The sequence below is a fragment of the Acinetobacter cumulans genome, from assembly GCF_003024525.3.
Classification (GTDB): domain Bacteria; phylum Pseudomonadota; class Gammaproteobacteria; order Pseudomonadales; family Moraxellaceae; genus Acinetobacter; species Acinetobacter cumulans.
This window is the reverse complement of the sequence record NZ_CP035934.2, coordinates 806010-863680: the sequence shown is the minus strand read 5'-3', so window position 1 is coordinate 863680 and position 57671 is coordinate 806010. Positions and strand designations below refer to the sequence as shown.

Sequence of the window (57671 nt, the reverse complement as noted above, 5' to 3'; positions counted from 1 at the left end):
ACAATCCACTTTATACCATTGTCTGTTTTTGGATTATGACTGGCAGTCACCATTACACCATTGCCAGAAAAATCACGTGCAATGTAATACAACATTGGACTAGAAGAACAACCAATAATCGTCACATCAAGCCCATAGCTTTCGCACACGTCTCGAATAATTGAAGCATATAACGGGCTATTGATACGTGCATCATAACCAATAGCCAAGCATGTTTGGCCACGTTTTAAATATTGCTGAGCTAAACCATGGGCGATCGAACCCACCATATCACTGGTTAATAAACTAGATTTACCACGGATGTCGTACGCGCGGAAAATATGAGACGGAAAATTGTTATAGAGTAAACCCATAAGATATTCTTCTTTTAATTGCCCGTATCAACAGTGGCCTACTTTAGGAGGAACAATCAGTTTGATTAAACAATTAAGCACATAAATACTTTAAAAAAGTGTTCCTTTTTTAAATCATTTTAGTTTAAGAATCAATTAATAAAACTTAAGCTTTTGAATATAAAATAGTTAATATCAATTGACCATTGAGTAAAAAATATTTTATCCAAAATTCCTTAAAAAATTATTAACCCCATAATTATAAAAGATAAAAATTTTAAGCGTGAAAATAATACGTAATTACAAAAAAAACAGTCGCTTCAAGTTAAAAGATAAAATATATCAAACAGATAGAATAGTTTATGCACCTCAAATATCGCACTATCCTATTTCTATATTAGGCTATTTGATCTGCCCAATAGTTTATGAGAATTACATAATACCAACAATCACTAATATTAGGGATATTTGATAAAGCCACCCATTAATACGCAAACTGGTTCACACTTTTTAATTTTTAATCTATTTCTATGACTATTATTTTTATAAATCAATCGTCAATATGCATGTAAAGCAATGAAAACATTACCTTACATGCATTGCCTGCTTAGTTTTTGCCAGTATGACCAAAACCGCCAGCACCACGTTCAGTTGCTTCAAATTCTTCAACTAAATTAAACTGTGCTTGCACCACAGGTACCAGTACATACTGCGCTAAGCGCTCGCCTGGTTCTAGGCTAAAAGCAGTCTGACTACGGTTCCATACAGAAACCATTAATTCGCCTTGATAGTCAGAATCAATCAAACCTACCAAGTTGCCCAACACGATGCCGTGCTTATGACCAAGGCCAGAACGTGGCAAAATCATACCTGCAAAATTGACATCTTCAATGTAAATTGCAAGACCTGTTTTAATCAGCACAGTTTGACCTGGTTCAATCACTGTCGTTTCGGCAACACAAGCACGTAAATCTAAACCCGCAGAACCTGCTGTAGCATACGCAGGCATTGGCCATTCTGTACCTAGACGTGAGTCGAGTACTTTAACTTGAACTTTCATGTTTCATTCCTGTTTCAATGTAACTTATTTTACAAATTGCTTATTAGCGCTTAATCAACGCACGTAAATTTTCTAAGTAATGCTGTGCTTGCAATTTTGGATCAATATTACCAGCCAGTTTTTTCTTACGACCTAACCAATCAAGTTCATCTTGTGGCAATTCATCCAAGAAGCGACTTGGGGTCATTTGTTTCATTTGCCCACCCGCTTTACGTTGCTCTGCCAAAGTGATGGTCAAACCTTGACGTGCACGGGTAATTCCCACGTACATTAAGCGACGCTCTTCTTCTACTGTGTCTGCCGCAATTGAGTTTTTATGAGGCAAAATTTCCTCTTCTAAACCAATCAGGTAGACATAAGGAAATTCCAAACCTTTTGATGCATGTAAGGTTAATAAATTGACCTTATCTGTATCTTCTTCTTCTTGCTGTTGCTCCAACATATCCAGCAACACCATTTTACGAATGACACTTTCAATGTTTTTTTCGTCGACATCTTCAGCACGGTTAATCAAGCTTTGAATACTGCTGTACAACACTTCAATATTGTCGAGCTTGGTTTTTTCCTGTGCTGGTGTGGCTGCCGTTTCTTTCACATAATCGATATAGCCAGCTTCAATCATCATTTGGCGGATAATGGGTACAGGTTCATCATCTTCGATTAAATTACGTGTGAAACGCTCAATGAAGTCATGAAATTCGGCCAATTGCGTGGTGGCTTTTTTGGGAATCGCCATAGTTAAACGCTGATCACCCGATGCTGCTAACAAGGACAAATTACTTTCTTGTGCAAACAGCCCCAGTTTCTCTAAGGTCACAGGGCCAATCGCACGTTTAGGTGTATTAATAATACGTAAGAAAGCGCTGTCATCTTCTGGGTTAATAATCAGACGCAAATAGCTCATCATGTCTTTAATTTCTGAGCGCGCAAAGAACGACTGACCACCCGATAATTTATACGGAATCTGCATTTGGCGAAGCTGCGTTTCCAAAATTCGCGCTTGGAAATTACCACGGTACAAAATGGCATAATCTTTCCAGTTTTTGCCATTCATTAATTTGTGCGTAATTAAATCCTTTACGACGCGTTCCGCTTCATCATCATCATTACGGCAAGTAATGACACGAATCACTTCACCATGGCCTTTGTCTGACCACAATTTTTTATCAAAAATATGTGGGTTATTGCCAATCACAGTATTCGCGGCTTTTAAAATGCGACTGGTCGAACGGTAATTTTGTTCGAGCTTAATCACTTTTAAATTACGGAAGTCTTCGTTTAACAAGGCCATGTTTTCAGGCTTAGCACCGCGCCATGCATAAATGGATTGGTCATCATCACCTACCGCAGTAAATTGGCCCATCACACCCACCAAGAGCTTGACCAAAATATATTGCGCGGTATTGGTATCTTGATATTCATCCACCAACAAATAACGAATTCGGTTTTGCCAACGATCACGTACTTCTGCATTTTCTTGTAATAATCGTGTTGGCATTACAATTAGATCATCAAAATCTACGGCGTTGTACGCACGTAAATTACGCTCATACAATTGGTATAAATGCGCAAATTGGACATCTTCTGCTGTTTCACAGGTGGTGTGTGCTTGCTCAGGTGGAATCAGGTCGTTTTTCCAATCCGAAATCATTTTCATGGCTTTCGCAATCAATTCTTTGCTTTCAGCACCAGATAAATTGTCACGATGCATTAAGTCCATCAAAATGCGTTTGCAATCATCTGCATCTAAAATGGAAAAGTTATTTTTTAAAGGTGTATTTTTAAGTTCAAGACGTAATAAATTTAAACCAAAGGTATGGAAGGTCGACACCGACAAGCCCTTGGCTTCTTCACGTGTTAATAGTTTGGTCACACGCTCTTTCATTTCACGTGCAGCCTTATTGGTGAAGGTCATCGCAGTAATACGATGCGCAGGAATACCGCAGTGTTTCACCAAATACGCAATTTTACGGGTAATCACCGAGGTCTTGCCTGAACCTGCACCTGCAAGCACTAACAAGGGTCCTTGAGTATATTTCATGGCTTCAAGTTGCTTGTCGTTTAACTGACTTGCGAGTGACATAGTGATTCCTCATCCTGATTCGGTGTCGATTATAGTCATCTCAGTGTTCGCTGTATAACCCTAAAGATGATTTAGCGCGATTGAAATTTAAAAACTCAGAGTGCTTAAATATGCAAAATATTGATAATATATAAATTATTTTAAAAATACACATAGGCTTGTTGTCTGTTTTTCAGGCATAAACTCTAAAAACCTGCCAGATACAAACGCAATGTATTGAGCTAAATTTTTAACTGTTCTGAATACCATTCAGTAAAAAATGCCCCTGCATATTTAAAAATTAGACCCACACAAAGCCAATAAAAAAGAGGCACGTTGCCCCTTTTTTATGTTACTGAATTGAATCTGTTATACAGCATCTAAAACAGCAAAAAATGACTTAACGTTTAAAGTTAGACAGCAAAGCTGATGTAATTGATTTATTATTTTGCACAACTTTCGTTTTTTTCGCTTTGGCTGAATTGTCTTCTACACGTTCAATCTTGACCGCTTTAAATTTATCACCATTTTTCACTGCGGTAAATTTCACACGATCATGACGTTTTGGTTCACCATCTGCAGATGGAAAATCTGAAATATGGAAGAAAATATCTCCCTCAGATGAACCGATAAAACCATAGCCCTTTTCAGGATCATATTGTTTGACTTTACCTACGTACACTTCATCTTTCATGCTACTGTCCTATGCTCAAATATCTTTTCATCATTATATAAAAAAGAGGCTATGAAAGCCTCTTTTTTCATTCGGTACTAAAATTAGTCTTTTTGTACTGAACCAAAAATTTTGTCACCCGCATCGCCTAAACCAGGAACGATGTAGCCATTTTCATTAATACCGTTATCTACAGAAGCCGTAAAAATGGTCACATCTGGATGTGCAGTTTCAACACGTTTGATCCCTTCTGGCGCAGCAACCAATACCATCACGCGGATGTCTTTACAGCCACTTGCTTTTAATACATCAATAGCAGCAACTAGCGATGAACCTGTTGCAAGCATTGGATCGATAATCATCGCAATACGGTTTTGTACGTCTGGTACTAATTTTTTATAGTAAGTACGCGCTTCAAGTGTTTCTTCGTCACGCTCTAAACCAAGTACTGATACTTTTGCACTTGGAATGAGGTTTAAGAAACCATCCAGCATACCAATACCTGCACGTAAAATTGGCACAACCGTAATTTTTTTACCCGCAATACGGTCTACAGTTACTTTACCTGCCCAGCCATCAATTTCATGGTCACACACAGGTAAATCTTTTGTTGCTTCATAAGTCAAAAGCATAGTGACTTCTTGCGCAAGTTCACGGAAATTCTTAGTGCTGATGTCAGCACGGCGCAATAAGCCAAGTTTATGACGGATTAATGGATGACGGATTTCATGGATAGCCACGGGAGAACACCTAAAAGGTTAAGATCAAATTCTATCTATTATAGTAAATTTTGCCGTACGATAAAATTAAAAAAGCCCCCTTTACAGGAGGCTTTTTTGTAATAACTGAGCTAAATAGCTAAATTAGTTAAATCCGCTTTGTACTAAAGACAAAATGAATTGTTGTAATTCTGGTGAAATCGCAAAGAAAGCAACTTTAGAAATTGCAATGATTGGGTCTGGATATACACCAATCAACAATACTAATGCAGCAGCGCCTAACACCATGATACCACCCACTTTTTGACCCCAATGATCGACAGCGTCGATACGTGGATTTTCTGGTGGTGTCATGTAAAGTACAACCATTACTCGTAAGTAGTAGTACAAACCAATACCTGAACCAACGATAACCATTGCTGCAAGGAACCATTCTTGGCCAGCAACAGCAGCTTTCACAACCATGAACTTACCAATGAAGCCCGCAGTTAATGGAATACCTGCAAGAGACAGCATCATTACCGTTAAAGTTGCAGTTAATACTGGACGGCGCCAGAACAAACCACGGTACTCAGCCAAGCTACCTGCTTCGTCTGTATTGTTATATGGACTAGACATAAGTGTTACTACACCGAACGCGCCGATTGTTGTTAACACATAAGTAATCACATAAATGTTTACAGATTCGAAAGTTGCAAAACCTTGAAGTTGTAAGAAATCAGTATTTTTTGCACTGATAATTGCAACCAATAAATAACCAAAGTGTGCAATTGAAGAGTATGCAAGGATACGTTTCAAGTTCACTTGACGAACTGCAAGTAAGTTACCTGCAAGAATCGAAAGTACTGCAATAATGGTTAATAGTGTTACGAAGCTGTCTGCAAGGATTAAACCTGAAGACAATAAGTAACGAACAAATAAACCAATCATCGCCACTTTAGCAACAGTTGCTAAGAATGTAGCGATTGGTGCTGGCGCACCTGCATATACGTCTGGTGTCCATTTATGGAATGGCGCAAGAGACAATTTAAATGCAACTGCAAATACAATAAGCGCTAAGCCAAGTACAACAGCTGGTTGACCAAATGTTGTAAATAATTTACCTGGCTCAGAAACGAAGTTTAATGAACCTGTGTATGCATATACATACGCCATACCCATCAACAACATCGCTGAAGCTGTTGCAGAAAGTACAAGGTATTTCACACCCGCTTCAAGCGATTGAGAACGTTGATGTGTGTACGCCAATAGACCGTATACAGGAATCGACATTAACTCAAGGCTGATGAAGAACGACGCATAATGCGTGCTTGCAACCATAAGCATTGCACCTGTTACAGATACAAGCATAAGGATGTAAAGTTCTTCGCGGTTGTCTTTATACGTTTCGATGTACGCATGTGACAGTGTGCAGCATGCAAGCGCTGCCACCACAATCACAAACTGATACAGCATCGTAAACGGATCTACGATGAACAAATTCATTACGTTTGCAGGTGCATATTGACCAGCAAGCACAATAAATACGATATATAAGGCAGCAAGGTTCAAACCAATAACGGATGTCGTTGCTGCTAAATTATGATTACGCTTAATCGCAACCAGCAACATCACCACTACTGCTGTTAAAGCAACAATCATGACTGGCGCTAGAGGCATAAGCTCTGCAAATGACATTGTGAAGTTCATGACTTATTGGATCTCCACATTTTCAGCTGAAACGACAGCCTGCTGAACTGTCTCAACTGTTTCTTGAACAGGAATGTAGCTATTCGCTAACCACGCCATGCTTGAATTAGAAACGTCAAGGAACGTTTGTGGGAATAGACCCAACCACACCAGACCCAACGCACAGATCAGTAAAATCACAACTTCACGTACATTCAAATCTTTTAATGGAGATGAATAATGTGCTTTTTGCGCTTCATTTGGCGTACCAAAAAGTGCTTTGTGAATCAGGATCAAACCATACAAACCAGCGAATACAAGGCTTACTGCAGCAAGAATTGTATACACAGGGAATTTTGCGTATGAGCCCATCAAAATCAGGAATTCACCGATGAAGTTACCTAAACCTGGGATACCCACAAGCGCAGCAACAAAGAACATCAAGAAGAATGCAAGATATTTAAACTGACCACGGATACCACCCATCAAACGCATATCACGCGTATGAAGACGTTCGTAAACCTGACCACACATAATGAACAAGGCAGCAGATGAAAGACCATGCGCCAACATCATAATCATCAAACCTTGGAAGGTTAAGATGTTACCAGCGTAGATCGCTAGAAGGACAAAGCCCATGTGCGAAATAGACGTATACGCCAAAAGACGTTTCATATCTGTTTGCTGGAATGCACACCACGCGCCGTAGAAAATACCAATCAGACCCAAAATAATCGCGATATCAGCAAATTGTGCTGAAGCCATTGGGAAGAATGGAATAACGAAACGAAGTAAGCCGTATGCCGCTGTTTTAATCAAGATACCCGCTAAGTCAACAGAACCTGCTGTTGGTGCTTGAGCATGCGCATCTGGTAACCAGCCGTGTAATGGGAAAACTGGAAGTTTTACCGCAAAACCAATGAACAAACACACCATAAATGCATAAGCAAGTGCTGGTGCTTGAGCTTCTACTGTATGAGCAACGCCCATTAAGTAGTTGTAGTTGAAGCTAAGTTGACCATTTAATGAGTAACCTACAGCAACTAAGCCAAGGATACCGATTAACATGATTAAACCAGCAACTTGTGTATAGATGAAGAATTTAGTTGCTGCGTAAACGCGTGACTTGCCTTCCGCACCACGGTGACCCCAAAGTGCGATTAAGAAGTAGATAGGTACAAGCATCATCTCCCAGAAGAAGAAGAACAAGAACATATCAATGGCAAGGAATACACCGATTACACCACCTAAAGACCATAAAAGGTTTAAGTGGAAGAAACCAACATTCTTTTGAATCTCACCCCATGAACAGCCTACTGCTAACACACCAAGGAGTGCAGTTAAACCCACCATAAGAAGTGATAAACCATCCACCGCAAGGTGAATGTTAATTCCGAGTGTTTGAATCCAAGGAATATTGAATTGAGCAGCCCAAGTTGGTGCTTGGCTACCTAATTCATAGCTATATGTACCTGTTTGCCAAAGTGCAATGGTTAAACCCAAAGTCACTAACATACCAATCAAGGCGATATAGCGTGGCAAGTGTTGGTCGAGTTTATCGACCAACCAGCATGCGAAACCTGCAATGAACGGAATAAGGATCAGAGCGGGTAAAATTAAATTATTAGCTTCCATTTTATTTCCCCACGACCTGAATCACGACCAAGATCAACAGTAGGACAACCGTACCGAATGCCATACTCGATGCGTATTCACGCAAAGAACCCGTTTGACGTGAACTTGTGAAGCTGTTACCTGCTTTAACAAGTGCAGGCAATACTAGCCACAAGCCATCAATTGGATCACGACCTAAGATTTTCGCGATAAGCAAATATGGTTTCACGAATACAAGGTTGTATAACGCATCGAAACCAAGTGCATTACGGCAGATATTCGCAAGACCCGCACCCAAAGAAGTTTTAGCAAATGCTTTAACTGCATTGTATGCGAAGGCAAATAACACAACACCAACCACAAGACCTGCAAGTGCAATACCTACAGCTGTGTATTCAGCACTGTGCATGCCATGCTCAAGCGCTTCAGGAACATTAAACGCAGGGATTTGAGCTGCATTTAAAATGTTAGTTACTGGTGCTTTTAATACATAAGCAAGACCTGTTGACAGCACCGCAAGGATGGCCAATGGACCCCAGTAAGTTACACCTTTAATTTCATGGTAAGGCGTGTTTTCTTTACCAAAGAATACAACCCAAATTAAACGGAATGTATAAATAGACGTTAAGAATGCACCTGCAACACCAGTCCAGTATAAGCAATCATATACTGCAACAGCTTGACCTTTCACCCATACCGCACCCAAGATCGCATCTTTAGAGAAGAAGCCGATTGTGATGAATGGGATTGCTGCCAAGGCACCACCACCAATTGCAAAACATGCAAATAGGAATTTGTTCTTATGGAACAAGCCACCCATTTTGAAAATGTTTTGTTCGTGATGGTAAGCAAGAATTACCGCACCAGAAGAAAGGAACAATAACGCTTTAAAGAACGCATGCGTAAGCATGTGGAATAGGCCTGCTTGGTAAGCTTCAGCACCCACTGCCATAAACATATAACCCAACTGACTCATTGTTGAGTAAGCAAGAATACGTTTGATGTCGGTTTGTACCAATGCTGCAAAACCAGCAACCAATAATGTTACCGCACCTGTGATAGAGATAAACATCATCACTTCAGGCGCTTGTTCAAACACAGTGAACATACGGCAGCACAGGTAAACACCTGCTGTTACCATTGTTGCTGCGTGGATCAATGCAGATACTGGTGTAGGACCAGCCATCGCATCTGCCAACCATGTTTGTAATGGAATTTGCGCAGATTTACCTGCCGCACCCAAGAACAACATTAATGCTGTCCAGATTGCGATCGATGAACTTTGTGCCAATACAGTCGGTGCAGCCACAACCACTTCTGCAATGTTTAAAGTACCAAACTGTTGGTAGATTAAGAACAATGCAATTAGTAAGAATACGTCACCCACACGCGTTACAGTGAACGCTTTAATCGCAGCAAAGCCATTTGCAGGGTTTTGGTAGTAGTAACCAATCAATAGATAAGAACACAGACCTACGCCTTCCCAACCTAAGAACAATAACGCCAAGTTATCGCCCAAAACGAGAAGCAACATGCTTGCTACGAATAGGTTGAAGTAAGAGAAGAAACGTGCAAAATCTTCTTCACCACGCATATACCACGTTGCGAAGATGTGAATAAGGAAACCTACACCTGTAATCATGCCCATCATAAGTAATGACAGACCATCAAGATGTAGTGAGAAGCCTGGTGCTAAACCACCAACGCTAAACCAAGTCCACAAATGCTGTGTTGTTGCTACTGAACCGTTATTTACAAAGTCCAAGCCAGCAATCAAAGCAAATAATGCAGATAGACCAACAGAACCCGCACCAATAACCGCTGCAAGTTTTTCAGGTAGGTTATTACGACCTGCCGCTAAAAGGATAAAACCAATGAGCGGAAATAATACTGTTAAATATAAATAGCTCATCCGCGCATCTCACTAGCAGCATCCACATCCAAATGATGGAAGCGATGATAGAACTGAAGGACGATAGCAAGACCGATACAAGCCTCTGCCGCAGCAAGCGTTAAGATCAAGATGAACATGATTTGGCCATCTGGTTGCGCCCATGCGCTCCCTGCCAAAACGAACGCCAAAGCAGCAGCGTTCATCATGATTTCAAGGCTCATCAAAATAAATAGTAAGTTGCGTCGTACCATTACACCGTAAAAACCCAGTGCAAAAAGAATGGTTGCAACGATCAAACCATGTTCTAAAGGGATGTTGCCCATTATTCTTTTTCCTCTTCTGCACTTGGTTCACGTTTACCAAGATGGAATGCTGCAACAAGTGCACCAAGCAATAACATCGCGGCAACTTCAACCAATAATAAGTACTGAGTAAAGAGTGTTGTACCTACAGCTTTAGGACCAACAATTTCCGCACCCATCACCAAAGAAGGTTTGGTGTAGTCTGAACCCAACATCCATACAAGAACGAGGCCCATGAGGAAGCTCATCAACGCAGGATAAGCCCACGCAGATGAAGTTAGCCACTTGCTTTCTTGTTCCATGGTTTGTTGACCCAAGTTCAACATCATCACAACGAATACGAACAGAACCATAATGGCGCCTGCGTATACGATGATTTCAAGTGCACCAGCAAACGGCGCACCCACGATCATGAACATACCAGCAACAGCAAGTAATGAAACAATTAAGCTTAATAAAGCATGTACTGGATTCGTGTTAGTCACAACACGAATCGTAGAGACGATGGCCACAAGTGCCATCAAATAAAACGGCCACATCATGGTAATAGACTCCGTACATCAACAGGCGCACTTTCGCGTTGTGCTTGACCTTTGTCTTTACCTGCAACTGCCATACCGGTTACACGGTAGAAGTTGTAGTCAGGGTATTTACCAGGACCTGAGATAAGTAAGTGTTCTTTCTCATATACAAGGTCTTGACGAACGTATTCAGATAATTCGAAGTCTGGCGTCAACTGAATAGCAGTTGTCGGACATGCTTCTTCACACATACCGCAGAAGATACAACGTGAGAAGTTGATACGGAAAAACTCTGGGTACCAACGACCGTCTTCTTGTTCAGCTTTTTGTAGTGAAATACAGCCAACTGGACATGCAACCGCACATAGGTTACATGCAACACAACGCTCTTCGCCATCTGGGTCACGCGTCAATACAATACGACCACGGAAACGTGGTGGCACGATTTCTTCGGCTGGCACTTCTGGATATAGAATCGTGTCACGTTTACGCGTTGCGTGGCTAAACACCATCCAAAGCGAACGTACAATCGATCCAAACCCGGCTAGAAATTTAAACATTTTGTTCTCCCTGCCCTTACCACAACACAACTGCGGCAGTAACTAGCAAGTTAACTAACGCTAATGGCAAGCAAATTTTCCAGCCAAAGTTCATTACTTGGTCATAACGAGGACGCATTAAAGAGCCACGCGCTAAAACGAACATCATTACAAAGAATGCTGTTTTAATAATGAACCAGAATGCTGCTGGAACATACAGAATTTCAAGGTTGAATGGCGCTAACCAGCCACCGAAGAATAAAGTTACGATTAAAGCAGAGATCAATACTACGTTTACGTATTCCGCAACGAAGAACATACCCCATTTCATACCGCCATATTCGACATGGTAACCTTCCGCCAATTCTTGTTCTGCTTCTGGTTGGTCAAATGGATGACGGTGAGTTACCGCAACACCCGCAACCACGAAGATTAAGAAACCTAAGAATTGAGGAACAACAAACCAAACATCTTTTTGCGCTTCAACAATTTCACGCATGTTGAATGAACCAGCAATTGCCACTACACCCATCAACGAGATACCCAAGAACACTTCATACGAAATGGTTTGAGCAGCAGAACGTAAACCGCCAAGTAATGCATATTTGTTGTTTGAAGACCAACCACCAAACAATACTGCATAAACCGCAATACCTGCCATTGCCATAAAGAACAACAAGCCAATGCTCATGTCCGATACGCCTAAATAAGGCGATACTGGAATAACCATGAACGATAACACCGCAGTTGCCATTGCAACTGCTGGTGCTAAACGGAATGTTAATTTGTCAGCAAATTTTGGTGTCCAGTCTTCCTTAAACATGATTTTAAGCATGTCGGCAACAATCTGGAACATACCGCCCGGACCTACACGGTTCGGACCATAACGGTCTTGCCACAATGCAAGTAGACGACGTTCAATAAACGACATTAACGCAGCGATCAAAACTACAACCAGTAAGATCACAATCGCTTGAACTACAGAGTAGGCAATCGGCCAGTTCTCAGCCCAAAGCGGCGTTTGACGTATTAATTCTTGTTGCATGAATTACACTCCTACCGCGACTGAAACAGGCTCAGCAAGAGAAACCGTTGGTGCTAGACCAATTGGGTAACCAATATAACCTGTCGGTAAATATTCAATTACTTGTACTGGCAATACGATTTCTGTTTCGCCAGCTTTCACTGTAATTGTTTGACCGTCTTGAACATTTAAGCGAGTCGCATCTTGTTCACCTACAGCAAATACTGCTTCAGGAATACGTGTTTCCATTGCAGGTGTTTTCACTGTAAATTCGCCAGATGCAAAAATGTGATGCATTGGCACTAAACGGAAGCTTTCAGCGTTTGCTACTACTGTTGCTGGAGCAACAAAAGTACGTGCTGGACGTTTCGCTAAACGATCGAATAAACGAACGCCTGAATCACCACCTTTCAAGTGACCACCCACGTTGTCTTGGAATTTATTCCAAGCTTGTGGTGAGTTCCAACCTGCAGACCAAGCAAACGGCACCAATGGTGATGGCGTTTGATTACCCACATAACCTTCCATAGAGAACGTTAATGCAGAATCTTTGTCTGTTGGCTGTTTAGGCTCATGAATTGAAAGTGGTGCGCGCATTGCTGTACGACCAGAGTAACGACGTGGTTCACGTGCCACTTTAAGGCCATGTACACGGAAGCCCGCATCTGGTGCTACATCTTGAATTGCTTCAAGTGCAGGTACGTTTTTCGCAACTGACTCGATGACATCATCAAGAAGTGTCCAAGAAATCGCTTTACCTTTCACACCAGTTTCAATGGCATGTAACCAGCGCCAAGATTCTTTGATCGCAAGTTCAGGTTTGTAATAGCTTGGGTCATACACTTGGTAGAAACGTTGTGCACGGCCTTCTTGAGAAACAACAGTACCATCACCTTCAGCGAAGCTTGCTGCAGAAAGTACGATATTGGCTTGTGCAACAGTCGCAGTTTCTGAGTGGTCAAGTACGATTACTTCTTTGCCAGCAAGAGCTGCATCTACTTGAGCTGCAGGTAAACGACGGTAAAGGTCATTTTCAACCACAACAACAGTATCAAAGTCTTGTGCAAATGCTTGCTCTAAGCTTTGGCCACCAAAGATTGCTAAGCCCATTGAGTTCACTTCTGGAACAGTCAATGTAAGACCTGCATTACCAAGGTTTTGTGCAACTTGTGCTGCAGCTTCCATGATTGATGCGTCTTGTAAGCTTGTACCTGAGATGATCAGTGGTTTTTTCGCTGCTTTTAAAGTGTCAGCAATGGTTTGTGCAAATGCTTTCGCATCGTCAGCAAGACCAGTCACTGTTTCACCTTTAACCGCAGCTGCAACTGCAAAGCCTAAACGCGCGATGTCGTTTGGAGATGCAACCACTTCGCCTTCAGCAATATCAGACAAACGTGTTTGTGTCGCAGCAAGAATGTAAATTGGAGATTTAGCATCTTGAGCAATACGTTGTACAGGTTCAGCCAACCAGTCTTGTGTACGGCGCTCTGCAGCCATCTCTTTGCCTTTATTTTTCGCAGCTTGGCGAACAGATAAAGCCATACGAGGCGCAGTTTGAGTCAGATCTTCACCCAAAATTAACACTGCATCATAGCTTTCAATTTCACGCATACCTGGGTTGTAAACACCCTCGGTTTGCATAATAGAAGCGGCTAATTCAACAAGGCTTTGCTCTTTTTGAGACATACCTGTTGAGTAGTTGTCTTGACCAACCAATTCGCGAAGCGCGAAGTTTGATTCAAGTGATGCACGTGGAGAACCAATACCCAATACTTTTTTGCCTTGAACTTTAGCAATTACAGTATCAAGTGCTGTATCTACAGATACAGTTTCTACAGTTGAACCATTACGGAACTGCGGTTGACGTGGACGATCAGCACGGTTCACATAACCTGTACCAAAACGGCCTTTGTCACATAGGAAGTATTGGTTAACTTCACCGTTAAAACGGTTTTCTACGCGACGTAATTCGCCATAACGTTCGCCCGGAGAGATGTTACAACCAGAAGAACAGCCTTGGCATACGCTTGGCGCATACTGCATGTCCCATTTACGGTTGTAGCGTTCTGAGTGAGTTTTGTCTGTAAATACGCCTGTTGGGCAAACTTCAGTTAAGTTACCAGAGAATTCAGACTCTAAAGTACCTGATTCTGGGCGACCAAAGTAAACACGTGACGCATTGGCATACACACCAAAGTCTGTACCACCCGCGTAGTCTTTGTAGTAACGAACACAACGGTAGCATGCGATACAACGGTTCATTTCATGTGAAATGAAAGAGCCTAGCTCTTGGTTGTAGTGCGTACGTTTTGTGAAACGGTAACGACGGCGGTCGTGTTGTGTCATCACAGTCATATCTTGTAAATGACAGTGACCACCTTCTTCACACACTGGACAGTCGTGTGGGTGGTTGGTCATCAAGAATTCAACAATCGAAGCACGGAAATCTTTGGCTTCTTTGTCTTCAACTGAGATGTAGGTATTGTCAGATGCAGGCGTCATGCACGACATCACTAAACGACCACGGGTATCTTCCGGGTTCGCATATTGAGTCACAGCACATTGACGGCAAGAACCGACAGAACCTAAGGATGGGTGCCAACAAAAGTATGGGATGTCAATACCAAGACTCAAACATGCTTGTAGCAAGTTTTCCGAGCCGTTGACTTCATACGATTTTCCATCGACATGAATTGTAGCCATAGTCGAATTCCTTAAGCTTGTTCTACGTTGCTAACTTGAGCAGCAGCATTTACTACTTTTGCTTCAAATTCGCCACGGAAATGTTTGAGTGCGCCCATTAATGGTTCCATCGCACCTGGAGCGTGAGCACAGAAAGTTTTACCAATCCAAAGCTTACGAGTAAGCTCTTGTAAATGGTCAATATCTTCTTTTTTACCCGTGCCATCTTCCAATGCTTTAAGCGCTTTAACCGCCCAAGGTAAACCGTCACGGCAAGGCGTACAGAAACCACATGACTCACGTGCAAAGAATTCTTCGAGGTTACGTGTTGCTGAAACCATACATTGAGTTTGGTCTACAACCATGAGCAAACACGTACCTAAACGTGAACCCGCTTTCATGATGTTTTCTGCATCCATCGGTAAGTCGATGTGTTCAGCAGCCAAGAAGTCAGTTGATGCACCACCTGGTAACCATGCTTTTAGCGTTAAGCCATCACGCATACCACCGGCATGATCTTCAATCACTTCACGCGCAGTTGTACCAAATGGAAGTTCCCATAAACCAGGGAATTTCACTTTACCTGAAGCACCATAAATTTTTGTGCCTGGATCTTTTGATTTACCTTGAGATAAACCAACATACCACTCAGGACCACGAAGCATAATTGCTGGTAAGTTGTTGTAGGTCTCTACGTTGTTTACGATTGTAGGACGACCCCAAGCACCTGCAACTTGCGGGAATGGCGGTTTAGTACGAGGGTTCGCACGGCGACCTTCAAGCGAGTTAATCAATGCAGTTTCTTCACCACAGATATAACGGCCCGCACCTGTATGCACATGTAGATCAAAGCTCCAACCTGTACCGAGGATGTTTTCACCCAAGTAACCTTTGGCACGAATTTGCTCTAATGCTTCGTTCAGGTATTTCGCAGCTTCAATGTATTCGCCACGAATAAAGATATAACCGTGAGTTGCTTCAAGCGTATAACCCGCAATCAACATCCCTTCGATCAATTGGTGAGGAAGATCTTCCATCAACAAACGGTCTTTGAACGTACCTGGTTCCATTTCATCGGCGTTACAGATGAGGTAACGAGGACCTGAGTTATCATTTGGCGCCATAAGCGACCATTTAATACCTGCTGGGAAACCTGCACCACCACGGCCTTTTACAGTCGCAGCTTTAATCACGTCCAGTACTTCTTTCGGTTGCATACCTAAAGCTTTTTTGAAGCCTGCATAGCCTTCAAGTGCTTCATAGTCGTCTGCACCACGAACATTCGCTTGCTTGCTTAAACGCCAAGTGAGCGGATGAGTTTCTGGGTTACCGTCGCCATAAATTGGTTTTGGTTCAGTATTCATACATACTTCTCCAATAACTGTTTAATTGATGTCACTTCAACTAATCCGTGAGTATCTTCATCAATCATCAACGTTGGACCTTTATCACAGTTTCCTAAGCAGCAGATTGGAAGCAAAGTGAAACGACCGTCTGCAGTCGTTTGACCAAACTGGATGCCTAATTCACGCTGGAATGCTTCTGCCAAAGTTTCTGCACCCATCAAGAAACACGCAATTGAATCACATAATAAAATTACGTGACGGCCAACTGGTTGACGGTAAATACGGTTATAGAATGTTGCTACACCTTCAAGGTCAGCAAGTGTCATGCTCAGCAATTGAGCAATCGCATTCATTTGTGCATCATCTACCCAGCCATTACGACGTTGAACGCATTTTAATGCATCCAAACACGCTGCACGTGGGTACGGATAATGCTCAATGTGATGTTGGATATCGTGAATTTCGTCCGCAGTCAAAATCCCTTCAACATTCACACGTGGCTTTTTATCAGTCAAAATCATCATAATGCGTTACCCCTTAGCGATCCACGTCAGCCATTACGACGTCAATTGTCGCTAAATAAATGATTAAGTCAGATACAAGACTGCCGTTAATCACAGAAGGCATTTGCTGTAAGTGCGTGAAGGTTGGTGTACGAATACGCGTACGGTAACTCATCGTCGACTTATCAGACGTGATGTAGTAGTTCGACGCACCTTTCACCACTTCTGCCATTACAGATGCTTCACCTGCAGGCATTACAGGACCCCAAGATACGCTCAAGAAGTGCGTAATCAGCGTTTCAATATCTTGTAATGTCTTATCTTTTGGTGGTGGAACAGCCAGTGGATGATCTGCTTTGTACGCACCAGAAGGCATGTTGTCTAAACATTGCTTGATGATTTTGAGTGATTCTTCAATTTCACGGAAGTGAACAAGAACACGTGCATAAGCATCGCCTTCGTACTCTAACGGTACATCAAAGTCGTAGTTTTCATAGCCACTGTATGGACGGTACTTACGTACGTCAAAATCGATACCTGTAGCACGTAAACCTGTACCTGTTACGCCCCATGCCAATGCAGATTTTGCATCGTACTGAGCAACATTACGGGTACGACCGATGAATACTGAGTTTTTAAGCGCAGCAGTATAGTACTCTTTCAAACGACCTGGCATCCAATCCAAAATTTCACGGATTAGTTTGTCCCAACCATTTGGTAAGTCATGCGCAGTACCGCCAATACGGAACCATGCTGGGTGCATACGGTAGCCTGTGATCGCTTCGATTGCGTCATAGATTTTTTGACGATCGGCGAACATATAGAATACAGGCGTCATACCGCCGGCATCCTGAATCGCAGTACCAATAAACAGCAAGTGGTTATTAATACGGAACAATTCAGACATCATGACACGGATACATTGCGCACGGTCAGGTACAGTAATACCCGCCATTTGCTCCACGCCCATCACATAAGGCATGTTTTGTGCACAACCACCTAAGTAGTCCACACGGTCTGTATACGGAATGAATGAGTGCCAAGTTTGACGCTCAGCCATCTTCTCTACACCACGGTGGTGATAGCCGATGTCAGGTACGCAGTCTTTAACTTCTTCACCGTCCAACTGCAAAATTACACGGAATGCACCATGCGCAGATGGATGGTTAGGACCCAAGTTCAAGAACATGAAGTCTTCGTCAGCATTGCCACGTTTTAGACCCCAATCTTCAGGTACAAAACGTAGGTGTTCTTGCTCGAAATCTTGCTTCGCTTGGTTCTGCATATACGGTGTATATTCAGTTGCACGCGCAGAATATTCTTTACGAAGTGGGTGACCCTCCCAATATGTTGGCAACAAAATACGACGGAGCATTGGATGCCCTTCGAAATTGATACCAAACATGTCGTAGGCTTCACGTTCATACCAGTTCGCATTCGGCCAAATGTTGGTTGCAGTTTGGATGTTTAAGTCCGATTCGCTTAACGCAACTTTGATACGAATGTCACTGTTACGCTCTAGCGATAACAAGTGATAGAACACGGTGAAGTCAGACGCAGGTAAACCGTCGCGGTGCGTACGTAAACGCTCATCTACCGCAGACAAGTCAAACAGCATAACGTAAGGACGTGACACTGTACGCAAGAACATTAATACGTCTTGTACACGTGCGCGCTCAACCCAGACTGTTGGAAAGTCTTCGAAAGTCGTTTGCACATAGAAGTTCTCACCAAATTTGGCTTTGAGCTCTTCTACAATTGCAAATGCTGGGCGTGAATCAACAGGCGTTGATTCTGGCATAGCAATTTCAGTTTCAGCCATTAGCTTGGCTTCCTATTTAATACAAATTCAGTCAACCTAAACGACAATTACACCCATGTAGGGTGCATCAAACATTTGTCGTTTAAATTATTTAATTTCATCCATAGAGCGCAGGTTTTTCACAGCAATACGCTGTGCTTGTTTGCGGTCACGTTCTGGCTGCATCTTTGGCTTATACACTGGCTTAAGATCATCACCAATTACCGCAGACAATGGGCGGCGCTCGAGTTGAATTTGGTCTTGCAATAACATTAATGCTTGAATTAACGCTTCAGGACGTGGTGGGCAACCCGGAATGTACACATCCACAGGAATAATTTTATCCACACCTTGTACAACTGAGTAGATGTCGTACATACCACCTGAATTTGCACATGCACCCATAGAAATCACCCACTTAGGTTCAAGCATTTGTTCATACAAACGTTGAATTACAGGGGCCATTTTCATGAAACATGTACCAGCAACAATCATCACATCGGCCTGACGCGGTGAAGCACGAATTACTTCGGCACCAAAACGTGATAAGTCATGCACGCCTGTTAAGGTCGTTGCATACTCTACGTAGCAGCATGATGTACCAAAGTTAAACGGCCAAACTGAGTTCTTACGACCCCAGTTTACTGCTGTATGCATCAAGTCCTCTAAACGAGTCATGAATACATTTTTATTCACTTCTTCTTCAAGCGGATCAGTAACGATTTGACGCTCTTGAAGTGGATATTGATCAGCATCCGGATTCGCACGGGTTAATGTATATTTCATCCCGTCTTACTCCTTATCAGATGACGCAGCCGCTGATTTTTTCACACGGCCAGAAGATTGAGCTGGAATTTGACCAGTAGGGTCAATTACCAATTCTTCAATTGAGTTAAAGCGGGTAATTTCAGCAAGGTCCATAGTTGGTGAACCAATTTTAGGTTTAATCCCTGCTGCTTTACGTTTGTCTGATGGTGACCAGTTCAGAGCACCAGTAGAGAATTCGTAAATCAAACCAACGAGTAAAACTAAAATAAATACGGCAGCAGCTGCAAAACCAATCCAGCCCACTTCACGCACTGATACAGCCCATGCATAAAGGTATAGTGCTTCTAAGTCGAAAACGACAAAGAAAATAGCCACTAAATAGAATTTTGCAGACAAGCGGATACGAGCACCGCCTGCACCAACAACACCTGACTCAAACTGCTCTTGCTTAGCACGGCCCCACGATTTACCCCCTAGGAGTAACGGGACAGTGAGCATAAAGACGCATAGAAACGTAACGCCGATCACGAAGGCAATAATTGCCCATTCGTATGGAGTAATGGCACTCATGCGGGGATAACTCCTGGCAGGCCTAATTTATTAACAAAGAATGTATGTATTGGCCTTCAAATACACCAAACACAAAATTAATCCCGCCAATTGTACCTGATTTCTGATTTCACTTGCTAGTTCATAAGCCTTAGTCTTTTGGATGATTTTTTGGACATTTTTAGCTATAAGCTACGCTCTGGCTGTATTTTCAAGCAAATCATCGCTTTATTAAATAATTTTCCAAGTTATGATTATTTTTATAAATTTTCATCATTTTCACGCCAACACACCACAAAAACACATATTTTAATAAAAAATATCACCAACCGATCAAATAAAAAAATATGTTAAATAATTTATTATTTTCAATAAAAATATCACAATACGATAATTTTAATAATTTTTACCACATCAATTATCCCCCAATGAAACATTATTCAATTTATTTTTTCACCAATAGTTTAGCTTGCGATAAGAATTAATCCTCTTTTTTTTAAACATAGCTCATATTCAAACGCAGGCACATTTGTATTTTTTTGCAACAAATTCAAGTGACCTATCTGCTTTTAAAAAGAATTATGCTATTCCTAATTAAAACAACTTAAATAGAACCTGAGGGAGCAAGAAATGAATTTAGAATTCACACACAAACCAAACTATTTTTTGTTTGCCCAGCTGATTGTTCGTCATATTGAAAATTATATTGAAAAGCACCCAGATGCGAACAATGCCATTTTTGATTTGCGCGATATCTATGAATTGTTCCGTCAAGATAAAGCCTCTGCCACCACAAATCTCGATGGAATTTTAAATATTGCTGATGAATATAAAGTGGAAACACTCAATGGCGATGAAAAGCTCATTAGTCGCTATAACATTGATGCTCAAAATAACTCACTGCTGATTGACTTTAATAGTAACGCATTAGATAGCCTAAAAAATGGCAAGAAAATTATTCCGCCTGATGCAACAGTTTATGAATAAAGTACGACCTAGCTTAAAAGAGCGTATAAAAAGCCATTCTTGAAAGAATGGCTTTTTTATGTGATCTGCAATGAAAACTCAGTCACCTATGGTTTTAATATTATATTTACTATGAATCTGTATTGTCTGACTCATTGCGCTCAACAGACTTTGTCCGTTTAAAGCGATTTGCAGGCCATGTCATGGTAAAGCGTGCCCCACCCAAACGCGGACTTTCATCGATCACCACTTGTCCACCAAACCAGTAAGCAATACGACTCACAATTGAAAGCCCTAAACCATAGCCACCTGAAGCACGAGTACGACTATCATCCAAGCGGGCAAACGCTTCAAAAATACGAGTACGCTCTTCTTCAGGAATACCCGGACCATCATCTTCTACACAGACATAGGCATTGCCAAATTCATCTAAACCACCACTAACTACCACACGATTATCGCAATAGCGCACAGCATTGCCCATCAAGTTTTGTACTACGCGATGCAAATAGCGTCGCTCTGCATCAACTTCTATATGCAAAGGTGGTACTTGTAGCTCAAGGGTTTTGCCTGTTTTTAAAGCTTCAGTTTCTATAACCACCTGATCCAAGAGCTCAAACAATGAAACTTTTTCAAATTCTAAAGAAGGCATGCCCTGCTCTAGTTTTGCATAAGTCATGATCTCATCAATTAAGGTATTGAGTGCCTCAATATCTTTATCAATCATTTCTACCTGTTGTAAACGGTACTCATAGTCATCTTCGTCGGCCAACATTTCCATGGCAAAACGAATACGTGCAACTGGGGTACGAAGCTCATGCGATACCGCTCGCATTAATTCACGCTGCGCCTCTATGAGACGTTCAATATGATCAGACATATTGTTATAACTGGATGCCAAGGAACCCATTTCGTCCGCACTATCTACAGGTAAACGAACCGTCATATCGCCTGTTTTCATTTTATTTAAGGCAAAATTAACCGCACGTAGTTTGCGCTGCATCGGCACCAGCAAGCCATACACACCAAGACTTAAGACAAATAAGCTTAATAAAGTAATGCCTGCTGCCAATTGAAAAGGCATCCAATTAAATAACGGTACAGGCCCCATAACCAAGACTTCAGACGTTGAACTTGGAATAGGAGAAACGATAGAGATGGTTGTACCACGTACAGAAGCACTGTCGCGATATAAAATAATACTGTGATCTAAACGTAGGCGTCCTATTTGCTCTGAATCTAGAGGCAAATCTTGCACATTTTGAATTTCAATTGGATAAGTAAAATAATGTTGAATCTTTTCTAGATATTTCTTTTCTTGTCCAGGATAGTAAACCAAATAATCCAATACAAATACCGGCAATGCCTTCATTTGCCGTTCTGTAATTTTATCTGCCTTAATATATAACAAGTGCTCAGGATCTTCCTGCAAGCCCATAATAATATAAGCAACATCCGTCTGAGCATCCCAACGCACCACGGCTTTACGCTTTTCTAAACGCTTGGCTTCTGCACGTGTTAAATCAACTTTTTCGGCTTTCACATAGTAAATAGGTAATTCCAGCAAAGCTGATGCATCTGAAATCCAATCCATTTTTTGTTGTGGATTGTTCTGACGTGCCACCCCTTCACTGATGATATACGCCATACCATCGGTTAAAGTCTCGCGATATTCTTGCGCACGCTGATAGTTAATAATCTGTACCAGTAAATAACTGAACAGCGCTACCAGCACCACAAGTATGACTAAACCTGTGTATATGCGCAAAAAAATACTATGTTTTAACAATTAGGGTGTCCTACAGCTCAAACTGGTGAAACGGCATCGCTTAAATGCCGTTGGTTTCTTTAACAAAAAGATAACCCTTACTACGAACTGTTTTAATTCGTTTTGGATTTTCTGGATCATCACCAATTTTTGGACGAATACGAGAAATACGTACGTCGATTGAACGGTCTTGGCCATCGTATTCAATACCACGTAGGCGTTCAAAAATATCTTCACGCGACAGGATACGCCCAGCATTCGATGCCAACAACCATAAAAGGTCATATTCCGCACTAGTAAAATCAACAAGTTCATTGTTTAAAGTGACTGAACGACCACCGTTATCAATTACGAGATCATCAAATTCAATGCGCTGCGCTACTTCTTCTTCTGGTGCTTTGTCTGTGCGACGTAACAATGCGCGAATACGTGCAAGCAATACGCGTGGTTGCACAGGTTTTGCTACATAGTCATCTGCACCCATTTCTAGACCCAATACTTGGTCCATATCTTCAGTACGTGCAGTCAACATTAAAATAGGTTGATGATAATGCGGACGCACTTCGCGACAAATGGTTAAACCATCAGCGCCTGGAAGCATTACATCAAGCACAACAAGATCTGGTTGTTCAGCAATGATACGACGAATCGCACGATTACCGTCTGGCTCTACCCCAACCTCTAATCCATTACGGATTAAATATTCTTGCGTTAAACGTGCAAGACGCTCGTCATCTTCAACAATTAAAATTTTTGGTAACTTTTCTTCTTGACTCATGTGAAGCCCCTTTATAGTAGTGCTTAGGTATCCTTTTGAAATCCAATAGATACGGCTAAATATAATTTGCAATATACACACGTTTACATTGTAAACAAGAGGGCGTTCACCAAACTGATACATCAATGCAACTTTTGATTAAAACTTATGGAGACTTTGAATTCCTTATCTTTTTTCTTTATACACCCACAAATTCCTGCCTTTTATTTAAAAATTAAGCGATAAAATGAATATCGATTTGCAACATTTTTATACATCTGGTGACTCTATGTTCAAATAACTTTTTATACATTTTTACTTATCCACAAGGTTATCTATAAGCACTTAATCCTAGCTTTGTTATGCTAGTGCCTTGTCTAATAAGGCATATACAAGAATCATAAAAAAAATGGATTTTTTTGCGATTGCGTCAAGCCAAAACCGATCGAAACATTTAGATAAATGTCAATATTGATCTAGCCAAATTTTTCCCGTATCTTGTGTCCAATTCACTTTTAAACCACTAAGTCTTGTGTTTATTCCTCAAACACTGTGGCATATTTTTTGCCCAGTTCAAACGGCCCTGAACATAACAATAGATGATAATGGAGCTATGCTGACATGAGCGTAATTACTTCAACCCCAGGCCAAATTCAGGTGATTAAACGCACCGGAGACGTGGCTACTTTTGATGCAGAAAAAATTTCTGTAGCAATTGGGAAAGCGTTCTTGGCTGTTGAGGGTCAACAAAGTACTGACTCTAGCCGTATCCACGACCGTATTTCTCAACTTACCGAGATGGTATTAAATACGTTCAATCGCCGTTTGCCTTCTGGTGGCACAATCCACATTGAAGAAATCCAAGACCAAGTTGAACTTGCACTAATGCGTACTGGCGAGCAAAAAGTTGCTCGTGCATACGTTATTTATCGTGACCAACGTGCAGAAGCGCGTAAAGCGACAGGTGCACACCATCACCCTACACTACAAATCACAGGTGCGAATGGCCAGCTTCAACCTCTAGATTTGAGCGCTTTAGAAGCCAATGTTGTAAAAGCAGCTGAAGGCTTAGAAGGCATTGACGTTCAAGCGATTGTTGAAGAAACCGTTAAAAACCTCTACAACGGCGTAAAAGAGTCAGACATCTCTACAACGATGATGATGGCAACACGTACACGTATTGAACAAGAACCAAATTACACATACGTGACTGCGCGTTTACTCCGTAACGAGCTTGTAGCAACTGGCTTAGAGTTTTTAGGTTTAGATGTAGAAACCGCTGAAGGTGATGCACTTGAGACTTTCTTAAAGAAAGGTATCGAGCTTGATTTACTTTCTCCAGAACTTCTTAATTTTGACCTTGCAAAATTGGCTGCAGCAATCAAACCTGAACGCTCAAACCAATTTACATATTTAGGTCTACAAACTTTATTTGACCGTTACTTCATCCACTCAGATGGCGTACGTTTTGAATTACCGCAATTGTTCTTCATGCGTGTTTCTATGGGTCTATCACTCAATGAAGCAAACCGTGAAGAACGTGCAATCGAATTCTATGACCTATTGTCTAGCTTCGACTACATGGCTTCTACGCCCACCCTATTTAACTCAGGTACGCTTCGTCCACAGTTATCTAGCTGCTACTTAACAACCATTGATGATGACTTGTTTGATATTTATGGCGCAATGCGTGATAACGCAATGTTGTCTAAATGGGCAGGCGGTTTAGGTAACGACTGGACTCCAGTTCGTGCGCTTAACTCTTACATCAAAGGTACGAATGGTAAGTCACAAGGTGTTGTACCGTTCCTTAAAGTTGCCAACGATACTGCTGTAGCGGTAAACCAAGGTGGTAAACGTAAAGGTGCAGTATGTGCATACCTTGAAACTTGGCACTTGGACATCGAAGAATTCCTAGAGCTTCGTAAGAACACAGGTGATGACCGCCGCCGTACGCATGACATGAACACAGCAAATTGGGTTCCTGACTTATTCATGCAACGTGTATTTGAAGATGCTGAATGGACACTATTCACACCTTCTGAAACGCCTGATCTGCATGACTTAACAGGTGCTGAATTCGCTGAGCGTTATGCTTACTACGAAGCAATTGCGAAAGAAACAAATATGTTGCACAAGAAAATCCGTGCAAAAGATTTGTGGCGCAAAATGCTGTCTATGTTGTTTGAAACTGGTCACCCTTGGATCACATTCAAAGACGTATGTAACCTACGTTCACCACAACAACACGTGGGTGTAGTTCACTCTTCTAACTTGTGTACAGAAATTACGCTGAATACAAGCAAAGACGAAATTGCAGTATGTAACTTAGGTTCGATTAACCTTGTACAACACGTTCAAGGTGGTGTGTTAGACCGTGAAAAACTTGCGCGCACAGTGAAAACTGCGGTTCGTATGTTAGACAACGTAATTGACATCAACTACTACGCTGTTCCTCAAGCACGTAATTCGAACTTGAAACACCGTCCAGTTGGTATGGGCATCATGGGCTTCCAAGATGCACTTTACGAAATGAAATTGGCTTATGGTTCAGAAGCTGCGGTTGAGTTTGCTGACGAATCAATGGAAGTTATTTCTTACTACGCAATTGCAACATCTAGCGACTTAGCTGTTGAACGCGGTACTTACGAAACATTTAAAGGTTCATTGTGGGATCAAGGTATTTTACCAATTGACTCGCTTGACCTTGTTGCAAAAGCACGCCCTGAGCGCATGTTTGAAGTTGACCGTACAACACGTTTGGACTGGGATACTTTACGTACTAAAGTTCAAAAAGACGGTATGCGTAACTCAAACGTGATGGCAATTGCACCAACTGCAACCATTTCGAATATTTGTGGCGTATCTCAATCAATCGAACCAACATTCCAAAACTTATATGTGAAATCTAACCTTTCTGGTGAATTCACTGTAATCAACCCGTACCTAGTACGTGCGTTGAAAGACCGTGGTCTTTGGGATTCTGTGATGGTGAACGACCTGAAACACTTTGAAGGTTCTGTTCAAAAGATTTCTCGTATTCCTGAAGAGCTTAAAGCGATCTTCGCGACTGCGTTCGAAGTTGAGCCACGTTGGATTGTGGATGCTGCATCACGCCGTCAAAAATGGATCGATCAAGCACAGTCTCTTAACCTTTACATCGCTGGTGCAAATGGTAAGAAACTGGACATGACATACAAAATGGCGTGGTTACGTGGTCTTAAGACAACTTATTACCTACGTGCATTAGGTGCAACATCTGCTGAGAAATCTACAATTAACACAGGCGCATTAAACGCAGTTAAACCTGCAACTGTAGCAGCGCCAGTAGCCGCGGTTGCAGCTCCAGAAGCAAAACCAGAAGCTCCTGCAGAGGAAGACGGCTTTGCAAATGCAGCGCCAGTGCCGCAAGCATGTTCAATTGACAACCCTGATTGTGAGGCTTGTCAGTAAATAATCCTCCCCGACCCTCCTTTTTCAAAGGAGGGAGATTCCTTGAAGCAAATGGCGGGATGCAAGTCCCCCTTTGCAAAAGGGGGATTTAGGGGGATTCAAAATTTAAGCAATAAAAAAGCCCTCTAGCGTCCGTCAAAACTAACTAGAAGGCTTACAATCTCGAAGTGATACCAAAATGGTCACGAAGAGGCTGGCATATATCAATGCGGTGATAATTCTACCATTGAATTATTATTCGAGCCAGTACAAGTCATTTTGATTTGTAAAGGAACGAGCCATGGGACATATCAAAAGTGTACATGTTCGCTCATATATTCGACGTCGATTTAATCGATTCGAAAATGTATGTGCACACTATCGTAGTCAACCCAAGTAATTGAGATGACTAGAGAGGCTCTTTAGCCTCTCAACTTTAACTGTAAAGGGGGAACCATGATGCACATGACTCATAACTATCAAATAGGGCTAATTGCTTTGGTAGTTTCCTTTATTTTGACCTTTTACGTTCCAATTGCTTATTTCTGGTTCAAAGCCCATAAATCGCGTAATCAACATAAATAATACTGCGTGTTTATCTAGACTTAAAACTTATTTATTTCCTAGTCACCGCGTGAATTCGATCATACCAACACCGACTAGTTTTTCTTAAAGACCTCGATTCTATCGGGGATTTTCGACGTGGATTAAAAATATAAGTCAATGATTTTTATTGATTTTTTCAATAAAACATAAACAACAACTAATGCTATAAAAATCAAAAAATTATATGACAATTATAACTTCAATGGTTAATTTAGCATCCGACTCATCTATCAAATTTAGCCAATAAAAACTACAATACCTCCCAAATTTATTAAATAACTAAATCGCCTAACTTTACAAAATGTTTGTTTGTTTTTAAGACATTCATCCATGTTTTGTAAATAAGTGAAGCGTATAATTTGTGAGAATTGATATGTCTATCCTAAGTTGGGACGATTTCGAAGATGATGAACCGAAACAAGCTGCACCAGCACAGCAGCCTGCGCCCGTCGAACCGCAAAAAGCGGCTGATTCGCAAGTGGTATCTCATGCACAGCAACCACAGACGAATTTGGCAGTTGCACAACCCGCTGGAACCAATCCAGCCCGAGGAGCAACAGCACATTCAACCAATTCGTTGGAAAGAGCATCTGCTGCCCTAAGTAATTTAGATGTAGCACCAGGCTTAGAAGAGTTGGAAATGGGTGCGCAACGTGTTCAAGTTGACGACAAAGCGATGATTAACTGTCGTGCTGACTTGAACCAACTTGTACCGTTCAAATACGAATGGGCTTGGCAAAAATACCTAGACGGTTGTGCAAACCACTGGATGCCTCAAGAAGTTAACATGACTGCGGACATCGCGTTATGGAAGTCTGAAAATGGCTTAACTGAAGATGAGCGTACGATTGTAATGCGTTCACTTGGTTTCTTCTCGACTGCTGACTCATTGGTTGCAAACAACTTGGTATTAGCGATTTACCGTCACATTACCAACCCTGAATGCCGTCAGTACATTTTACGTCAATCGTTTGAAGAAGCGATTCACACTCATGCTTACCAATACTGTATCGAATCTTTGGGTATGGATGAAGGCGAAGTCTTCAACATGTACCGCGAAGTTCCATCTGTAGCACGTAAAGCTGCGTGGGGCTTAAAATATACTCAACAGTTAAGTGATCCTACTTTCCAAACAGGTACAGCTGAAACTGACCAAATCTTGCTTCGCAATTTGATCGCATTCTACTGTGTACTTGAAGGTATCTTCTTCTACTGTGGTTTCAGTCAAATTTTGTCTATGGGCCGTCGTAACAAGATGAACGGTGTTGCTGAGCAATTCCAATACATCTTACGTGATGAATCTATGCACTTGAACTTTGGTATCGACATGATTAACCAAATCAAGATTGAGAACCCGCACCTTTGGACTGCTGAATTCCAAGAAGAAGTTGTTCAAATGATTCTTGAAGGTACAATGCTTGAAATCGAATATGCGCGTGACACGATGCCACGTGGTGTATTGGGTATGAACGCTGGCATGATGGAAGAATATTTGAAATTCATCTGTAACCGTCGTTTAAGTCAGCTTGGTTTACCTGAGCAATTTGCTGGTGTGAATAACCCATTCCAGTGGATGTCAGAAATGATGGACTTGCGTAAAGAGAAGAACTTCTTTGAAACTCGCGTAACTGACTACCAAACTGGTGGTGCGTTAAGCTGGTAATCGAAAGATTCAAAAAATCCCGTCCTAATGGCGGGATTTTTTATTTCAATAAATAATGTTAGAATTCATTAAAATCAAAAACTTAAAATAAAATATGACAGAAGCTCCGCTGATTCAGCAAGGCATTATTCACTATTATTCTGGAAATAATCGTTCAGGCATCATTCAATCTGAAAAACAGCATTATATTTTTGATGCTGACACCATTTTAATTGAAGACACAACTTTATATAAAAATGCTTCGGTCTATTTCTACTATCAAGCAGATAGTAAAAAAGTTACAGCCCTTTCTTCTGATAAAAATCAGCTAGTCTCGTATGTACAACAAATCGACCAAGACCATAACAAACTGATAGAAGTTGAAAGTTCTAGTACAGAAAAATGTGACAAAAAGGAAACTTCTTTAAAAGACAAAATTAAACGTATTCAAGTTCTCAATAAACGCCAAAAACTCATCTTTTATAGTTGTAGTATGTATTACTCCTGTATTGCATTGTGGGTGTGTAATTCAGATCGTTTTCTAGGCTTAAAATTTCACATTTGTTATCTACTTATCATTGCAATCATTTTTATGATCATCTTTATACAAGATAATAAATTAACCCATACTGGATTGATCTGGCATAGTTTTGTTTTTACATTATTATTCTTTCAATTAACACTCTATGAATTACATAAATACCCAGAAACACTAAAGTTTCAAAGCCAAGAACTCTTATCTATTCGGGAAAACTTTGTTGAAGGGATCATCCATAATGAATATAAATCCGTCGGTTCAGGTAAAAGTCGCAGGTCGTGGACAGATACCGAACTACATACTGCACAAGGGGATATTTTCACGATTTACTGCGATTTCATAGATACTTACGACTCCTGTGATCGTCTCAGTTCACTTTCAGAAAAACCTGTCCGCATTGGTTATGCAAAAAATATAAATCAATATACGACTCACCATGTACTTTTGCTATCACTTAGCAGTACTGATCTATCTATCCCAAAAAGTGCGATGATCAATACCTATCAAGAGCAGAAAAATACCATTTTTATTTATCTATTCTTAATACTGTTACCTCTTTATTTAGGGCCAATGCTTTTACAGATTGATTATTTTCGTAACCCCCCTGAATCGAATATCGATGACTCTCCGCAGTTAGCCATCGAATGATCTTTTCAACATAAATAAAAATAAAAGCTGCAACAATGATATTTCTATTAAAAACTCTTCGTCACACTCAAGCCCGCACTCCAATTTCGCCCTTCTGCTGGCTCAAAAAAGCGCTTATTACTTTCATTCACAATCACAGAACCCGAATAATCTTTATCAAATAAATTATCCACACGTGTAAAGGTATTAAATGCCCAGTCATTCACTGTCCATTTGTAGCCGATATTTGCAACAGCAACCACATAACTCGGTGCTGTATCCGAGTTAATATCATCTACATAAACTTTATCGCTATAACGCACATCAACACCTGCGTGTAAACCAGTTTCAGGTTTCCACCCTAAAGCTAAAAACGCCTGATTTTTGGCAATCCCCGGAATATTGTTGCCGTTTGGAATTGGGCTAATCCCTGCAATATCTACCGTGTCTTTATCAAAAGTTGCATCTATATAGCTATAGCTGGCTTGTGCGGTCAAATCACGCCATACATCTTTTTGCCATGACAATTCAATGCCTTGTCTTAAAGTTTGGTCGGCATTACGAAAGGTTGCCTTACCGCCTTCATTTTTAAGAGGCACAATGTCATCTTGAGTCAGGGTATAAAACGCAGCAGCGGTAAATTTCCCCAGTGCATTATCCGACTTTAAACCCAGCTCATAGGTTTCACTTTCGGCCGCTTTTAAACTAAAAGGCGTGTTTGTTGTGACTGCTGGATAAGCCATTTCAGTAAATGTAGGCGTTTCAAAACCTTGCGCATAGCTCGCATAAGCCATCAGTTCAGGAGCAATCTGCCAGCTCAAAGCCAGTGAGGGCAACAGTTTTTGATAATCCGTTTTACCTGAGTTATCACCATTACTTAAAAAATGATCTTCGGTTTTAAAATGCACATTGCTATAACGCAACCCCACATCAACACTTAAAGCATCATTGATCGCATAAGATGCTTGAAGATAAGGATCTAGATTCCATAAAGTATTGTCTTCATTACGGCGAAGTTCACCTTTAACCCCCAAGGTTTCGCCAATAAAGTTTTTATAACCGCGACGTTCTTCAGTCATTGCGTCTATTGCAACACCCGCAATCAGTTTTAAATTAGGCAAAAGTTCTTTGCCTGTCCAGCGCAGATCTGTACCATAAAAATTACGATCAAAATCAATCACACCGCCTGCATGATTGGCACCGCCCTGCGCTGTTTGCGGAATCGATTGATATTGCGTGACTGAACGCTGCCCTGCATAGGCCATGGCATAAATTTCGTGCTGATCATTAATCGGTTTATTCCACGTTAAACCTGTTTGCAGCTGCTCAATATCTTTGCGAGCGTTGTATAGCAATACATTTTTTGCGACTTGCTTAGGATTTTCTTTCCAATCTTTTTTCTCTAAACCACCCGGATCATCTGCATCAATTTTAACGTAATTAGTTATCCAATTAATTTTAGAACCATCATCTAAATTCCACGTCAGTTTTGCATTGCTTAAAACTTTATTAGCCGCGCTGTGATCTCTAAAACCATCTGTATCAAAATAAGATGAACTTAATATATAGCTCGGTTCGTTGGCATTTTTTGCACCGCCTTGCAGTACAACACTGGCCTGACCTTTATTTTCGCTACCGCCTGAGTAACCCAACGTAATGGAGTCCTGCCCTTGCCCTTCACGGCTTGTGGTTAGAATTGTGCCGCCTGATGAGTTGCCATATAGTGAAGACAGTCCGCCACCCAAAACCTCAATATGATCAAGGCTATTTAAATCAATATTCGACGTTTGGCCTTGTCCATCTGGCATGGTCGCAGGAATTCCATCAACATATAAACGCACTCCACGTACACCAAAACTTGAACGAGCGCCAAAACCCCGCATGGAAATTTGCAAATCTTGTGCATAGTTTTCACGGTTATTCAGCTGTAAACCCGGCACACCTTTTAAGGCTTCGGACAGGTTAACGTTCATGCCTTTTTGTGGCTCTTGCTGGATGTAATACGCAGATGCAGGTGTCGCCATGACATCTCGATCAGTTCGAGTGGCTTCTATGACAATGGTATCTAATGTTTGAACTTTTGTTGTGTCATCTACCGCATAAACACTCTGTCCAATACATGCAATCAATAAAGATAACGTCGTTTTTAAAAATGGGAAATTCTGCTGATCATACATAAATGACAAACCTTATATTTAAGTCACTCAATAAAAATTGTGCAACATGAGCACATTATCTATTTTTAAAATCTGTATTTTTTTGAACATTCTAATGACATATTGTGTGATATGGTTTTTTAGCAACAAATCAACATCACTTTTATGCGTCAATCGTTTTCAATGCTCTCTAAAAATCTGGATAAAAAAAGCCTGACGAATCAGGCTTTTTTAATGTGAGTCATCGACTTACTTATTTTTGATCAGGCAATGCATAGGCAACCAGTGAGTCACCCATTTTGGTACCAAATGATCCATGACCACCTGCCATAATCACAACGTATTGCTTGCCGTTTATTTCATAAGTCATTGGCGTTGCTTGACCACCCGCAGGAAGACGACCTTTCCAAAGCTCATCACCATTGGTTACGTTAATGGCACGGATATAGTTATCTTGTGTACCACCCACAAACATCACGTTACCCGCAGTTGAGATTGAACCACCCAACATTGGCACACCCATTTTAAATGGTGGCAATGGAATGCCCGGCATACTGTCACGAATGGTACCAATGCGGCGTTTCCAAACTGTTTCATGTGTATTCAAATCCACACCCGCCACAAAGCCCCAAGAAGGCTGTTTACATGGCAGACCAAATGGCGATAAGAATGCACTGATTTCAACACCGTAAGGTACACCATACATTGGCTGAACACCCGCTTCAGTGCCCGCGCCTTTGGCAGTTTGTTTACGATTTGGATCTTGAGGGATCAACTTGGTTACAAATGGCAATCCAATAGGATTCATTACAGCGATTTGACGATCAGGGTTAACCGACATACCGCCCCATTCGAACACACCCAAGTTACCAGGGAAAACCAAAGTACCATTTTCAGATGGCGGTGTATAAATACCATCGTAGTTCAATTTATGGAACGCAACACGGCACACCAATTGGTCAAACATAGTGGCACCCCACATTTGTTTGTCAGTCAATTTGTCTTTAGGCGCCATATCAAAGTCAGAGAATGGCTGCGTTTTAGAGTACCACTCGCCTTTAGTTTGCGGACCAAGTTTCACTGTTTGCGGAACAGGTTTTTCTGTAATTGGCACAATCGCTTTACCGTTGCGACGGTCAAGTACAAAGGCATTCCCTGTTTTAGTCAATACATAAATGGCTGGAACAATATTGCCATCTTTGTCTTTAATATCTGCCAGTGAGGGTTGAGATGGTACATCCATATCCCACAAATCATGATGTGTGGTTTGGAAGTTCCAAATCAATTTACCTGTAGTGGCATTCAAGGCAAGCATTGAGTTTGCATAACGTTCATGTAACTTCGTACGGTTACCGCCCCAAATATCTGGAGTACCGACACCTGTTGGAACGTAAACAATATCAAGTTTTGCATCGTATGCTAAAGGCGCCCATGCATTTGGTGAGTTTTGAACATATTTTTGACCCGGTGCTGGAATTTTGTTTGGATCTTCCGCACCTGTATCAAATACCCAAAGCAGTTCACCTGTATTCACGTCATAACCGCGAATCACACCAGATGGTTCTTCTGTAGAGAAGTTATCTGTCGTTGAACCAGCAATGATAATGGTTGTACCTGTTACCACTGGAGGTGATGTTGGCACATAACCACCTGGATAAGGGAATGGCATGTCTTTTTGCAGATCGACTTCACCATTATGACCAAAGTCAGAACATGGTTTACCTGTAGTTGGGTTTACCGCAACAAGTCGGCCATCGTTCACAGGAAGAATCACTTTTTGTGGACATTCAACAGACGTAGTTTTTTTGGCAGCTAAGCTTGCTTCAAAACCAACGGTATTATTTGCATCAAAATAAGATACGCCACGGCAGGTTAAATGCTGGAATGTATTGTCTGCGACTAACTTCGGATCAAAAGTCCATTTCGCCTTACCCGTAGCAGGGTCCAACGCTGTCAATTTTTGGTGGGTTGTACAGATGTACATGTTGTCGCCCACTTTAATTGGTGTGACTTGGTTCGTGGTTTCACCTGAGTCATTCTCAGTTTTAAACTCACCTGTGTGATATTCCCAAGCCACTTTCAGATCTTTGACGTTGTCTGAGTTAATTTGCTTTAACGGAGAATAACGCAAACCTGATTGTGTACGGCCATAAGCAGGCCAATCTTCATCCGCTACACCCGGAATTGCTGCGTGCTGTGCGGGTTGCTGAGTTTTTAACTCACCACGAACTTCTTGTGGGTCATTAAAAATAGAGTAGATCATCACTAAAATCGTAATTAGCAATGAACCGCCCAGCACCATTTGTGCGGTTTTCGATGCATCAAAACCACGGGTTACTGCTGGAATAAGTAGCAATAAACCAAAAACACCTAAAATATCTAAACGCGGTGCAAGCGCAAAGAAGTCTGAACCAACCTCCCAAAGCCCCCACACCACAGTACCGAGTACAAGTACGGCATAGACAATAAGTGCAGAACTTTTTAGCTTTTGTAATAGAACTGCAGTTGCGATGAAGAGAATACCTGCAATGATGTAGTACCAAGACCCACCAAGTACTGCAAGATAAATCCCTCCAATCAGTAGGCCTAAACCGAAGATTGCAGCAACTACTGCCAATATCGTTTTAAGCACTGAACCTGATGTCGAAGTATTCATGTTGAACACCTTTAAAAGATTCTATAGAAAGCCGATGGATGGGGAATCCGCGGGCACCTTATTATTCTTAGTTCCAAATGCAGTGATACCATCAACATGCATTAATCATCAATGCATCAAAGTGCCGTATGAATCAATAGTACGTTTGCAACTAAGAACACGCACTTAAAATGAGGTATTGAATTTAATACCGCCAATCCAAGCATTTTCGCCATTTTTATATGCACCCACGTGGCGTACATATTGGACATTCGGGCGAATGGTTAACCAGTTTGCGGCATGAAAACCGTAATAAATTTCTGCGTCATACTCTTCGCTTTGCAGACCACGGGCATCCACGGTGCCATTGGCAATTTTGGCGTCATTCACATCATCATTAATGCTGATTCGGCCTACACCAATTGCAATTTCATCCTTCGGACGGGCATCAAATGCACCCTTGTACACCAAGCCGACATTTTGCATATTGCTGACATTATTGGTGTCAGAATCATGCACTGTGAGGTTAACGAAACCGCTTAAACCGCGTGATGCATCATCTTTATGTGCAGTCAGTTGTTGCTTAGCAACGACCCAGCCGCCCTGATGATGATCTTTTTCATTGACAGGGCTGTTGATGACATTCGCATCTGCTGTGCTGTAGTAGTAACCCGCACGGTATTCACCCGGTAATTTGGCTGCACCTACTTTAGGTGACCAAACCACTTCTGCAGGAATAATCGCGCCATGTGAACCGTCTGTACTTAAATTCCAGCCTTTGCCACGTTCTAAGTTTTCTGGGTTGTATTCATACACCCCGACTTGGGCAAACACATCTGGACGAATACTATATTTCACACGGGCAGCCCACTGACTGACGGGCCAGTTGTACCATTGGTCGCCTACCCAGTTCCCAACTTGCGAACCGCAAAGCGCAAGGTTTTGAAAATCACAGTCGAAGCTGTTGAAATCTTCACCTTCACCAAAACGGCCGACTTTCACATCTAACTTTTGATCTAAGAATTGTTTCTTAATCCAAAAGTCTGTCAGGCGCCATGTTTGACCGCGGCCCCATACTTCTTGAGCAGAACTCAGATGTCCATTCAGCGCATCAGAAGTATTCGAAAGATTGCGTCCGTTACGCTGTGTCACGGTAATTTGCGCTTCGGTGTCCTTCCAGCCTGCAATTTTTTCCAAGTCAAGGTGAGCACCCAAGGCGAATTGATCAGCATACTCTGTGCCATGATTTGATGATTTTTTGGCATCAAGCAAAGTGGCCATTTCACCAGTATAGCCAAAGCTGAAGTCATAACCTTTATTTTGCAGTTCGGTACGTTGTCCATTCCAGTCACCCAACATCCATTGGCTTTCTGGATTAAATGCATCTGCCGCATAAACAACTGAATTAGAAAATAAAAAAACCACTAAAGTTGCATATACAGCCTTATTTAATGAAGAGAGGTTCATTTAAATAGTGCCTAGATCACAATTTATGTATATTTATGGTACTCCCTTTATATTTTTTTAATGTAAATAATATTTAAAAAGTATTAGTTTTGGTGATTTTTTGTAAAATACATATTTTTAATAATTTAAAAATCCACAACTAAATACTTGATTATTAATAAATAGTCAAATTAAAACCAATAAACAAAAAAAGATAAATAAAATCTTAGTCAAACTTTCAATTCTGTTTATGTAAAAAATCCTGCCGAGACAGGATTTTTTTTGTGGAAGATGTGAAAAATTCACTCAATCAAACTTGATTCTTCGGCTGTGCAATAAAGCTTTTCGCTAAAATCAAGCGTAAAGCATACGCTACGGCCATGGCAAATATGGCATAGCCAGCAGGCTCAATAAATTGTGGAATAGCTAGCACAATCACGACAGTCAGTGGATACAACAGCTTTTTAAAACCTACCTGATGATGTGCCTCATGTAATACATATAAACTGGTGGTGTATAAAACCAAACAAGTTGCCACAAAATAGCTTTCACGCATTGAGCTAATTAAGGCCTCATGTGAAACTACATCTACGGCCGCAGCCAAGCTGGCACCTAAGGCCGCAATACTAATGAACACAAAGAAATGCCCATAACCCCATGCAAAGGCCATTTTTCTGCTATTTAATCGCTCCGCGATTTCACTGTCGAAATATGCCCACCACATGGTAAACATCATGACCAAGCCACCAATCATGAGAAAAATAAGCTCAGTACTAAAGCGCTGATTGGATAATGCATCTGTCATGGCAATCGAACATCCCACAATAGATTCACCCAATACAATAATGGTCAGTAACGAATACCGCTCAGCAATATGATGGGCATGCCATGGCGTACGGCTAGCTGATTCTGCAAACATAGGCACACATAGTTCCGCAATGACCAGTAAAATGAACAAATAACCAGTAAAATTGACAGGGGAAAAATGAAAAAACAACCAGCCCAATTGCACTAAAATAATACCGCTTGCATAACGTAATGCAGTTTTACGCCGTTCGGGATCATGCTTGGCCACCCTAAACCACTGTGTGACTAGCCCCAAACGCATAATGGCATAACCAATAATAATCACATCGAAGTCTTGCTGTTGAAATGCGCTAGGAATGCCCGCGGCAATGACCAATGAACCAATAATCTGTACAAAAGTCACTATGCGATAAAAAGCATCGTCATTGTCATAAGCAGAAGCGAACCAGCTAAAGTTCATCCATGCCCACCAAAGCGCAAAAAACACCATGCCATAGAGCATTAAGCCATGAGCTAAATGATTTTCAACAATTGCATGGTGTAGCTGTTGCCCTGCTGTTGCAATGGCAACCACAAAAATTAAATCAAAAAGTAATTCGAGCGAGGTCGCAACACGGTGCTTTTCGTGGGGATCACGTGCTGATAGTGGCTTTAACCACTGTGCAATTGTAGGAGGAGTATTTGGCATTCAATACGCTTTTTATTTAAAGTTATTTAAAGTTATTTAAAGTTATTTAAAGTTATTTAAACAAATTTTTTCAAATTCACTCCTTTCATACAAGTTGAATTACAAAATAAAAAAATCCCGCGCAAGGCGGGATTTTCTATCTCATGAATTAAAATAAAATTTGTTGGTTTTTCAGTAAATCTTCCAGTGAAAAATCTGTGTTTTGATTGTTTAAAATTAATAAATCAACAGCAGCGTGTGCTCCTGCCGAACCATCCCGATCGACTGAAACAGTCATTGTTTTATTGCCACTGTCATAAGTCAACTTCACAAACTGATCCAAATTACCTGCATTCACATTACTATCCAGTAGCGCAGAAATATCTATTTTATCTGCCTCTGTATCAGTATTTACATTGCCAAGATGAAAATCATTCCATGTGTCCAGGCCATTGCCACCATCATTATCCGCCGCGTTCAGCAATTCAAAGATTACGGTGTCTGAACCAGCGCCACCACTTAACAGATCATTCCCTGCACCACCAATCAGAAGATCTTTGCCTGTACCACCAATCAATTCGTCATCGCCTGCTCCCCCAAAGAGTGTGTCATTACCAGCACCACCATTTAATGTATCTGTGCCGTCACCACCTCTTAACAAGTCATGACCTGAACCGCCTGTTAACGTGTCATTTCCAGTTGATCCATAAATTCGGACATCTGTACTATTAGCGTGCTGATCATAATCAGCGGCTTGATCAAAGTAAGTCGGCGATGCACCCAACAGTTTCACATCGGCTAAGGTTGTAGTGGATTGACCTGTTGGAGACTGAGGCGTCGGAATTATCGGTACGAGCGGTAATATTGGGGATGCATTTGCAATAAATGTAGGTATTGTAGAAGTAGGACTAGGTATGCCTGATTGTGTCGCATCCCACACATCTACTATTAATGTACTTGCCACATTTAATCCAAGTAAGGCTGACTGATGGACTGTGCTTAAGAATTCTAAAATAGCAGCATTAGAAACCAATCCCCCATCCGACGCCGAAATTCTTAATCCATAAGTTGCAGCGATAGCTCCTAATACACCTGCATCATAAGTTTGAACAACTTGAAGACCTAACTGATCTGCAAGTACTGTTGAATATTTCCAGCCTCCAGCTAAAGTCATTACTGAAACAAGAGATATTTCTACTTGTTTCAAATCATTATTTACATCATAGGCAGCAAATGGTCGATCTTCCAATTTCAGAACACCAAGTAAATCTGCGCCAACCAAGCCAAGTAAAGAACCTGTTTGAATAATCGCCACAGGTAGTGTATTGGCAATCACTGGGTCAGCACCTTTTACTGATAAATCAAAAGTAGATGTTGATTGATTTCCAGCTACATCTGTCGTAGTTGCCGACCAAGTATGTGTGCCTATCGCCAAAGCTGTAGGTTGTGTATAAGACCACTTTCCTGTAATTGCATCAGCTATTACAGATGTTAACGTACCATCTGGCAATGTAAGACTAATACTTGCACCAGGATCAGCAGTACCATATAAAGTCGGCTGCGTATCATCGGTTGAGCCACCACTGTATAAGCTTCCTTGACTTGAACCTGTGTCATCCTGCGCGCTTAAAATGGCAAGCTTAGGTGCTGTCGTATCAACCGTAATCACAGGTAAGTTTGTAACTGAACTATTTCCAGCTGTATCAACCTGTTTAACTTGCAGATTATTATAAGTTCCATCTGTCAAAGTGAAGCTTTTGCCAGAACCTTGAACCCATGTCGTACCATCTTTGCTGTAATACCATGTAGCCCCTTGTTCAAGCCCATCGATATTGATTTTACCATTTGAAGTAATATGATCCGTCGCGAGAGATCCCGTATCCTGAGCAAGTACAGCAGTTAATTGTCCCACTGTATGATCAACAATATTGATTTTAAGGACTGCACTGGCCTGATCTGTACCGTTTTTGATGGTATAGCTAAAACTATCTGACTGACCAACAGAATTTGCATTAGTGACTATATAGGTATAATCCCCTGTTTTATCAATAACGAGCTTGCCATACACACCATAAACCGTAATTTTATTTGTAAGACTATCTGGGAAATAATCTTTGCCATTGAAGGTAACTTTTATAAGCTCAGAGCCTATAGCTGGCGTATCTGCTGAAGCACCGCCAACACCTGTAATCACGTTACCCACTTGATCAAAATCACCAAATACAGTTTCGGTTAACTGCGTAGTAATGTTCGTATCTTGCAGTATAGTCAAAGTATTGTTTAACAAAGCCTGCGATACAGCATCCAAGACTTTATCCGTTAATGTTAATAACCCACCTGTAACAAATAACGGTGCTAACAATCCACTTTGAGCATTTAGCAATGTTGTAATTTCACCAACAACAACACCCAAACCCGAGCCATTCAATGGTGTTAATATGCCATTTAATAGCACACCTATACTATCTGCAATTGCACCGCCACCGAGTGCGCTTTTAACAGCATTTACGATCAATACCTGATTATCAGCACCTAAAACCATACCATTGGCACCCAAATCGGCAATCGTTAAGCCTTGTACCAATTGATTTAACTGACTTGAGTCGCTACGTACCACAACATTATAAGTACCCGGTTCAAGTCCATTAATTGTGGCAGCTAAAGTATCATTTCCAAGTAAACCTAAAACAGGCAAGCCAGCGACGTTACCAAGTAAAGAATTCGATGTTACTGCTGAATAAACCACCTTACCTGTCGCATCAATAACATCCAATCTAAAAGCATTGGCAACAGATACTAACGCTGTCTGCTTAATTTGGATCGAAAGCGTACCTGCACTATTTGCTGCAACGGTAACGGATGCACTATTGCCAGCGTTGTAGTTTGAATCCAAAAGACCAATCACATCTAAATTGCTACTGGTTTGTGCTGCATGGGCTACTGTTGTTTTAGAAATAATATCAAGTATAAGCGTATCATCTGTAGCAATAAGCTTGGTTTGGGTCGAGCCGTTGACCAGACCACCAATTAAGTTGTTGGTGCTAAAGCCATTGGCATCATTGCCTGCAATGTCTTGGATGACGCCAGTGCTGTCATTCAGGATTGGTGTTTTGTCTGCATAGACCACGTTCACCACATCGGTGCTGTAGATGGTTTGTGGCAGTATGAGGGTCACGGTGTTGCCGTTGATGCTGACATCTGTATCGCTAATGGTCTGTAATTGGCCATTCACCAAGACATTGAATTGTGCCCCTGCTGGTTTTACCCCAGAGTCTAATGTTTCACTGAAGCTTAGGCTGATGCTCTTACCATCCGTCGCAACGCTTGCACTGCTTAAGTACGGTGCTGTGGTGTCTGGTGTCGCTGGCGGAGTTTGGGTCGAGCCGTTGACCAGACCACCGATTAAGTTGTTGGTGCTAAAGCCATTGGCATCATTGCCTGCGATGTCTTGGATGACGCCAGTGCTGTCATTCAGGATTGGTGTTTTGTCTGCATAGACCACGTTCACCACATCGGTGCTGTAGATGGTTTGTGGCAGTATGAGGGTCACGGTGTTGCCGTTGATGCTGACATCTATATCGCTAATGGTCTGTAATTGGCCATTCACCAAGACATTGAATTGTGCCCCTGCTGGTTTTACCCCAGCGTCTAATGCTTCACTGAAAGTTAAGCTGATGCTCTTACCATCTGTCGCAACGCTTGCACTGCTTAAGTACGGTGCTGTGGTGTCTGGTGTCGCCGGCGTGGTTTGGGTCGAGCCGTTGACCAGACCACCAATTAAGTTGTTGGTGCTAAAGCCATTGGCATCATTGCCTGCGATGTCTTGGATAACGCCAGTGCTGTCATTCAGGATTGGTGTTTTGTCTGCATAGACCACGTTCACCACATCGGTGCTGTATATGGTTTGTGGCAGTATGAGGGTCACGGTGTTGCCGTTGATGCTGACATCTGTATCGCTAATGGTCTGTAATTGGCCATTCACCAAGACATTGAATTGTGCCCCTGCTGGTTTTACCCCAGAGTCTAATGTTTCACTGAAGCTTAGGCTGATGCTCTTACCATCTGTCGCAACGCTTGCACTGCTTAAGTACGGTGCTGTGGTGTCTGGTGTCGCCGGCGTGGTTTGGGTCGAGCCGTTGACCAGACCACCAATTAAGTTGTTGGTGCTAAAGCCATTGGCATCATTGCCTGCAAGGTCTTGGATAACGCCAGTGCTGTCATTCAGGATTGGTGTTTTGTCTGCATAGACCACGTTCACCACATCGGTGCCGTAGATGGTTTGTGGCAGTATGAGAGTCACGGTGTTGCCGTTGATGCTGACATCTGTATCGCTAATGGTCTGTAATTGGCCATTCACCAAGACATTGAATTGTGCCCCTGCTGGTTTTACCCCAGAGTCTAATGTTTCACTGAAGCTTAGGCTGATGCTCTTACCATCCGTCGCAACGCTTGCACTGCTTAAGTACGGTGCTGTGGTGTCTGGTGTCGCCGGCGTGGTTTGGGTCGAGCCGTTGACCAGACCACCAATTAAGTTGTTGGTGCTAAAGCCATTGGCATCATTGCCTGCAAGGTCTTGGATAACGCCAGTGCTGTCATTCAGGATTGGTGTTTTGTCTGCATAGACCACGTTCACCACATCGGTGCTGTAGATGGTTTGTGGCAGTATGAGGGTCACGGTGTTGCCGTTGATGCTGACATCTATATCGCTAATGGTCTGTAATTGGCCATTCACCAAGACATTGAATTGTGCCCCTGCTGGTTTTACCCCAAAGTCTAATGTTTCACTGAAGCTTAGGCTGATGCTCTTACCATCCGTCGCAACGCTTGCACTGCTTAAGTACGGTGCTGTTGTGTCTGGTGTCACTGGCGGGGTTTGGGTCGAGCCGTTGACCAGACCACCAATTAAGTTGTTGGTGCTAAAGCCATTGGCATCATTGCCTGCGATGTCTTGGATGACGCCAGTGCTGTCATTCACATTTGGGTTTGTATCTGTATAAATAACTTGAACATCCTGACCTGCATAAATTTTATTATCTAATTTTATTTCTATTTGCTGACCATTGATGCTTACTGAATATTCGGCAGGTAAAACAACTTTTCCATCCACAACAACAATAAATTTTGCTGGATTTATATTGGCATTTGGATCTAGTGCTTCGTTAAAACCTAAAATAATGTCGCCTGCAGCATTTACCACGGCACTGGTCATCTGCGGACTTGTACTATCTGGCACAGATGTTTGAATTTTATCTGAAATATTACCAGACTGATCTACAGCAGTGACATCTACAATTTTACCTTCAGTCAAAGGTGGCTGAAAATTGATAGTGACATTACCATTACTATCTGCAATTGCAGAACCGAGCAAATTCCCCGTAGTATCCTTCACATTAACAACAGCATTTGGCTCAGTTTTTCCTTGTAGCACCTTACCGTCGAAGGCGGTAATTTGAGGTTTATCAGGTGCTGTCGTATCACTGGTTGTAGGTGCTGAATCTTTTGAGTTTGAGTTATTACTGGCAATTGCAACTCCACCACCAATAGCTACAGCCCCTAAAGCCCAAGGCCATATTCCAGCAAAAACACCTCCACCACCTGTTGCTCCAACCAAGCTCGAATCTAATGGATGATAACTGATAAGATCGGTAAAAACATTGCCTTGAGCATCCGTAAACTCAGCCCAATATAACTTATTACCATGCTCAAATACTAAATAATTTGAATTTACCGGCATTGTAAAAAAATTATCAACTGTAATTATTTCACCGCTCTTCAAAGTAATGATTGCTGCATCACCTTGTCGAGTTATACTTGCAACATCATTATAATCAATATCAATCTTCACAATTGATTCTTTAACCAAATGAATATTATTTGATTGAGTTACATCAATAATTGATCCATTATCTTTTGAGAGAACTTCTATTTTTATAGTCATTTTGAAACTCCACAAATACTTTATGATGGTTCTAACTTGATTTACTTCCATCATTGTTAATAGCAGTAGTGATGCCTCAAAAAAATGCCATTTATCGCCCCAAAAAAGTGCAATGCATCGTTAGATCAGTGCGATATATCACCTCCGCTCAAATTAAGTTTAGATCAATGATTTTAATTGTATTTTTTATTTGATAAAAAAATCTCATTTGCGCGAACCCATGAGATAAACATCACAAGAAAAGCAACAATTAGCGAAGCAAACGACATGATTTTGTAATTATTATTTTTTGTTACCAAAATACATAAACAACCTAAAAACTTACATAACGCTACATGATGAAATATTTAATGACACAGTCAGCTCTATAGGAATGAAAATCCCATTTATGTAGTACAAAAATATAAAACGATTTAATAAACACGAATAAATATTTTATTTAAAACAAAGATATTAAAAACCCTCTATATATTTAATAAGAAGTTAAATTTCTCTTAAATATATAGAAGGAATAAAAATACTAATTAAACCAAATTTATTAATGCATTAAAACTGTCTATTTTATAACGTGGCTGTGCATGTTCTATTTCTTCCGACGTGCCATAACCATAGGTCACTGCAATTGTTTCAATTCCATTTCGACGCGCGCCCAATATGTCATATTCACGATCACCAACCATAATGCACTCACTTGGGTCTAGCTGCTCTTGTTGCAAAATATAGGCAATTAAATCCCCCTTATTTGTACGTTCACCGTTCAGCTCACTGCCATAAATGACTTTAAAATACTCGGCCAAATGAAAGTGCTCTAAGATCTGCTTTGCGTAAATGGTGGGCTTTGCAGTCGCTACATATAAAGCATATCCCTTTTGCTGTAAGTGCTTTAAGGTCTCTGCTACTTGTGCATAGACCATATTTTCAAATAAACCAATGCTAGAAAATCGTTCACGATAGCCCAATAGAGCCTGCTCGGCTAAGTCATCCTCTACACTGACTTGTAAAATTCGAGCCAATGATGCTTTCAGTGGTGGTCCAATAATCCAATCAATATTCAAATCATCTGCAATCGGATGCCCAACTTTAGCCAAACCATAACGCGCACATGTCGTAATCCCTACTTTTGGGTCAGTCAGTGTTCCATCCAAATCTATCAAAATATTTTTAATCACAAGTGTTCCTTGGCTTGATTTACGCAGAGCAAAAATGCACTCGAGTGTTCTTTCAAAGTTGCCTATACTAACGCATATTTATTCAATGAAGGATATCCTTGTGCGCCCTACAGTGCTGTGTTTTTCAGGCCTCGACCCTTCTGGTGGTGCTGGGCTTCAAGCCGATATTGAAGCCATTGGCCAAAGTGGTGCACATGCAGCCATTGCCTGTACTGCGCTGACCATTCAAAACTCGCAGCAGGTATTTGGTTTTGAAGCCACGCCTAAAGCATTGCTTCTTGCGCAGGCCAATGCTGTCATAAATGACCTTCCTATTCGCTGTGTAAAATCGGGTATGTTAGGCACGACCGATAACATTGCAGCGCTGGCTGAATTTTTACAGCAACACCCAGATTATCAATATGTATTGGACCCTGTATTGGTGGCCAATAGTGGTGGTTCTTTGGGCAATCAAGCGACTTTGGTTAAAGCTTTTGCCGAACTCATTCCATTGGCTAGCATCATTACGCCAAATACAGTTGAGCTACGTGCGCTTACAGGTGAAAATGATTTAGATCTGGCGACGCAAACATTATTTGCGATGGGTGCAAAAGCAGTCCTTGTCAAAGGTGGACATGAAGATACACCTGAATATATTCGTAATGCCTTATATATACAGGGTGAATTAATTTCAGAAACCCGTTGCCCACGCTTAGCAGGTGAATACCATGGTTCTGGTTGTTCACTGGCCAGCTTTATTGCAGGTCGTTTAGCTCAAGGCGATGCACTTAAAACTGCAGTACAACATGCCGAAACATGGCTATTTGGTGTGTTAAAAAATGCCGAGTCCCCTGTTGAGGGTGGCCAAAAAATTCCTAAGCGTTTTTAAACAAAAAGCCCTGAATCATTCAGGGCTTTTTTAATATGAACTGACGATTACAACCCCTGTTGTACCGTCGTTACCCAAGTAGGTAGCGCCCAAGCGCCACCAATAAATCCTTTACATTGTACTGTTCGTGCTCGATAGCTTAGTACAAATCGGCTTCCATTCCACGCCCACTCAGTTGTGCTATTACAATCAGCAATACCACGCCCACGTTGGTTGGCAAAAATCTGCCCTTCACTAAAACTATTACCCGAAACCGTCACCAATTGCTTCACTTGTTTTAACTGCCGATCCATCAGCCAATAGCCATTGCCATAATTATAAGCTGCGCGCCAACAAGGAATTTCCAGCAACAGATTTTGCTCATTAATTGGATACGCAATCACACGATCGCCCTCCATAAAATTCTGTTCAAATATTAAAGGACAATCAGATGCTTTCACCTGTTTTTTGAGTTGTACATACAACTGCTTGGCTGTTTTTGAATGCACACTATAACGGCTTTGCATACCTTTTTGATAATGCTGAATATTCACCTTCGGCATTTCTTGTGCTTTTAACACCTGATCAGAAGCGGTCTTGCCCTTACGTAATGTTGCAGAGTTTGTACCAATACGGCGCTGGAAATCATCCATACGCAATAGCACGGCACTTGCCCCATCTACAGACAATTGCCAACGCTGTTTTCCACTTCCCCATAACACGGGCTTAGTGCCTTGTAGTGCAGTCAACAATTGCTCTGTTTGACTCGCATCTAATACGCCTTCACCCGTTTTAGGATTGATATTAATCCAGCCTTGCGGTTTACCATCTTTATAAAACTGCAACGCGCTTTGCACACCATCCAATGCTGTCACATCAATTTTCACGCGTGCACTCAATTTGCTTTGTGCACCTGCTACGCGTTGTAGCAATACTGAAATAATGGAACTTTGTTGCTCTGCTTGATAACCCGCAACACGGCAAGTACCAGTATTGTCACATGCAACTTCCCAATCTTTATGCGCAAAATATTGGCCTTCAATTTGCGCATGCCCCAAGGCACTACACATCACCAGACTTAAGCCAATCCCGCATTGGATGATAAATTTATTTTTTTCCATTCCTTTGGCTCTAAATTTATCCTAACAGCATGTTAAAACCGTTTTTTATGAAATACCAGCCCAAAGCATTGACTACACAGCACAGCTACGCTTAAGGCACATCCGTTAAATTATCTAATTCCTGTATTTTTTTGACCCGTGTACGTTCATCACTCAATACTTTAATTAAATCATTGGCCAAACCTTTTAATAAGCTCATATCATCTTCACTAAGTTTTTTCGGTTGCCGATCCAATATACAAAAACTCCCCAAAGCAATGCCTTCACGGTTACGTAAGACCACACCTGCATAAAATCGAATCCGGTTATGCAATAGTTCAGGCAAATGTGCAAAACGCGGATCCCGCTGTAAATCTTCAATAATCAAACTTTCATTTTGATAGACCAAATGACTGCAAATTGAATCATGTTTAGATTGCCGTGCTTTCATTGGGTCATCTACATCCTGAGCCAGTGGACTAGCAGGCGTATACACCCAGTCCTGTTTAACCCATGAAATTTGGGCATATTTCACATCAAAGGCTTGTCTTGCCTCCTCTATATACTGGGTATAAATACTCAGATTCTGCGCATCAAAAACACCCAGCTCATCCAAAGCTTTTACACGTTTTTCCTCAAGTTCTAGGTCAGACTCATCTAGCCATTTTTCACCTTGGCGTAACCTTAAAGCATCAATACTGAGCAATACATCATTCATGTTATTGACCACAGCATCTGCATCAAACTGAGCTTTGATCTGATCTAATTGCTGTACATCATCACAACTCCACAAAGCGAAAATGAGCTTTGTATCTGGGTAATACTCTCGAATACGATGGCTCAATAGTCGCACTTGTGCTTCTGGCGCGGTATGAAAAATTGAAATACAGATAATCTGCACGGTGCTATTTAATGCGAGCAATGCTTCTGATTGCCCCTGAATGAGAACCTCAGTATATGCCTGAGCAGGAATTTCTCTTAAATTCAAACTATGCGCCAGCATCTCTGACACTTGTACATCCACTTCCCAGCGCGCCCCAGCACACCAGACCTCAGCCAACGCATTTGCATTGACATTTGCAAGGCTATAAGTTTGTTGAAAATGATGATTAAAACGTTTTAAGCCTAAATGTAAGCGTAAACGATGCTCTGCACTGGCCTCTGTATTATGGCCTCTCGAAAAAATTCGAATCGCTGGAATCGCCACTTGATCATAAAATTGATATATCCGACGTACGCGCTGTTCTGGCGTCGCCTTTTTGGGTAATTGATCTTGAATATAACCATTAGCCACATCCATAGCATCTTGCACATCATCTGCCACCAAGCGTTGATAAAAACGTTCATAGGGGGCCAAAGCTGGCTCACTGCCCAACAAAATTTTTAAAAAACTTAATGCAGGTACGTAGTTAGACAAAACCAACAAACAGGCCGTCAATGGTGTAGATAAAATTAAACCAATTGGCCCCCATAAGGTGGTCCAAAAGGTGGCTGCCAAAATAATTGCCAGCGTCGATAGCCCAGTACTTTCACCATATAGCCATGGCTCAATAATATTATTACTGATCAGTTCTAACAGCAAAATTAAGCCGATCGTCCATAGCACCATATTCCAGCCTGGATCTACAGCAAAGGCTAAGGTAATGGGGAAAACTGCAGAAATCATTGGACCAACATAAGGAACAAAGCGCATGACCACAGCCACCATGCCCCACATAATGGCCGCAGGCACCCCAATAAACCATAGCCCTGCCGCCATTGGAATGCCGTAGGTTAAATTGACCGTGAGCTGCATCCTTAAATAAGTTCCGATTCTATTCGCTGTTTCATCAAGCGCATCGGTTCCTATATTTAAATTACCACCCAACATTTTTAAAAAACGGTCATGTAAATCTTTACGATTAATTAAAATTAGAATTACGAATAAAAACACAATACCCGCGGTTGCCAATGGATTCAGTACCCGATCGCTCCACTCCAGCGCGGCTTCTGCTGTACTTTGCTCCTGCCCAACCACTTTGACTTTTTGCACACTTGGATCAGGCTCTTCAGGAATGGTTTTATCAATAGAGCCTTCAATAGTATCTAAAGTATTTTTAGCCCCATCCCACACGCTAGGACCTTGAGAATACTGCCGTACTGAGTTTAGTTTTTTTTGTATAGTGCCATGATATTGTGGCAATTCCTGACTTAATTGCCCCAGTTGATACCCCAAATATGTCGCGGCACCTGACAGCACACCCAAAACCAAAGTCACCACCAATGCAATGGATAACCATTGAGGCAGGCCTCTTTTTCTTAGTCGCATGACTAAGGGATCCACTAAAAATGCCAGCAAAATCGCCAAGGCCAAAGGAATAAGAATATCTTTCCCCCAATACAAGGCAGCAATGACCAAAGCACTAATAATAAAACCTGCTGTGATGCTGATGATTTTTTGCAAGCTAGCAGGAACTGTTGCAACGGGGGAATTTATCCCATCCACAGTCTTGTCATTTTTCGGCAGTGGCTGATACGGTGCGTTGGTGCTATTTTTGTTTTTATGATCCATTGTCTTCGTCCTGAACCATGAATTCTTATTGTTAATTTAGGCTGAACATCAAACACTGCGTATGATAATCATGTAATGATTTGCAACGTTAAGGCACAAGTTAATGTGATTTAAAGCTTTTTATGGCTTGCTCATCATGCTGGCTTTAATCCCATGATGCCATTAGAAAAATAAGCAGATATATATTAGAAATACAAAGGGATGGCCTGCTGAGTAGCAAAATCCACAGGCAAGGAAATATGTTGATGCTGAATTTTCCAGCCTTGCGCAGTTTTTCGTACAGCCAATGTAGAACGACACCAAGGAATTTTAGGCGTTTCAACACCATCATCTCGGTCAACTTTAGAATAACAACTAATAAAACCCATACTTTCAGTGGCGTGAATGAGTACATCTCGACGATAAACCCGAACATTGGCTTGGAACACACTGCTATAACGTTGCCATAAAGCCTGATAGGCTAATATTCCAGATGTCTGGCTACTGGTATCAAAGAAACAAACATCTGCAACGCAATAGCCCACGATTTTCTGAATATCCAACTGACACACCACATTATCCCAAGCGGATAAAAATTCTTGTATTTCTAATCCAGCCTGTTGCTCTCCATGAATTTTGACTGGATAACTCATTCTTTATTGTCCTGTGAATTGCGCTACCTTTTGGCTTTTACCCTAAGGCTCTCAATTTAAATTTAAGGCAGTTGTACTGCGGTTATTTTCCAGCTAAGCCCACGGCGTTGCATCATAAATCGAGTGTTTTGTTCTACATGCGTATTTGATTTTGCCTCGTGTGGCACGATCACTTCAAAGCGATTCCAACTCGTATAGTGTGCCTGTGGTCGACTGCGCGCTTGCTCAACAGCATGAGAAGCTTGCACAAGATCGTCATCGGCTGTCAGCTGTAGACCTTGTGTCTCTGTATCACTTATGGGCTGTGCTTCCTGCCATACATTCTGCACAGAACCTAACACAGATTTTGCACCCAATAAATCCTCTTTTTGAATCAACTCAGATAAGTTTTTCCCTTGCATTAACAGCATCAATGTCTGTGGATTAAGCACCATATCGACTGCATAGTCTGAAAACTTCTGACTCAGTTTAACTTGCCATTTTTGTAGGCTTGGGGGTAATGACTCACCTCCTGTATAGTGCTGAAAACGTTGTTCTAACTGGGGTTTTAAACTAATTTTAACTGCATCGTAATCAATGTATTGGGAAATTTTATTTGCCTGATTTTGTTCATAGGCTTGCTGAATACGATGCAACACCCAATAGGGCGAAATCACATAAGTCAGTATGGCTAAGCCTAGCCCCACAAAAAAACTGTATTTCAATACCTTCATCGTGCCTATATTCATTCCATACAAAAAAGACCTAGGTTAGTTCACCTAGGTACTTTTATATTTTTTGCTTTACATCATTTTCAACTCATCATCATTCGATGCCATTACGCTGTGCATCAATTCATCATGATGAAAGATTTAAGACTCTGATGACAGCGTATAGCTTTAGGTCGTTATATCTTTAATGACGGTTGAAACCCCATTGGTTTTGACCGATTCAATGCCCTTTTCACGCGATTGCTCACTGGCATAAAATTGACTCGTACCAATAATTTGATGATTGGCGGCTTTTAAATTGAAATATGGTTTCCCATTTTTAGCTTCTAATCGATCATAACGCTGATCATCGGTACAGTTTTTTTGCACAGACTCAATGCCGTTGTGTGCCGATGCTTTTGCTTTATACAATTCACTCGTCAAAATGGGTTCGCCATTTCCTGCTTTCAGTACAAAGCGAAATTGACCATCACTTGCAAGCGATATTTCATACCAACCAGCCATACCACACCTCTTGTTATTCTTAACTATTTTTAGAACATATTTTAATCAACATACCTTATTTAAAACGCTAAATAAATGCCATAAACTAAAAAAATTGCTGATTTTTTTAAAAATAGAAGTGCGTATGACATCATTAAAAATAGCGCTGAAAAGCGCTATTTGAATTTAGGCTTGAACCAGTTGCTTACTGTAGGTGGTTTTCGTCATTTCTAACACTTCAACGCACATTTGTACCGTCATACCTGACTGAGCAGGTAGAACCTGTTGCAAGGCTTGTAAGAGTTGCTCAGAAATTTCAGCTTGGGTTTCTAAACTTCTGCCACTCAGTAATGACAATTTAAGATGCACATAAGCCTGCGTCTCATCTGGCTCTAATCCAATCAACCAATCCTGTTGACATACTGCACGGCTTTTAATGTCTAAAGCCGAGCTCACATGACCCGTTGCAAAAAGAGTATGGTTTAAGGTTTTGAGTACCAGCTTGGCATCAATATTTTTAATATTGTTAGAATATTCAACATGAATATGAGGCATGGTGTGGTTTCCCAACGAAGTAAAAACAAATTATGCCTGATCCCCAAATACGACGCATACTTTTTGCCTCTTCAAAAGCTACAAGTTGCAACGTATGGGGGATAGCTGATTAATATCTGGTCAATATCAAACCCTAAGGTATTTAAACTTTTTTGACATATTCAGATTTCAGTTTAATCGCACCAATTCCATCCACTTTACAGTCAATGTCGTGACCATCAGATGCATCAGGTAGTAATCGAATACTTTTTACTTTTGTCCCCACTTTAACTACAGATGATGAGCCTTTAATTTTAAGATCTTTAATCACGGTTACAGCATCGCCATCGGCTAAAACATTGCCATTAGCATCTTTAATAACGACCTCTTGTTCGCTCAGGTCTTGTTCACCTGCACGCCATTCATGTGAGCACTCTGGGCAAATCAATAAGTCACCATCTTCATAGGTATATTCAGATTGGCATTTTGGGCAATGGGGTAAAGTCATAACAACCTCAAATGTGGATCAAACACAAAAAAACGGCACAATACATGCCAAAAAAAAGCCACTATAACAGGAAGCTAGAAAGACATACAAAAACTATGGTTATTTAGCTCATTTAAAAATACGAGAACTCAGTACAAAATTTCATTCGCTAGATCTGATCTATCAATACGCTTGGCGAAGCAAATCACCTATTTAACAGCGTCGCAAAGCAGGTCAAAATTATTGGTCTGGAATAGATGGATTCACTAAAAAAGACAGTAACTGTAAAGACTCCTGCCAGCCTAAATGGCATGCATCGGGTGGAATCACATCTGGAAGTCCCTGTTGCACTATCGTAACTTCTGTACCCACAGACACTTCTTTTAATTGCACAATTACTTCAATTTCACCCGCCAGTTCTTCCGCATCAAATATATCGCTATAACGTAGCAACTGGTTTTCAATCACCTCATGATAACGACCATGAAAAGCATGGCTGGTTCCCGTTGAAAAGTTGGTAAATGACATGCGGTAACTGCCCCCCGTGCGCACCTCTGCGTGTTCAACCTTTGCAATAAAACCATGAGGGGCCATCCACTTTACTAAGGCATTAGGATCTGTAAATGCACGAAATACGCGCTCAGGTGGTGCTGTAAATATACGTTGTAGGTGAACTTTATGACTCATGTGCATACTCCTTATTATTTTTGTATTGTTCCAATACTCTGCGATCTGTATTTATTGTTTCGCTTTTTTTCTGATTGACACATATAACGCGTTCAATAGATCAAATCAAGTCCGCTTCGAGTGTAGCCTCCTTTAGGAGCTTTACGATGTCCATAACATAGACCGATATTCATGATGTTAATTTAAATACACGAACAATATTTGACAGTGTTCAAATGCTTCTACAGCCAAATAAAAAAGCCTAATCGAATAAGACTAGGCCCTTTTTTAAATTTGCACGGTTATTGGCTGTTGAGTTCTTCTTCTGGATCAAAGTCTTCATCATCATAAATATAGGCCATACAGCCCCAGCCGTCATACTCACCCTCAAATTGCACGGCAATTTTGCTAAACCATTCTTCCAAATCGACAATGTCGGCATATTCAGGTTCCATATACACATAAATGGTAATTACCCATTCATTGGTATCTTCATCCTCAAATAAACTGATTTTTTGTTCTTCTTTTAGCAAATAAATCGCACACTGATCAGCTTTTTCTTCACTGGTAAACGCAATTGAATATTCAATTTCATGCGCTTCCGTCAAGTCATCACCATCTTCATGCATTTGCCATAGCACATTGCCATTGTCATCATCTGGGTATTGTTCGTAATCGCGTGACATATTCGAATCCTTTTATGATTGTCATTGGTTCTCGATATAAAGTAGCCGATTTTTATTGCAATTTGGCGATTTATTTACAAAACAATGCCTCACCTTTGCCTTGACAACATATTCTCAGCCACAACTGCTTACTTAGGCTAATATTTAATGCACACTTTGTACCAATACTTACTTTTATAAAAAAATTGTGATGGCTAGACACGCATTTAAAAAGGCACAACACCTTGAATTTCCAAATGTTCGCCACTCAAAGGTTGCTTAAAAGCCAAATAACTCGCGTGTAATGCCATACGATTGAGTGGACTCCAATCTGGATTAGGATGATACAGTCGATCGCCCGTAATAGGATGCCCAATACTCATTAAATGCACACGTAACTGATGGGAACGCCCTGTAATCGGTGTGAGCAGTACACGGCTGATATCTTGGCTGGCATCATAATCTAAAGCTTTATATAAGGTCTGTGCAGGCTTACCCAGTTCATAATGCACCATTTGACGCGGTCGATTTTCCCAGTCAGTAATTAATGGCTCATTAATACTACCCTCACCTTTGAGCTCGCCCTGCACCAAAGCGATATAGTTTTTCTTTACCGTGCGTGCTTGAAACATTTTACTTACCGCAACTTCTGCATCGCGATGTTTGGCAAACATTAAAATGCCTGATGTCGCCATATCTAAACGGTGGGTAATTTTGGCATTTGGGTATAAAGCCAGTACGCGCAAATAAGCGCTGTCATGATGCTCAGGTAGACGACCTGGCACAGACAATAATTCCGCAGGTTTATCAATAATCACCAAATCATCATCTTCATAAATAATCTGAAGTGGTCCTTGGGGAGGCATATATACAAATTTTTCGTCAGCAGGCATGAGGCTACAGCATTTGGAGCAGGTTCGGGCGCAAAATATCAACTGCACTGCGGTGTGTCAATCATCTGCCAACGGTTCAGCTCGCAAAATGCATTTGCCACATTTGCAATTACTGTGTACAAAAATACGACTCAGAGATGAGTTATCCATCTGACATTAAACGTTCTTAGCCACGTGTAAGTCATGTCTATTAACACACAAATTGGAAGATATTTTCGAGTGGATTGGGTTGCTTTGAAATTTATTTTCTATTGAAATGCTTTTTTGCTGGTTGTATTTGGCGTAGTTTTTTTTAATTGTTCATTTTTATTGGGTGATCACTTGAACTTTGAGGGTGGTGTCAGAGAAAACGGTTGGTTTACTTCAACTATTATCACTTTGTAAGTCATAATCTTATAGCCTATAAACTCTTGGTCTATAGCGTCCTAAGCCGAATCGAGACCTTGTGGGTAAGTACTGCTCTCGCGTCGTGCGCCCTCACAGCATACTGCTCTTTTCGATCTCTATCACACCCTTGAGATAAAGTTTAGAAAAAAGCAGGCGGGATTGTTTCCCTACTACAGACTCATTTTTATCTATTTTGGAATTTTTTCTCACCCATTCGCAAAAATATTAAAATAATTTTCAAACCCAACAAAAATACGCATTCAAGATCGCAAATAAGCATTAAAAAATCTATTTTTATTTCACGATCTCTTCGCTAGAGAGGTTCAATACAACAGGCTAAACCACTTTATGAGCTACACGCCACTTCAGTATCGCCACGTAGATACTGTTGTTTGAGTGCATCCAACTGGCCATTTAAAAAACGATCCAAATATTCATGAGCTTTTCTTAAATTGAGCTGTTTAAACTCAACATAATCTTTGGTTTTACGCTTAAATAAACCAAAGACTTCACGTTGTTCTGAAATGACTTCGATGTCGCTTTGTAAAACAAACTCTAAGGTATCAGACGTCGATAATTCATTTAAGCTAATTTTAATGGACTGGCTCGAATCGGGATTGGTCACCATAAAATAAGCCTGTCGCCCCTGTAGCTGAAGCAACAATAATTGCAAATTAAACCAATGCATCGCATCAAATGCTGTTGATACTTCCGCAATACTTTTGACATGTACCAATTCTAATTCGTTGTCTGAAGCATGGTGTGGATGCCGTATTTCAATATCAAACTGAGCCATTGCAATAATCCCCCTAGCAAGAAACCTATAATTATTTTAAGGGATTAAATATCGACTGGATGATCATGTTTTTAAATCAAAAGTTAAAAGCTTAAAGTTAAATTTTGATTAAATAATGATCTATCTCACAGTTTTAATTTAAAGCATGTTAAAGCTTAAATTTTATGCCGACCAACGGCTAAACCCTTGTTTCCATTCATCGTATATTTTAAGGCGATGAATGGAAAACCAAAGCTACGCAATTTTCCTATGAAGATTGAATCGCAATTGACGACACAAGATAAAGCACCTTATTGATGGCGCTGCTTATTCATCTCTTCGAGTAAATCAAGTTGTACCTGCTGAATTTTAGTAAGTCGATCCCACTGATGTAAAAGCAAATGGTCAACTTTTTCATGCAAATGTCGGATTTCAAGTTCTGCCTTTAAGTTCACTTGATAATCATTTTCTGAGCGCTGTCGGTCTTTGGCTTCTTGTCGGTTCTGGCTCATCATAATAATTGGCGCTTGCATGGCGGCCACGCAGGACAAGAGTAAATTTAACAAGATAAAAGGATAAGGGTCGATCGGGTGTTTCACCATAATGATGCTATTGACCGCAATCCAAACAATTAAAAACAGCGTAAAGCAGATTAAAAAAGTCCAACTACCACCAAAAGTCGCAATTTTGTCTGCGAGTCGGTCGCCCAAAGTCCACTGCTGTTCTAAGGTGGTTTCTACATTTTTACTAATCAGCTCATGTTGTTGCATGCTATGCAACACTTCAACTTCTAAGTCCGAGACTTCACCTTGCTCGGACTGTAAAAGCGATTGTACATACTGCACACGGTAGCGCGTTAAGTCACTTAAGCAAATGTAGTCCTGTGGTTTCCACTCTGGAAAGTCTTGGCTAATTTCTTGCGTAATGCTTTCTCTGACCGTACCCATTGGAACTAAAAAATGCGAACTGAATTTTTTTTGGCACACTAAACAAGGAAAGGTTTCATTTTTTGCGTTCATATACACGCCCCTAGTACGCATCAATCGTCCATAAGCACATTCATGCCAATGTTTTTTATATTTTTACCCGTCGATTATTTTGACGCAATGTATGGAACGAAACTATAAAATTCTAAAAAATAGTTCAATCTTTAACAAATATATCAATGCTATTGGCTATTCAGCATTTTCAATTCCATACAGCCACTCCATGTATGTATAGAATGAATTCTGGAATAATCTTGATATAGCTTGAGCTGAATAGATACGTGCAATTTTGCTTGTGGGGAGGATGTTCGGCATTTAATCTGGGGTTTATCTATTTTAGTTTTTATCTGTTTTGATTTTTAGTTCTTTTTATTTAATGTATGCATTATTTGTCAGAATTTTTTAGGGTGGTGTCAGAGAAAACGGTTGGTTTACTTCAACTATTATCACTTTGTAAGTCATAATCTTATAGCCTATAAACTCTTGGTCTATAGCGTCCTAAGCCGAATCGAGACCTTTTGGGTAAGTACTGCTCTCGCGTCGTGCGCCCTCACAGCATGCTGCTCTTTTCGATCTCTATCACACCCTTGCGATCTATAGTAGCGAAATGACTTAGGGATTAATTTCCGAAGTTTTACTCATTTAAGTTATTTTCAGAAATATTTTTCATATTTTTAAAATTTATAAAATATTTTCCCATAGACACGCTTTTTAGAGATATTTTCATCGTTCTTTATGTCATCT

The 57671-nt window shown here is 41.1% G+C and carries 43 protein-coding genes (1 of these 43 only partly in view); 5 read left to right on the top strand and 38 right to left on the bottom strand.

The window, feature by feature from the left end; all coding sequences use genetic code 11:
• The 18 genes from C9E88_RS04045 to ndhC form a co-directional block, all read right to left on the bottom strand.
• A protein-coding gene (locus C9E88_RS04045; protein WP_106985496.1) for a phosphomannomutase/phosphoglucomutase crosses the window boundary here: on the bottom strand, window positions 1–353 show its beginning. Its footprint begins 1069 nt before the window's first position; 353 of the gene's 1422 nt are visible here — the first part of the coding sequence; it begins with the start codon at window positions 351–353; its stop codon lies off the left edge, out of view.
• 586 nt (window positions 354–939) lie between these two features.
• Window positions 940–1392: a dUTP diphosphatase gene (dut, locus tag C9E88_RS04040; protein WP_106985495.1), complete on the bottom strand. Its 453-nt coding sequence runs from the start codon at window positions 1390–1392 to the stop codon at window positions 940–942.
• A 43-nt stretch (window positions 1393–1435) separates the two neighbouring features.
• Window positions 1436–3475, bottom strand: a complete 2040-nt coding sequence (locus C9E88_RS04035; protein WP_106985494.1) for a UvrD-helicase domain-containing protein — start codon at window positions 3473–3475, stop codon at window positions 1436–1438.
• Between the two features lie 379 nt (window positions 3476–3854).
• Complete coding sequence (locus tag C9E88_RS04030; RefSeq protein ID WP_106985493.1) at window positions 3855–4148, bottom strand: cold-shock protein; 294 nt, start codon at window positions 4146–4148, stop codon at window positions 3855–3857.
• Between the two features lie 83 nt (window positions 4149–4231).
• Window positions 4232–4867 (bottom strand): uracil phosphoribosyltransferase, encoded by a 636-nt coding sequence (gene upp / locus C9E88_RS04025; RefSeq protein WP_106985492.1) that lies wholly within the window; start codon window positions 4865–4867, stop codon window positions 4232–4234.
• 123 nt (window positions 4868–4990) lie between these two features.
• Window positions 4991–6535, bottom strand: coding sequence for an NADH-quinone oxidoreductase subunit NuoN (gene nuoN, locus C9E88_RS04020; RefSeq protein ID WP_106985491.1), 1545 nt, complete (start codon window positions 6533–6535; stop codon window positions 4991–4993).
• Between the two features lie 3 nt (window positions 6536–6538).
• The gene (gene nuoM, locus C9E88_RS04015) at window positions 6539–8149 is read right to left on the bottom strand and encodes an NADH-quinone oxidoreductase subunit M (protein WP_106985490.1); all 1611 of its coding nucleotides are present in this window, start codon (window positions 8147–8149) and stop codon (window positions 6539–6541) included.
• A 1-nt stretch (window position 8150) separates the two neighbouring features.
• The gene (gene nuoL / locus C9E88_RS04010; protein ID WP_106985489.1) at window positions 8151–10040 is read right to left on the bottom strand and encodes an NADH-quinone oxidoreductase subunit L; all 1890 of its coding nucleotides are present in this window, start codon (window positions 10038–10040) and stop codon (window positions 8151–8153) included.
• Window positions 10037–10345: an NADH-quinone oxidoreductase subunit NuoK gene (gene nuoK, locus C9E88_RS04005; protein ID WP_005007970.1), complete on the bottom strand. Its 309-nt coding sequence runs from the start codon at window positions 10343–10345 to the stop codon at window positions 10037–10039. The genes nuoL and nuoK overlap by 4 nt, the downstream gene beginning before the upstream one ends.
• Window positions 10345–10863 carry an NADH-quinone oxidoreductase subunit J gene (gene nuoJ, locus C9E88_RS04000; protein ID WP_171406245.1) on the bottom strand — a complete coding sequence of 173 codons (519 nt, stop codon included), beginning with the start codon at window positions 10861–10863 and terminating at the stop codon, window positions 10345–10347. The genes nuoK and nuoJ overlap by 1 nt, the downstream gene beginning before the upstream one ends.
• Entirely contained in the window at window positions 10863–11405 is a 543-nt protein-coding gene (nuoI, locus tag C9E88_RS03995) for an NADH-quinone oxidoreductase subunit NuoI (protein WP_106985487.1), read from the bottom strand. The genes nuoJ and nuoI overlap by 1 nt, the downstream gene beginning before the upstream one ends.
• Window positions 11406–11421: 16 nt before the next feature.
• Window positions 11422–12429 carry an NADH-quinone oxidoreductase subunit NuoH gene (gene nuoH / locus C9E88_RS03990; protein ID WP_106985486.1) on the bottom strand — a complete coding sequence of 336 codons (1008 nt, stop codon included), beginning with the start codon at window positions 12427–12429 and terminating at the stop codon, window positions 11422–11424.
• A 3-nt stretch (window positions 12430–12432) separates the two neighbouring features.
• Complete coding sequence (gene nuoG / locus C9E88_RS03985) at window positions 12433–15111, bottom strand: NADH-quinone oxidoreductase subunit NuoG (protein ID WP_106985485.1); 2679 nt, start codon at window positions 15109–15111, stop codon at window positions 12433–12435.
• Between the two features lie 11 nt (window positions 15112–15122).
• A complete protein-coding gene (gene nuoF / locus C9E88_RS03980) occupies window positions 15123–16454 on the bottom strand; it encodes an NADH-quinone oxidoreductase subunit NuoF (RefSeq protein WP_106985484.1) in 1332 nt (443 codons plus the stop codon).
• Window positions 16451–16960 carry an NADH-quinone oxidoreductase subunit NuoE gene (gene nuoE, locus C9E88_RS03975; RefSeq protein WP_106985483.1) on the bottom strand — a complete coding sequence of 170 codons (510 nt, stop codon included), beginning with the start codon at window positions 16958–16960 and terminating at the stop codon, window positions 16451–16453. Before nuoE ends, nuoF begins: the two co-directional genes overlap by 4 nt.
• Before the next feature lie 13 nt (window positions 16961–16973).
• Window positions 16974–18761 carry an NADH-quinone oxidoreductase subunit C/D gene (nuoC, locus tag C9E88_RS03970; RefSeq protein WP_106985482.1) on the bottom strand — a complete coding sequence of 596 codons (1788 nt, stop codon included), beginning with the start codon at window positions 18759–18761 and terminating at the stop codon, window positions 16974–16976.
• 87 nt (window positions 18762–18848) lie between these two features.
• Window positions 18849–19526, bottom strand: coding sequence for a NuoB/complex I 20 kDa subunit family protein (locus tag C9E88_RS03965; RefSeq protein ID WP_086212662.1), 678 nt, complete (start codon window positions 19524–19526; stop codon window positions 18849–18851).
• 6 nt (window positions 19527–19532) lie between these two features.
• Complete coding sequence (ndhC, locus tag C9E88_RS03960) at window positions 19533–20078, bottom strand: NADH-quinone oxidoreductase subunit A (protein ID WP_106985481.1); 546 nt, start codon at window positions 20076–20078, stop codon at window positions 19533–19535.
• 609 nt (window positions 20079–20687) lie between these two features.
• Here ndhC and C9E88_RS03955 point away from each other — a divergent pair.
• Entirely contained in the window at window positions 20688–21044 is a 357-nt protein-coding gene (locus tag C9E88_RS03955; RefSeq protein WP_106985480.1) for a hypothetical protein, read from the top strand.
• A gap of 109 nt (window positions 21045–21153) precedes the next feature.
• On the opposite strand, the gene bfmS is transcribed toward C9E88_RS03955, so the two are convergent.
• Entirely contained in the window at window positions 21154–22812 is a 1659-nt protein-coding gene (gene bfmS, locus C9E88_RS03950; RefSeq protein ID WP_106985479.1) for a sensor histidine kinase BfmS, read from the bottom strand.
• A gap of 40 nt (window positions 22813–22852) precedes the next feature.
• Window positions 22853–23569: a response regulator transcription factor BfmR gene (gene bfmR, locus C9E88_RS03945; RefSeq protein WP_106985478.1), complete on the bottom strand. Its 717-nt coding sequence runs from the start codon at window positions 23567–23569 to the stop codon at window positions 22853–22855.
• Between the two features lie 600 nt (window positions 23570–24169).
• On the opposite strand from bfmR, the gene C9E88_RS03940 reads away from it, so the two are divergent.
• The 3 genes from C9E88_RS03940 to C9E88_RS03930 all read left to right on the top strand — a co-directional run bounded on the left by C9E88_RS03940 (window position 24170) and on the right by C9E88_RS03930 (window position 30414).
• Window positions 24170–27001, top strand: coding sequence for a ribonucleoside-diphosphate reductase subunit alpha (locus C9E88_RS03940; RefSeq protein ID WP_106985477.1), 2832 nt, complete (start codon window positions 24170–24172; stop codon window positions 26999–27001).
• 958 nt (window positions 27002–27959) lie between these two features.
• Window positions 27960–29249: a ribonucleotide-diphosphate reductase subunit beta gene (locus C9E88_RS03935; protein WP_106985476.1), complete on the top strand. Its 1290-nt coding sequence runs from the start codon at window positions 27960–27962 to the stop codon at window positions 29247–29249.
• Window positions 29250–29343: 94 nt separating this feature from the next.
• Window positions 29344–30414 (top strand): hypothetical protein, encoded by a 1071-nt coding sequence (locus C9E88_RS03930; RefSeq protein WP_106985475.1) that lies wholly within the window; start codon window positions 29344–29346, stop codon window positions 30412–30414.
• 47 nt (window positions 30415–30461) lie between these two features.
• Here C9E88_RS03930 and C9E88_RS03925 read toward each other — a convergent pair whose 3' ends face one another.
• The 6 genes from C9E88_RS03925 to C9E88_RS03900 form a co-directional block, all read right to left on the bottom strand.
• Window positions 30462–32570: a TonB-dependent receptor gene (locus tag C9E88_RS03925; RefSeq protein ID WP_106985474.1), complete on the bottom strand. Its 2109-nt coding sequence runs from the start codon at window positions 32568–32570 to the stop codon at window positions 30462–30464.
• A 232-nt stretch (window positions 32571–32802) separates the two neighbouring features.
• A complete protein-coding gene (locus tag C9E88_RS03920; protein WP_106985473.1) occupies window positions 32803–35205 on the bottom strand; it encodes a glucose/quinate/shikimate family membrane-bound PQQ-dependent dehydrogenase in 2403 nt (800 codons plus the stop codon).
• A 165-nt stretch (window positions 35206–35370) separates the two neighbouring features.
• Window positions 35371–36651, bottom strand: a complete 1281-nt coding sequence (locus C9E88_RS03915) for a carbohydrate porin (RefSeq protein ID WP_106985472.1) — start codon at window positions 36649–36651, stop codon at window positions 35371–35373.
• Window positions 36652–36940: 289 nt separating this feature from the next.
• Window positions 36941–38125, bottom strand: a complete 1185-nt coding sequence (locus C9E88_RS03910) for a low temperature requirement protein A (RefSeq protein ID WP_106985471.1) — start codon at window positions 38123–38125, stop codon at window positions 36941–36943.
• A gap of 148 nt (window positions 38126–38273) precedes the next feature.
• Window positions 38274–44042 carry a SwmB domain-containing protein gene (locus C9E88_RS03905; protein WP_162368825.1) on the bottom strand — a complete coding sequence of 1923 codons (5769 nt, stop codon included), beginning with the start codon at window positions 44040–44042 and terminating at the stop codon, window positions 38274–38276.
• A gap of 524 nt (window positions 44043–44566) precedes the next feature.
• Complete coding sequence (locus C9E88_RS03900; RefSeq protein ID WP_106986560.1) at window positions 44567–45211, bottom strand: HAD-IA family hydrolase; 645 nt, start codon at window positions 45209–45211, stop codon at window positions 44567–44569.
• A 100-nt stretch (window positions 45212–45311) separates the two neighbouring features.
• Between C9E88_RS03900 and C9E88_RS03895 the strand changes: the two genes are divergently transcribed.
• A complete protein-coding gene (locus C9E88_RS03895) occupies window positions 45312–46079 on the top strand; it encodes a hydroxymethylpyrimidine/phosphomethylpyrimidine kinase (protein ID WP_106986559.1) in 768 nt (255 codons plus the stop codon).
• A gap of 47 nt (window positions 46080–46126) precedes the next feature.
• Here C9E88_RS03895 and C9E88_RS03890 read toward each other — a convergent pair whose 3' ends face one another.
• From C9E88_RS03890 to C9E88_RS03835, 12 genes are all read right to left on the bottom strand, one after another.
• The gene (locus C9E88_RS03890; protein WP_106986558.1) at window positions 46127–47179 is read right to left on the bottom strand and encodes a DUF1176 domain-containing protein; all 1053 of its coding nucleotides are present in this window, start codon (window positions 47177–47179) and stop codon (window positions 46127–46129) included.
• Between the two features lie 91 nt (window positions 47180–47270).
• Window positions 47271–49709, bottom strand: a complete 2439-nt coding sequence (locus C9E88_RS03885; RefSeq protein WP_106986557.1) for an AI-2E family transporter — start codon at window positions 49707–49709, stop codon at window positions 47271–47273.
• A gap of 185 nt (window positions 49710–49894) precedes the next feature.
• On the bottom strand, window positions 49895–50341 hold the full coding sequence (locus tag C9E88_RS03880) for a nuclear transport factor 2 family protein (protein ID WP_106986556.1): 447 nt from the start codon (window positions 50339–50341) through the stop codon (window positions 49895–49897).
• A 62-nt stretch (window positions 50342–50403) separates the two neighbouring features.
• A complete protein-coding gene (locus tag C9E88_RS03875) occupies window positions 50404–51069 on the bottom strand; it encodes a DUF2939 domain-containing protein (RefSeq protein WP_106986555.1) in 666 nt (221 codons plus the stop codon).
• A 150-nt stretch (window positions 51070–51219) separates the two neighbouring features.
• Entirely contained in the window at window positions 51220–51555 is a 336-nt protein-coding gene (locus C9E88_RS03870; RefSeq protein ID WP_106986554.1) for a YegP family protein, read from the bottom strand.
• Between the two features lie 165 nt (window positions 51556–51720).
• Entirely contained in the window at window positions 51721–52089 is a 369-nt protein-coding gene (locus C9E88_RS03865) for a 5-carboxymethyl-2-hydroxymuconate Delta-isomerase (RefSeq protein ID WP_106986553.1), read from the bottom strand.
• A gap of 142 nt (window positions 52090–52231) precedes the next feature.
• On the bottom strand, window positions 52232–52576 hold the full coding sequence (locus C9E88_RS03860; protein ID WP_106986552.1) for a zinc ribbon domain-containing protein YjdM: 345 nt from the start codon (window positions 52574–52576) through the stop codon (window positions 52232–52234).
• Between the two features lie 219 nt (window positions 52577–52795).
• The gene (locus tag C9E88_RS03855; RefSeq protein WP_106986551.1) at window positions 52796–53242 is read right to left on the bottom strand and encodes an SRPBCC family protein; all 447 of its coding nucleotides are present in this window, start codon (window positions 53240–53242) and stop codon (window positions 52796–52798) included.
• A gap of 281 nt (window positions 53243–53523) precedes the next feature.
• The gene (locus C9E88_RS03850) at window positions 53524–53907 is read right to left on the bottom strand and encodes a ribonuclease E inhibitor RraB (RefSeq protein WP_106986550.1); all 384 of its coding nucleotides are present in this window, start codon (window positions 53905–53907) and stop codon (window positions 53524–53526) included.
• Window positions 53908–54113: 206 nt separating this feature from the next.
• Window positions 54114–54779, bottom strand: coding sequence for an RluA family pseudouridine synthase (locus C9E88_RS03845; RefSeq protein WP_106986549.1), 666 nt, complete (start codon window positions 54777–54779; stop codon window positions 54114–54116).
• Window positions 54780–55512: 733 nt separating this feature from the next.
• The gene (locus C9E88_RS03840; RefSeq protein WP_106986548.1) at window positions 55513–55962 is read right to left on the bottom strand and encodes a hypothetical protein; all 450 of its coding nucleotides are present in this window, start codon (window positions 55960–55962) and stop codon (window positions 55513–55515) included.
• A gap of 290 nt (window positions 55963–56252) precedes the next feature.
• Window positions 56253–56960 carry a DUF1003 domain-containing protein gene (locus C9E88_RS03835; protein WP_106986547.1) on the bottom strand — a complete coding sequence of 236 codons (708 nt, stop codon included), beginning with the start codon at window positions 56958–56960 and terminating at the stop codon, window positions 56253–56255.
• Between the last annotated feature and the right edge of the window lie 711 nt (window positions 56961–57671).

Coding starts and splice junctions, on each gene's coding strand:
- dut (WP_106985495.1), bottom strand. CDS start 1,392: ATGAAAGTTCAAGTTAAAGTACTCGACTCACGTCTAGGTACAGAATGG.
- C9E88_RS04035 (WP_106985494.1), bottom strand. CDS start 3,475: ATGTCACTCGCAAGTCAGTTAAACGACAAGCAACTTGAAGCCATGAAA.
- C9E88_RS04030 (WP_106985493.1), bottom strand. CDS start 4,148: ATGAAAGATGAAGTGTACGTAGGTAAAGTCAAACAATATGATCCTGAA.
- nuoN (WP_106985491.1), bottom strand. CDS start 6,535: ATGAACTTCACAATGTCATTTGCAGAGCTTATGCCTCTAGCGCCAGTC.
- nuoM (WP_106985490.1), bottom strand. CDS start 8,149: ATGGAAGCTAATAATTTAATTTTACCCGCTCTGATCCTTATTCCGTTC.
- nuoL (WP_106985489.1), bottom strand. CDS start 10,040: ATGAGCTATTTATATTTAACAGTATTATTTCCGCTCATTGGTTTTATC.
- nuoK (WP_005007970.1), bottom strand. CDS start 10,345: ATGGGCAACATCCCTTTAGAACATGGTTTGATCGTTGCAACCATTCTT.
- nuoJ (WP_171406245.1), bottom strand. CDS start 10,863: ATGTGGCCGTTTTATTTGATGGCACTTGTGGCCATCGTCTCTACGATT.
- nuoI (WP_106985487.1), bottom strand. CDS start 11,405: ATGTTTAAATTTCTAGCCGGGTTTGGATCGATTGTACGTTCGCTTTGG.
- nuoH (WP_106985486.1), bottom strand. CDS start 12,429: ATGCAACAAGAATTAATACGTCAAACGCCGCTTTGGGCTGAGAACTGG.
- nuoG (WP_106985485.1), bottom strand. CDS start 15,111: ATGGCTACAATTCATGTCGATGGAAAATCGTATGAAGTCAACGGCTCG.
- nuoF (WP_106985484.1), bottom strand. CDS start 16,454: ATGAATACTGAACCAAAACCAATTTATGGCGACGGTAACCCAGAAACT.
- nuoE (WP_106985483.1), bottom strand. CDS start 16,960: ATGATGATTTTGACTGATAAAAAGCCACGTGTGAATGTTGAAGGGATT.
- nuoC (WP_106985482.1), bottom strand. CDS start 18,761: ATGGCTGAAACTGAAATTGCTATGCCAGAATCAACGCCTGTTGATTCA.
- C9E88_RS03965 (WP_086212662.1), bottom strand. CDS start 19,526: ATGAAATATACATTAACCCGTGCGAATCCGGATGCTGATCAATATCCA.
- ndhC (WP_106985481.1), bottom strand. CDS start 20,078: ATGAGTGCCATTACTCCATACGAATGGGCAATTATTGCCTTCGTGATC.
- C9E88_RS03955 (WP_106985480.1), top strand. CDS start 20,688: ATGAATTTAGAATTCACACACAAACCAAACTATTTTTTGTTTGCCCAG.
- bfmR (WP_106985478.1), bottom strand. CDS start 23,569: ATGAGTCAAGAAGAAAAGTTACCAAAAATTTTAATTGTTGAAGATGAC.
- C9E88_RS03940 (WP_106985477.1), top strand. CDS start 24,170: ATGAGCGTAATTACTTCAACCCCAGGCCAAATTCAGGTGATTAAACGC.
- C9E88_RS03935 (WP_106985476.1), top strand. CDS start 27,960: ATGTCTATCCTAAGTTGGGACGATTTCGAAGATGATGAACCGAAACAA.
- C9E88_RS03930 (WP_106985475.1), top strand. CDS start 29,344: ATGACAGAAGCTCCGCTGATTCAGCAAGGCATTATTCACTATTATTCT.
- C9E88_RS03925 (WP_106985474.1), bottom strand. CDS start 32,570: ATGTATGATCAGCAGAATTTCCCATTTTTAAAAACGACGTTATCTTTA.
- C9E88_RS03920 (WP_106985473.1), bottom strand. CDS start 35,205: ATGAATACTTCGACATCAGGTTCAGTGCTTAAAACGATATTGGCAGTA.
- C9E88_RS03915 (WP_106985472.1), bottom strand. CDS start 36,651: ATGAACCTCTCTTCATTAAATAAGGCTGTATATGCAACTTTAGTGGTT.
- C9E88_RS03910 (WP_106985471.1), bottom strand. CDS start 38,125: ATGCCAAATACTCCTCCTACAATTGCACAGTGGTTAAAGCCACTATCA.
- C9E88_RS03905 (WP_162368825.1), bottom strand. CDS start 44,042: ATGACTATAAAAATAGAAGTTCTCTCAAAAGATAATGGATCAATTATT.
- C9E88_RS03890 (WP_106986558.1), bottom strand. CDS start 47,179: ATGGAAAAAAATAAATTTATCATCCAATGCGGGATTGGCTTAAGTCTG.
- C9E88_RS03885 (WP_106986557.1), bottom strand. CDS start 49,709: ATGGATCATAAAAACAAAAATAGCACCAACGCACCGTATCAGCCACTG.
- C9E88_RS03880 (WP_106986556.1), bottom strand. CDS start 50,341: ATGAGTTATCCAGTCAAAATTCATGGAGAGCAACAGGCTGGATTAGAA.
- C9E88_RS03875 (WP_106986555.1), bottom strand. CDS start 51,069: ATGAATATAGGCACGATGAAGGTATTGAAATACAGTTTTTTTGTGGGG.
- C9E88_RS03870 (WP_106986554.1), bottom strand. CDS start 51,555: ATGGCTGGTTGGTATGAAATATCGCTTGCAAGTGATGGTCAATTTCGC.
- C9E88_RS03865 (WP_106986553.1), bottom strand. CDS start 52,089: ATGCCTCATATTCATGTTGAATATTCTAACAATATTAAAAATATTGAT.
- C9E88_RS03860 (WP_106986552.1), bottom strand. CDS start 52,576: ATGACTTTACCCCATTGCCCAAAATGCCAATCTGAATATACCTATGAA.
- C9E88_RS03855 (WP_106986551.1), bottom strand. CDS start 53,242: ATGAGTCATAAAGTTCACCTACAACGTATATTTACAGCACCACCTGAG.
- C9E88_RS03850 (WP_106986550.1), bottom strand. CDS start 53,907: ATGTCACGCGATTACGAACAATACCCAGATGATGACAATGGCAATGTG.
- C9E88_RS03845 (WP_106986549.1), bottom strand. CDS start 54,779: ATGCCTGCTGACGAAAAATTTGTATATATGCCTCCCCAAGGACCACTT.
- C9E88_RS03840 (WP_106986548.1), bottom strand. CDS start 55,962: ATGGCTCAGTTTGATATTGAAATACGGCATCCACACCATGCTTCAGAC.
- C9E88_RS03835 (WP_106986547.1), bottom strand. CDS start 56,960: ATGAACGCAAAAAATGAAACCTTTCCTTGTTTAGTGTGCCAAAAAAAA.